The sequence below is a fragment of the Clostridium sp. CTA-19 genome (assembly GCF_054767855.1).
In genome coordinates this window covers 1-57,671 of record NZ_BAAABH010000002.1, presented here as the reverse complement: position 1 = coordinate 57,671, position 57,671 = coordinate 1, and the positions used below count along the sequence as shown (strand labels likewise).

Here is a 57,671-nt window from a genome sequence, read left to right as displayed (position 1 = left end):
TACTATACTATTACAGAAACTGGCAAAGAACTCTATAGACAAAGTAAAAGAGATTGGGAAAAAACAAAATACATATTAAATCAATTATTGGAGGAATAAAAAAATAATGAAAGAAAAAATTTATGTTGATAGATTATTTTATGAATATGAAGAAACTCAAGAGATTAATGATTTTAAAGAAGAAATTATAGTAAATTTAAAGGAACGTGTAAAGGATTTTCAAGATAAAGGATTTTCAGAAGATGAGTCTTTTGAAAAAGCCACACTAGAGCTAGGTGATATTACTGAAATAGCCGATCAATTAGGAAAGCAAAAAAGGAATGAAGCTATAAGTCAAATGTATATTGGCTCAAAAGTTCCACTTACTAAAAAACATGCTGCAGGATATTCTATTTGTTTGGGAATACTTTTACTAGGTTTTATAATAGCATTTATTAATTATACTACTACTACTGAACTATTTATTAGCCTTGGAACCCTTTCTATATTTGTTTCAATTCCTTGCGGAATGCTTACATTTCTTGGGTTAACACAAGAGACTACTCGAAATATGCCTATGTCATATAAAAGAGCTTTATTTTATGGTGTTACTACTAGTATTATAATCTTTGGCCTTATAATTTCAGCAATGTTTTTTATAATGAAATTAAAGTTAACTACAGTGCTAAGTGTTTTAATAACATTTATTATTCCAGCACTTATTGTTCTTACATTTTTAATATTAACTGAAAAAAAACGTAGTAAGCCCTGGGTTGAAAAAGAAGCTCAATATTATTCACAATATTATAGTAGTGAGAATATAAATCCTACAAGAGCTGCAAAATTTGGTATATTAAGTGCTGCACTATGGACTTTTGCTATTGCATTATTTATCGTACTTGGTATATTAATAAGTTTTAAATACTCTTGGATGATACTTTTATTTTTAATACCAATTCAATTATTATTAGTATCTTGGATGTTCGAAATAAAAAAATAATATACTTGGGGCTGTTACAAAGATAGCTGGAAGTTAGAGGAGTGATATAATAAATTACAGGGGATTTATTATATGAGTAGTTCAATTAAAGAAATTATTATTAAATTTATTTTTGTTTTTTTATTTCTTTGTATTATCGGTTATTTTATAAAATGGTTAGAAATTAATTTTACTAAAGCATTAGCAATATCTTGTGGTATTGGCTTAGTTGATTTTGTAACATACACTATAAAAAATTCTAGAAATAAAACAAATTTATGAAATAACAGGTATGATAATATTTAACTTATCATACCTGTTTACTAAATTTTTTTTAATTTTGAACTTTATTTCATTTCTTTTTTAGTAACATGCTAACATGATTCTATAGATAAAATTGATTACTAACACATTTTCACAATCCACTTGCTATAATCACATATAAAAACAGCACTATTTATTTTTAGGATGAGGTGCATTTTTAAAATTATACAAATAACCGTTTGCAATTTTTTTAATATCAATTTTATACATTTCTGAATACTTATCATGAACACCAAAAACTTTCATACCTGCCCTTTTAGAACTTATAATAGCAGGTAATACATCTTCAAAAACTATACAATCCCTTGGATTCACTTTCATACGCTTTGCACATAGAAGAAAGATATCTGGATATTCTTTGCCGCGTTCAACTTCATCCGTTGAGCAAATAGCATCAAATAAGTCATATATGCCATTATTTTTTAATGCAGGTTCAAAAAGTGCTGTTGGTAATCCTGTCGCAACTGATAGTTTAATTCCAATTTCTTTTAAGTATATAATATATTCCTTTGCATAAGGCTTTAATTTAACATTATTGCTGTATTCATGTATAGCCATATCATTCCATTCATTAATAATATCATCAGCCTTCTCATTTAAATTAAATAAGTTTATTGTATAATTTGCAGCTTCTAAAAAACTACGAGAACAAATTTCATTTATATATCCATCTGGAACATTCAGATTTCGCTTCGCTAAAAAATCTATATCTATCTTTTCCCACACGTCCATAGAGTTTAATACTGTTCCATCTAAATCAAAAATAGCTGCTTTAAAATCCATTTTTAGACTCCTTTCATAACTAAACACCATCATCTATTTTTTTAAATTAAAACTAATATAACTTAACTATAAATTTTATTAAGCTATTTAAGTTGCTTAGTTTTTATTATTTTCAGACCATTTTTGTATAAATCATAAAAATGATGTGTAGGACCATTTCCTTTTCCAATATCTAAGGAATGCTCTATTGCTGTAGTAACATATTTTTTTGCTTCACTTACTGATTCTTGAATATTCAATCCAAGTGCAAGGTTAGCAGCAATAGCCGAAGAAAAAGTGCAACCTGTACCATGTGTATTTTTTGTATTTATACGAGGATTATCAAAATGATAAAACTTATTTCCATCATATAATATGTCTAGTGCATTACCACTGCCATAACCACCTTTTATGATTACGTTTTTGCAGCCCATTTTATATATTTTTTTTGCTGATATCTCCATATCTTTAACAGTACTAATCTTCATATTAGATATTTTTTCTGCTTCTGGTATGTTTGGAGTAAGTACATCAGCAAATGGAATAATTATTTTTATTAATTCATCTACTATATTAGTATCCATTAGTTGACAACCATTTTTTGCATACATTACAGGGTCAATAACAACATTTTGTGGCTTATACTGTAAAAGTTTTTTAGCAACAGCTTTCATACAAGGTGGAGTTGATAACATGCCAACTTTTACAGAACTTACTTGAATATCTTCAAACACAGCATCTATCTGTTTTTCAATTACTTCTGGTGTAATATCTTGTATATCTATTACACGACTTGTGTTTTCAGCTACAACAGATACAATAACACTCATTCCAAATACTCCATGAGCTGAAAATGTTTTCAAATCTGCCTGTACTCCAGCACCTCCACTGCAATCAGATCCTGCAATACTAAGTACATTTTTCATAAAATTTCCTCCCTTTATTTTTGTTAGTTTTTTATTATAAAAATAAAAAACTAACAAGGCTGATAAAATAACTATTAATATAGAGAGTACCACCTTTTAAATTATTTTAAATTCAAAAAAGAGCGCTCTCACACTGAGAAGCACTCTATCAAATTCAATAGACTTAAACAAGCTGCTTCCCTACGCCAGTGTTAACTGTCAGGTTCAAAGGGTCAGGTTTTACCTTCTCAACTACAAGTAGTCCCCCCGCAAAAATAACTATTTAATTCATCAAATAAATTTTACCATATTATGAGTTTAAAGTATAGTTAAACAAAATTAAAGTATTCTATCAAATAAATTTAAACTTCACTTAACAACTTTTTTTTCTTTTCAGTAAATTCTTCGTCTGTTAAAATTCCTTCTTCTTTTAATCTAGACAATTCTCTAAGTTTTTCATATACTGTGGTGCAATTATCTATTAACTGAGAATTATTTTTATCATTAACAAATTGTATTTCTTTTTCAGGAATTAAATCTTTTAGTGTATCATAGGCTGATATATGAAAAAACAACTGCTCATATTTATTATTATTAATAAATTCCAGTGTAATATCCTCTTTTTTAGATTGAGAATCCTTTGATGTTATTATTTTATTATGAATTCCTCTATCCTGTTTTAAAAAATGTAAAATATCATCTCTATGAATTTCTAATAATTTTATTATTATAGAATGATATTTATTAGCAAAACATAATTTATCATCTTTAATCCATACATATAATTCAGTGTTATTAATCATTTTTATCAAGGAAAATCTGTTACAAATAACTATCTTTGCTGTTTCAGGTACACCGTTTTTTATTATTTGCTCATTTAATACTTTTTCTAAATTATATTTTTCTAGTTTGATGTTATACTCTTTTAGTCTATTTTCAAATTTAGTTTTATATATAGTCTTATTTAATGTAAAGTTTATTAATAAGCAAATTGTAGGAATTATAATTGGAGGAATTATGATTAAGATTATAACTATAATTTTCCATGATCCATCGCTTAGCCCTAAATCATAACAAAAGAAGTTATAAAATTTCTCTTGTATGGAATCCACGAACAAAATTAGTAAGGAGAATATACCCCCAATAATAAACCCCAGACAGCCAGGTGCAACGCCCATATAATCCGGTGGAGTTGGTTCAGTATCTAATTTACTCATTTTAAATCCCCCTATTTTTATTAAATATGTATTAAATTATATATATGAATAAAACGACGATAAAATTACAATGTTATATTTACTTTTTCAATATTACTTCATGATTAAATCCTATATAACAATAAATACACTAAAAAATACCATGAATTTTCATGGTATTTGGATAACGTAAGCTTATTATTGTATATATTTAAAAATAATTGATTCCACTGCATCTATTTTAGGCGCAAATTTCATTGTGGCTATATTAGTTAGCATAATTACTTGTATATCATCATCTGGGAAAATATCATTCTCTGAAAAAAATCCCGGTATACCTCCACCATGATATACTTTTTTCCTAACTTTCCCCCCAAGTTCTATTTCATCTATAAATAGTCCATACCCATAGTATCCTTCTTTTCCAGCATCAGCATACTTACTAGACATTTTATTTAACGAGTCTTTACTAATAACTTTGCCTTCTAATAGTCCGTTGTTCCAAAGATATAAATCTTCTACAGTAGAATATAATGAGCCTGAAGCATATGGTATAGTCATATCTATAAAATCACAATTTAAAAGAGTTTTTTCATCTTCTTTTAGAGCATAACCACTTGCTCTGTTTTTAATGACTTCAATATGATCATCATAACCAGAATCATTCATTAAAAGTTTGTCAAAAATATTTTCTTGTAAATATTCTTTATAACTTTTTTTAGAAATCTTTTCTATTATGTATCCTAATAGAATAAACCCTGAGTTTGAGTATAGATGTTTAGTTCCTGGCTCAAAATCATAAGGACAGTCTTTGAATTCTTCAATAAGACTCTCAGCATTATGAGGATTTTTCATAATGCTTTCTACAAACCCTTTAATACTAGTATGATTAAATATCCCTGATGTATGAGTTAATAAATGGTGAATAGTTACTTTATTTCCTTTAGGATAGTTGGGAACATACCTATCTAAAGTATCATTTATATCTAATAATCCTTTATCATATAATTGTAGTATTGCTGCAGCTGTAAATTGTTTTGTTACTGATCCAATACGAAATTTTGTTCTAGTCGTATTAGGTACATCTAACTCATAATTTGCCATACCAAATGCTTTACTAATTATTTTTTCTCCTTTAATTGAAACTAATATCTCTCCACTAAACTTATCATCTTCTGATAGATTGTTAAAATAATTATCAATATCTGTCTTGATTTTATTTAAATTTTCTTTATTCATCATAAATTCCCCATCCTCTATATTTTAATTTTACAATTGAAATCCTATATTATAATTATAACATTAATTTCATCTTCGCCTAAAATATTCAAGACTATTTATTTTACTATAATTTTTTTATTTTCTTTATTTTTTCCTAACAACATACAAGCTAACAATTGATTCTTTAATATACTTATATAATAGAAACTTAAAAATTTATAAATCTAATATTAGATAAAAATTATGAAAGTGGTGCTAAAATGCTATACAATGATTGAAAATATTTACATTTTAGAATGAAACTTTAATCAAAAAAACCTCTATGTGATATATTTACATTATCATTACCATTTATTTTCACATCGAGAACCCCATTGGCATTTTTCCCAACTATTCTAACAAAGTACTTTTTATTTTTTATAGCATCAAATTCTATAGTGGATTTCTTATCTAACTCATTATTTTTAGCTATTATATTGTAATCAGAATCTAAAATTACAGTATAACATTTGCCCTTATAAATTTTACTACTATCATCTATAGTTATTCTCTCATCTTCTTTAGAAGTCACTTCTATAAAGTCCCAGATACCTGTAAAGTCCTTAAAATCAAAGTTTATTCCATTTGATGTATTATTTAAATCTTCAAGCAACCTAACTTTTCGTTCACCTGCATTCTTGCATAATAAGTACCTATCTGAACCAACATAGAAATTAGTATTTTTATAAATTATGGTTCCTACTAATGGAATTATTATTAAAATTAATACATAAATAGTGGTTAATTTATTTTTCTTTATATTTTTCATAATTATCAAACTCCCCTTTTTACAATACTTATTTGTATAATATATGAAAGTTTAAAGCCCTAAAGACTTATTTTATTTTAATAAATCTTTAGAGCTATTTTTTGCAAAATATTATAGAATTTAATTTTAAAACATTTACATGTTTGTCGTTATATTATTATTTTCTTTATATTCTTTAGTAAATATAAATGGTACAAAAACAATAGCATTAATTGCTATTCCCAATAATAGTGTTTTCAATGTAAAGTTGGATTCATAACTTCCACCAGAAAGAGCAACTGCTACAGCATTATTTGTTAAATGAATTAATATTGGAGTCCATAAATTTTCAGTTTTCATATATGCATACCCTAAGAATATGCCTAGAAGTATACAATAGGCTATATGAAATATAACACAATGTATCGGTGTTTTGGGGCTATATAATGTAAAACAAAGTGGTAAATGCCATATTCCCCAAATTGGCCCTAATATTAAAACTCCTAGTTTTTTTCCAAAAATACTTTGTAATCTTGGTTGAAGATATCCTCTCCATCCAAATTCTTCTCCAAAAAACATAATGAAAGAAAAAACTACACTAAAAAATAAGCTTAAAGGTAGAAAAACTAAGGTGAAAATTAAAGTTGAAACTTTAAAAGAATCATCCGGCTGCACTATTAAACTTACACCTGCCCTTATTATAAACAGACCAACAAATATCAATAAAACTATAACAACCTTTTTAAAATTTTTACCAATTTCTAAATTTAAACCTTCAAAATCTTTATTTTTGTTAGAAAATATAACAATAGAAGAAGCAACACTAGCTATGGCAATAATACCTTGGATAGTAAAACTTAAAACTTTAGGATTATTACTAAAGAAAAAAGTACATATAAATAAAGCACAAATAGAAATTATAGTAGTTGCTATAAAAATATTAAAAAATATATTTACCGGTTTGCTAAGCTTTTCTTTATTAAAATATTTTATAGTAATAATTGTAGCAAAGGCTGGATACAGCATTTGAACTGCACCAAAATACTGAATGCTTTCTGAAGGTATTTTTTCATATAGTACAAAAAGTATGATTCCAATTAAAGCTGTAATAGCAAAATTGATTGCTAAAGCTATAGAAATCTCTTTTTTTACATTTGATGAATAGTTGTTCATTGAATCACGCTCCCTTATTTTATTGTATCAACTATATAACTATTTTACATAAAATTTCACCTTTTTACAATAAATTCAATTGATTTTTTAAATTGTTTATTTAATTTTTTCCTAAATCTTAATTTCTAATTAAATATATTTCTCAACTAATAATAAGGATTTCATGTGTATTTTTAGTGTGATAAAAGTATTTATATCTACACATGTAAATGATTAAATATTTATTTGGGTATTATTATAGGATTCCAATTTTACTTTTAAAATTATCCATTTCAAAACTTGGATACCTAAAATAGTGAGACATGCTCTGAATCACTTGGAATTCAACACTATATTTTGTATAAAAATACTTTAAAGTTATTGAATAAATTTAAATTTGAGCTTGTTTCCCTATATCTTTCTTATATTCTTTAGTAAATATGAACGGTACAAAAATAATAACATTAATTGCTATTCCTACTAATAATGTTTCTAATTCAAAAGTTGCTTCGTAATTTCCACTACTAAAAATTCCTGCAAAATTATTATTTATTAAATGAATTAATATTGGTGCCCATAAATTTTCAGTTTTCATATATGCATATCCTAAAAATATACTTAAAAGTATACAATGGGCTATATGTGCTATAACGCAATATATTGGTGTTTCTGGACTGTATAATGTAAAACAAAGCGGCAAATGCCATATTCCCCAAATTGCTCCTAATATTAAAACTCCTAATCTTTTTCCAAAAATACTTTGTAATCTTGGCTGAAGATATCCCCTCCATCCAAATTCTTCTCCAAAAAACATAATAAATTCAAAAAATAAATTAAAAACTAATAAAACTGGTAAAGTAATTAGATGTATAATTAAGGTAGAAAACTTAAAAGTAGTACTATTATCATGTACTAGAGCTATACACGTTGTTATCATAAATAAACTTATAAAAATTAATAAAATTATAACAACTTTTTTAAAATTTTTAGTAAATTTCAAATTAAATCTTTTAAAGGAATTATTTTCATTGGAAAATATAAGCATGATAAAAATGATATTGGATATAGTAACAATACCCTGTATAATACAGCTTAAAATTTTAGGATTATCATTAAAGAAAAAAGTACATACTAGTAATGAAATGATAGAAACTATAGTAGTTGCAATAAATACATTGAAAAATATATTTAATTCTTTATCAATTTTTCCTTTATTAAAATATTTAATTGTAATGATTGTAGCAAAGGCTGGATACAGCATTTGAACCACTGCAAAATCATAAGTACTCATTGTTGGTATTTTTTTATACGCTACCACTAATATAATCCCCATTAAAGCTGTAATACCAAAATTAATTATTAAAGCCATAGAAACTTCTTTTTTTGCATTTGATAAGTAATTGTTCATTTAATTATGCCCCCTTATTTTTGTAAATTATATAATTATTTTACATAATGTTTTATAAAATTACAATTTATTCAATTAACGTTTTAAACTATATTTTAAATAAATAGAATTTATGCTATCTATTTAATGAAGTTTATATTATCTAAAGTAGAAAAGTGACTATATTTAGAATAAGTTTTTTCATTCTAATATAGCCACTTGTTATTACCTTTATATTTCAAATTTTTCTATTATTTCATGTAACTTTTTAGATATATTTTTAAGTTCCTCTGAATAATTAAGTAGAGTTTTCATTTTTATATTTTGTTCATCAGTAGCTGCTGATACTTCTTCTGTTGCTGCTGCAGACTCTTCTGAAACTGCTGATATAGATTGAATATTTTCAATAAATTCATTTTTAGCCACATTTATTTGTTTTAAATTATCATTTACTTGATTTATCAATGTTTTTAGATTTGATATTTCCATATTTATATTTGTAAACACTTCAAATGTACTTTCCACATTCTCATTTCCTTTATTTATAGTTATATTGGTATTATTAATATCCTTTACGACTTTATCTATATCATTAATATTCAATTTTATTATACTTTCAATTTCAGAAGCTGATTGTGATGATTGTTCTGCAAGCTTTCTTATCTCTTCTGCTACAACTGCAAATCCTTTACCACTTTCCCCTGCTCTTGCTGCTTCTATACTTGCATTTAATGCTAATAAATTAGTTCTACTTGTTATAGATTTTATAGTATCTAATATAATATTTATTTTTTGAGAATTATCTTGTAATATTTTTGAACGTTCCACTGTCAATTCTATATTTTTTGTAATATCATTTTGCATATCTTTAAGTTGTGATATTACTTGTTTACCTTTTTTAACAGAATCCATTGTATTATTAGACTTTGTTATTACTTCTTGAGAATACTCAACAGATGCTTTAACTCTATCACCTAATTCTAAAGATAAATTAACAGTTTTTTCTAATGATGATGATTGTTCTATTGCTCCTTTTGATATTTCCCCCATAGCTTGAGCTATATTACTACTTATATTGTCTGATTCCTGTGATATGCTAGTTAATTCATTAGACTTATCATAAACTTCTTTAGATGTATTAAATGCATTATTTAAAAGTAAAACTATATCTTCTATCATCATATTGGTTCCGTTAGCAATCTCCAAAAACTCTTTATTGTCAATTTTAGATGTATCAATTTTTTCTTTAAAATTCCCATTTTTACAATTATATAAAACATCTACTATTATTTTAGATGCTTTAGTTATCTTTCTAGAGAAGATAACCGTTAATATTATAGCTATTATAAATATTAACATTGTTATTATAATAGTGAATTTAATATTTGAAAGAGTTAGTTTATATATATCATCATTTGATATAAACCCATATAATGAATAATTTGTGTTTTTGTTTTCTAATTTTTTTACAGTATAATTTTCTCCATTTAAATTCATTGTAGATTCATCTTTTATAGACTTTAAATTCTCACCATAACTCTCTTGAGATAAGTTTTTCATCAAAAATTCTTCTTTGCTGCTAGCTATTATATTATCGTCATTATATGCAACAATTAAAAATCCATTATTACCAATCTTACAATTAGAAACTATTTGTGATAACTTAGAAAGCTGTATATCTATAGCTAAAGCACCTTGTATTTCTCCTTTTTCATTAGTAATTTTTTTTGATATAGTTATTATATTTGTTGATGTGAACGCATCTAAATAAGGTGGAGTAATAGCTATGCTTTCTGAATTTTGTGCATCTATATACCATTGCCTTGTTCTTGGATCATAATTTGATAGCTCCTTTTTAGGATATAATAATGTTTCTCCTTTAATTGACCCCATATATACAGAAGACACATTTTCATTATTATCTTTTATACTTTTAAATACCTTTAACGTTTTTTCCTTAAAGCTATCTTCTTTAAAGCTATCTATTATATATGGATCCTGTGATAAAATTTCTATAAATTCTGTATTTTTTAAAACTAATGTTTCAATCTCTTTTTCAACTGATAGTATATTTTTATAAGTTTCATTTATAAAAACAGTTTTTGATGCAGAATATTGAGCTTTATTTAACCCTAATCCAAGTAGACAAATAGGAATAATACTTGTTAAAATAACCATTACAATTAATTCTGTTTTTAATGTACGTATTTTCTTTTTTCTCACAATTCTCCCCTCCCAAATATTAAAATATTTTTTATGTTATCTATATTTATCGTTGTTTTAAAATTTTATTTTATATTATCTAATATTATATTTACATTGTTTACAATTTATTATATAAAAATAGACTACCTAACATTAGGTAGTCTAAAAAAACATATACTTTTATTGATCAACAACTATAGTGTCAAATATTTTATCATGCCATGCTTGATTATCTCTATCAATAAATATCCATATATAGCCTAAACCAAAAAACAATCCTGATACCTGTTTTCCAATTAATTCTCTTAAAACCATCTTCAAAAATCCCACTGGTTGATGAGTTCTTTTATCTAAAACTTTCATCTTCAAAATTGCTTTCCCCATTGAAGTACTTTTACTCCAAAAGTAAAATTGTATTATTATTGTAGATAATATTAATACCCCTATATAAACTGCATATAATCCACTAAAAAAGCTATTTATATTTTCAGTATCTGCTATAAATATACTAGGCAATCCTATAAAAAGGCTTATTATAAGTGCTAATATAAAACTGACTAAAATATCAAGAATATAAGCCAAAAATCTTCTTCCTGGTGATGAAATCATATTTAACACCCTTTCTTTTTTACTTTTAAATAGTATTCCACTAAAAAAGGTGTTTTAATAAGGAAATATTATGAAAACAATTTAATAATCTACATCTATTACACTTACTTATTTTTACAAAAATCTCTTCATTTCTATAAATTCTGTTTCTTCTCCATTTACATTCCATATAAATTCTTCTAAAATTTCAAATCCTAAATTACTATATAGTTTTATTGCTCTTTTATTAAATTTAGCAACTAATAAATATATTTCATTGAATTTGTAGTTCTCCTTAGCAAATTTGAGTATAAATTTTAATACTTCATCACCCATTCCTTTTCCAGTTAAGTCTGGTCTCATTTGTACCCCAAAATTAAATTTTACGTTATCATCATCAAAATAGAAACAACAATTTCCTATTAATTTATTTTCTTCATTATACATAACAAATGTATCTTTTTCATTATGTATATTTAATGCCCATTGCTGTTTTTCTTTTGTTTTATCATTGTCATAAAATGAATAAATACCTTCATATCTCCATGTAGCTATGTCTTTTCCATCATACTTATTTGGTTTTCTAAATTCAATATTCATAAAAAAGCCTCCCTAAAATAAAAACTTTATACATATTTTAGCATTTAGCTTTGACTATTTAAATCTTAAAAACAGTTATTAACTAAAGTTGAGACTACCTATAGAGCTGCAAATTCAGACTTAAATTTATTCATTAAATTTTTGTTATCAGTTAAGAAAAAATAAGTACAACTACAATTAATTAAGAGCTAAAAGGTAACAGTTTAATATTTTAAGATTAAACTTTAATCCATTTTTTAACCTAATAATATAATTTGTTTTGCAAATTTATATAAAATAGATTAGTTGTATACCTAAATTGTTTTAGATTATTGCATTATTAAATTTCACAAAAAAAGAAGAAGTAAGATACTTCTTCTTACAATCTAACTTAAAAAGCTTTTACTTATTTTCTTTTAATTTATTCATAAGTTTTTCTGGATTTACAATCTTTTTTAATTCATACTGATTTTCATCGTTTTGTATTTTTATACTATCTCCAGTTTCTAATGCTGTTTTCCAAAATAAATCTGGTGTCATATCTGGGTTAACTTGACATGCCAAAGCATATAATCCTGAAATATATGGTGCACACCAGTTCCATCCACCACAAGGATAAAAAACATAGTCATCTTTACCAGTCTCACTTGCTACTGTTCTTGAATCCATTGGCACCAATAATATTTCATTATATTTTAACTTTTCAGCCTTATTATTGTAAAGTTCTCCTTTTTCTTCATAGAATGCTTTTCTGCACTGTTCATTTATATTATAGGATGAAGTTTCATTTGGATTCTGTAAAATTTCTCTTCCTAGTCCATCATATCCAAAACCATAGGTCTTGTTTAAATATGGTGTTACTACAAATATATTTGCTTCTTTTGCTCTGTCAACAGCTTCCATAAACTCCTTATATCCTTTTTGATTTTCACTTATTCCTACTGAAGCTGATATAACCCTAATTTTCTTATCTGAATCTAAACTTTTATTAATTTCTATTATATAATCAATAGATTCAGCTAGCCAAATAAAATTGTATTGAACTCCATCAGATTGTGAACTTATATCTTCCCAATCAGTTGCCACATAGTATAAATTTGCTTTTGGTGCCACCCCTATATTTTTTCCTACAGCTATAGAAGCTACTGCTGCTCCATCCATATTAAGATTCATTTCAAGATTATGAATTTCTTTGTAATCTTGAAGATTATTTTTATACTCATTATGATCTTTTAAAAGTTTCTTATCAATTATAGCTATTCCTATATTTTCTCCATTAATTCCTTTTTTGTGAATACTTTTTAATCCTAATCCTGGATTTTTTCCATATTCTAATACTTTTTTAGGATTATATTCATTTGGAAGCTTTTTAGTCCACTTTGTAGAAGTGTTAAAGACTGCATGTTCTAAATTATTTAACTCATTAGTTAAATCCAATTCAGATAAATCTTTATCTCTCACATCTACTTGATATGGTGAATTTATATTTTGTTCATACTTTGGCAGTGAAGAGAGCTTAGGTATAGAATTTGAAGATTTACTGCATCCATAAGTAAACATTAACATAAATGCTATTATAACAGTTAGAAATTTTTTCATCTTTTCTCACACCCTAACATCTTATTAAAATTAGCCATATAAATATGCCTTAAATATATTATATTAAATCATTGTTAAATAAATTGTTGAAAAACCATTTTCAACACTAAATAATATTTAAACCTTTTGTAACGTTTTAAATATTATTTTTATAAGACTTAATAAAAATATAAACTTTAAATTTTATCTAACTTTAAAACCAGCCCCAGATAGCTCCTTAATATTAAGGAGCTATCTTATGGACTGGCCTTTATATAACCTTTTATAATAATTTTAAGTTAAAATTTATTCTTTTCTTTATGAACTATTCTTCTTATGCTTTTATCCGAAAGAAAGTATATGTCCACTAATTGATTAATAGTAGCACCTTTTAAATACATATTGTAGATTTCAGAATCTCTAGTTTGTAAAAATTTTCTCGTACCATTTTTTTCACCCCAGGATTTTTCATTTTCAAACTTTCTTGGGATATAAATACAATCTCCATCTATATATTCTTGAATTAGTTTTATTATTTCACTTGGTAATACATCTCCTGCTTTAATATAAGCCATAACTTTTCTCCTTTTTATAAATAATATAAAAGTTAGGGAAAAGGTTACTATAGTGAAATAAAACTTTTAAAATATTTTTTAAAAGTTAACTTATTTTATCATAGCAACCTCTGCTATGATAAGAAAAATAACTTTAAAGCAGTATATTTCATAAATCTATCCTCCTATTAAAATACAATTTAGTTATATTTATGATACCACATAGTATTCATTTTGTTCCTTATAATTAATTAAGTTTCATAAATTGTTTCCTTTTCTGATAAAATTTGAACATCCTGTGCATCTCCAGCATATAAACTTTTTCTTAAAGCAATTATTGCTATAAACATTATACTAGCACAGACTAAGACTGCCATATAAGCTGGTATTTTATCATAGAGCATTCCAAAAACCATTGTTCCTAATGGTGATATTGCCATTAATAATGAATTCATTACTGTGGATACTCTTCCCAAATATTCTATAGGAACTTGTTTTTGAATAGAAATAGCTAATGCCATATTAACTGCAGATATCATAGTTATAAACAATATACATAACATAGTTATTATTCCAAACAAAATTAAATTACTTGAGAAGAATTTAACTACTATATTGGTTGCACACATTGATATTAAAAATACCATTAATGAAGAAATAAGTACCCCTTTAAACATTATCTTTCCTAATGTCATTTTTCTGCACATAAACGTACAAACAACTGGTGCTAAAAACATTCCTATAACTAAAAGGGATTGCATCATCCCATATTGGGAGTCAGATACTTTTAAAATTTCTTTACTAATATATAATAACCCCACTGATACAAATGAACCAAAGGCAAAATTTAAAATCATTCCTAACTTTATTACAGCTTTAATAATACTTCTTTCTTTTATAAATTTAAGACCTTCTGAAAAATCTTTTTTAAAGGCTTTAAAGTTAATTTTTTCAGGTTTTTTATTAGTCTTTGGAACATTTATAAACATTTCACTTATCGCTGATAATATAAAGCTTACAGAATTTATTATCAGTACCAATTGTAATCCTTTTATTCCGAACAATATACCTGCAATACATGGAGAAATTAATAAACCAATATTCATTATAGTAGAATTTACACCATTTGCTGCCACAAGTTCTTCTTCTTGAACAATGCTAGGTATGACTGTTGAAATTGCAGGCTGAAATAATAATTCAATAGTTGCAAGTGTTATAGTTAAAAAATATATACTTAGCATTGAAAGTTCTCCATTTATAAAAAATAGAATAGCATATATACCAATAATTATTCCATTTATAAAGTCTAAACATACTATTATTTTCTTTCTATCAAACCAATCAGCAAAAACTCCTGCAACTGGTCCTAGTATAATCTTAGGTATAACTGTTATTGCAACAACTGAAGCAAACTTAGTTGCAGAACCAGTAATAGCTAGAACATATAGGGATAGAGCAAAACTTTGCATTTCGCTTCCAATTAATGAAACAAGCTTACCTAACATAAGCAATAGGAAATCTTTCTTTTTAAATAATTTCACATTCATTTGCAGTAATCCCTCCATTTTAAAGCAATATTAATTATTAAATGTTTTTAAAATTTAATAATTAATATTACGAAATTTTTTTAACTTTTATATTTTTTTCTTTTACTCTAGTAAACATTATTTTTATTGGCTCAGGTTCTTTAACATATGTTGATAACTGTGATTTTTTTGCATTAAATACATCAAAATTATAATCTAGTATAATTTCTTCTTTATCATCAAAATACATAAATTCCACTATATTAGTTTCAAATTTAACCATTTCCCTTATAAAATTTGTATATTTGCCAAAATTACAATTATTTATATAATTTATTATTAATTTGTTCTTATCAACAAATTTTTGTATTGGCCAATTTCCATTATCATACAAATTTTCCAAACTATTTGCATTGATATCTTTAAACTCAATAAATAATTTCAAGATAGAATCATTATAATATTTCATTATAAATTCATATGTTTTAGGCAAATGTTTAAATAACATAACATGATAAATATTTATAAATTTATCTAAATATTTTAAATTTTCTCTTATATCACTGTAAAAGTCAAAATATTGTGGGAAAATCATTGGATTTTCAGTGATAATTTCTCTATAATCTTTTCCTAATTCTTTTACACCTGTTATATCTGAAAAAGCTGATGCTAGCATTAAATTATCTTTTAATTTTTCAAAAAGCTCTGTTCCAGGTAAAATAGAAAGTAGATGTAACTGAACATTTTTCACCTCCAATTTTCTTACTTCATTAATAGCGGATAATGTTTTATCAATATCATCTAAAGTTTCTTCTGGAAAACCATATATGAATGATGTTGTTATGTTAATTTTGTACTTTTTTAATATTTTAATTTTTTCTTCTAGACAGGATAAATTTAAATTTTTATTTATTATTTTTTGCATTCTTGGAGACCCTGTTTCTATACCTAAATAAATAGATTTACATCCAGACTCATACATTTTTTTTATCAGTTCTTCATTTAGGGTATCTAATCGTGCACTACAACTCCAGTTTATTTTTATTTTTTCCAATAAAATTAATTCGCAAAATTCTGATAATTTAGTTTTATTCGCGGTAAATAAGTCATGAACAAAACTAAATTCTTTTATTCCATATTTTAAGTTTATATATTTAATTTCTTCAACTATTCGCTTAGGACTTTTTAATCTAAAAAATCTTTTCCAAAAGGTTTTTGTAGAACAGTAAGTACAACCAAAAGGGCAGCCTCTTCCAACATCTAATGGCATTACTTTTATATCTTCTATTGGAATAAGGGAAAAATCTAAAAAAGGTAATGAATCTAAATCTTTTATTAAATTAGTTTGTTTATTATGGACAATTTCATTATCTTTTCTATATATTACTCCTTCAATATTTTCAAAATTTGAATTGGAAAATAGAGCTTTTACAATAGGCACAATAGTTTTTTCACTTTCACCAACAGCTATTACATCTATATAAGAAAATTTTTTCATAGATTCTACACCTGTTAGCGAAGCATGTGGACCTCCAAAAACTATTTTAATTGATTCCTTTTTTTCTTTTAATTGTTTGGCTATTTCTAAAGAAATATGATAAGAATTACACATAGTATAAAATCCCACTAAATTTGGATTAAAATTTAATATATAATCTACCATTTCTTCTATAGAGTTTTCTTTCTCAACTAATTTGTTTTTATTGTATAAATAATCAAAGTCAATTAGATTAACATTATAACCCTCATTTTTTAATATAGTTGCTAAACTTAATTGTCCTAATGAAAATTGATCTGCCCCACCAGTTCCTTGGATAGAATTTACAAATAAAATATTTTCCATATTTTCACCTACTTATTTAATTAGAAATACAATTATTTAAGTTCAAATTAAAATTTCATTTAGTCTATTTAATACTTTTTCTATATCATTTGATGATAGCCTTTCATTTTCTTTTAAAATAAAACCATGGGATGTAGAAAAATATATCCTCATAATTTCAAATATTAATTTATTATTATTAAAGTTTTTCCATCCCAATCCATTATATATTTGATTACTTACTGTGTTTATTGTATTTATTAATACTTTTTTATTTGTATAATCACCTTCTAAATAATCAAAGCTATAAATAGAATCTAATGGGTTGTTATTATAATCAATTTTTATATTATATAAATCAGAATTATTATATACAACTGTATTTTTAAATAAAGTAAATTGATTAATCCAACAAACTGAATTTTTCATATCATTTAAAATGTTCTTAATAAAATTTGCTGTATCAATTGCATCTTTTATTTCTTCTCCTGGGAACCCCACTATTATTGTAGCATGAACCCTAATTCCAGCACTATAAGTATTTCTTAAAATTTCTTTAATTGAAGTGTTATCCATTTTATTAGGATGTTTATTCATTAATTTTAAGACTTTATGACTAATACTTTCTACACCATATAGTATTTCCTTACATCCTGCATCTCTCATAAGATGCAAAAGTTCCTTTGATAATGAACTTTCTAATCGACACCTACAAACCCAACTAAACTTTATATGTTGTCTTAAGATTTCTTTACTAAAAGAATCTAAGAATTGAGGCGAAACTGCTTCATCAGTAAAATTTATAATTTTATATCCTGAATTTATATAACAAGCAATCCTTGTCATAATTTCATTTAGTTTTACATCACCAATTGAGTTATTATATTTTAAGTTCTGAGCACAAAATGAACATTTTTTCCAATAACAACTACAATTTAGTAATCTAGTTGATAATACAGTATTAGGTGTAAAGACTTCTACATATGGAATCATTCTTGTATTAGTTGTCGGTATATTTTGTTTTAAATCGCTTAATTTTACAAATCCTTTGAATTTATTTCCTATATTCAACTCACATATTAGTGAACTTACTATCTTATCTTTATCTTCTATTCCATCTACAATAGTGTCAAATATGTTAAAAAACTCATCTTCGTCATACAGAAGATCCTTAATATTACTTAGTGCAAAATTTTCATATGAACTTTCTATAATACAAATATGAGCATTACTTTTTCTTTTAATTATTTTTGCTATTAAAATTGAAATTAATAAACTAAATGGTGAATTTACTTTCATTAAAACTAAGTCTGTCTCTTTATCAAAATCATTTAAACAAGACTCTATTAATTTGTATAATGTTGTTTGCTTTTTACAATAGTTTAAAATTGATTTTAAATTATTATAATTTACATCTAGTGCTCTTATACCATTTAAAATATTTAAATAAAAATCTAAATTTAATGAATTGATTTGTTCCGTATATTTAATTAATGGTATGATGTTTTTAGTATATGTTTCTAAACTGTTATAAGTATTATTTTTTTTAAGATTTATTAATGATTTTTTAGCATTATCTAAATAAGAGTATGCATTATCAATATCTAGAGTATTATTATCTTCTAAGATATTAATAAATGTATTACTACATATCAAATTCCAAAATTTCATATTTAAATTGTCAATTTCTATTTTATCATTAATTTCTTCGTATTGTATCCACTCTCCAGGATTTCTAAATGTAATAGGAAGGTTATTGGGTTCAACCATATACAAAATCTTCATTGATTTTTCTCCTAAATTTTAAGTATAACACATGTAAATTTTTACATGTGTTATACTTGTGTTATACTATTTATTAGTCACTCATAGATATACCAAGAACAACTGCATTACTTTCTTCATTCTCTAAGTCAATTCCTGTATCAGTTACTTCTAAACTTTCTTCTATTTTTTCACAATCCTTATTTATTACTTTTTGATTTTTTTCTTTTTCCATTTTTATCTCTCCTATATCACATATAATATAATATTATTAATACTTAAAATCTAACTATAACTTTACTATTTTTTAAAGATGAACATGAACATGAATATCACTTGAAGCATTACTTTCTTCTTCTAAAAAATCATCTTCCCCTACTAAATTTAATTCTTGATTTGTTAAAACATTAGTTAATTCCTCTGACTCAATAATTACCTTACCGTTTTCAATTTTTAAATCTGATGAATTTAATTTTATATTTTTTTCTTTTTCCATTATATTTTCCCCCTCTATTAATTGTATTTTTCACTTAACTTACCATTTTGACTAATCTATATGAACATGAATATGAATATCACTTGCATTACTTTCTTCTAAAAAATCATTTTCCCCTACTAGGTTTAATTCTTGGTCTGTTAAAACATTACTTAATTCCTCTGATTCAATAATTACCTTGCCGTTTTCAATTTTTAAATCTGATGAATTTAATTTTACTTTTTTATCATTATTTTTTTCCATCATAATTCCCCACTTTCCTTAATATATATAATTAGGACTAACAACAAACTTAAACATTATAATATTCTAGTGAAATAACATTGTTTTTACATTTATTACAGTTAGTTTTTTTAGAATACATTTATTCTTTTGGAATGAACAATCTTGAAACACATAAGTTTAAATGTGATTCTAATACCAAATATAATATTAAAGCTAATTTTTAAAGCTAATTTTTAAAGGTGAACATGAACATGAATATCACTTGATGCATTACTTTCTTCTTCTAAAAAATCATCTTCCCCTACTAAATTTAATTCTTGATTTGTTAAAACATTAGTTAATTCCTCTGACTCAATAATTACCTTACCGTTTTCAATTTTTAAATCTGATGAATTCAATTTTATATTTTTTTCTTTTTCCATTATATTTTCCCCACTTTCATTAATATGTTTATTATTTAAAATCAACATCAATTTAAATTTGTGTTGATTTTAGATTACTTTTTTAAAAATTAAATAACTATTTATATAAATTTATGGTTCTATTTTAATCTCACACCCAATCCCATTGTTTTCCTCTTCTAAATTTATATTAACTTCCTCTTCAGTTATACTTAATATGCCTTCTTTATCTTTCTCATTTAATTTTTCATTTTTAAAACACCCATTAGAATCTTTTATTTTGTTTTTAATGTTTTCACTCATAACTACTCACTCTCCTTTAAACTCCTATATGGTGCAAATGTACTTATAAATGTATACGTATCTTTTGCATCTTTATTTTCTGAATTTTCAAACTTTTCAAAAAGGTTTTCCAGTTCTATTTTAAATTCCTCCATTTTCTCTTTGTCTGCTTTAATAAAATGTGCTTTTATTTTATATGGATGATCCCTATTTTCACACAATTTTTCAATTACATCTTTAGTTAAATTTGAGAATTTATTTGCAGCTAGTTTAATTTGTAGTTTGTTTTTATTTTGTCCTTTTATTTTAATATTTTTCAAGAATTCTATATCTGTATTTGTTAATTGATATTTTTTTTCTATTTTTCCATCCAAAACTTTAACACTAGATATTTCTATTAAATTACATTTTAATAATCTATTTAAATAAAGTTGAGTTGAAAATATAGGTATATTTAATTCCTTAGATATTTCTGTAGCTGTTTTAGTGGATGATAATAACGCTATTAAAATTTCTAAATTTTTGCCTTCTAATAAGTCTTCTTTTTCATTTTCATTAATTAGTGTTGTCTCATATATGCAAGAAATTTCTGACATTTAATCACCTTCTTTTAAATAAAATTCAAGGAGTTTATTACTTCATCAACATTAAAACTTCCAATTCCTGCAAATCCTAAATTGTTATCAAGAAAATATTGATCCATTGTTTCTATTAGTGCTGAATTTTTAACTTTTTGGAATTTTCTTATTTCATTTTCTAAGGAAAATAGTTTATCACTACAGTATGTTTTACCAAGAAATTTCAAATGGTATGTTAAGTTATTCATACTTAATATTGTTTTGGTTTCTAATATTTTCTTTGCCATATCTATTTCTTGTTCAGTAAACCCATGTTTTTTTACACTCATAAGTTCTTTCATTATAATTTCTACTATTTCTTTAGCTGAATTTCCATTGCATACTACTGTAAAACCTAATGTACCTTTATCTTTATAATATGATACAAAAGAATTTATCGTATAGGCTAGTCCCCTTTTAATTCTTATCTCTTGTGTTAATCTGGATTCTAAGCCAGGATTCCCTAATATAGTTGAAATCATATCCACATTAACTTTTTTTATAGGATCATATTTAGGAATCCTAATCCCTACTGATATAACAGAATTTTTTCCATTAGATGAATTATAATATATTCCAGGTTCACTATTTACTATTTCCTCGTATTCTCTAGTTTTATTATCTTTCCAAGCATTAAAATGCTTTTCTACCTCCATTAATGTTTTTTCATAATCTATATCTCCTACTACTACTAGAACTGCATTTTCTGGAGTATAAGAATTCTTAATTATCTCTTTAATGCTATCTAATTTAGCATTTTTTACATTATCCATATTACCAACAATTATTCTACCAATATCTAAATTTCCCCATAAAGCTTGACTTGTTCTTTCTATGATTTGATTAAATGAAGAATAAAAAGACACTGCTTCTTGCATTACAACTTTTTTTTCATTCTCTACGTTTTCTTCATTAAATTCTAAATTATTAATTGCTATATGAGATAAAGCTTCTATACATTGTGGTAGCATAGCTGCTAATCCTGTGAAATAAAACGAAGTAGTTTCTTTTGTGGTACTTGCATTGTATTCAACGCCATTAAGTGTTATTTTATCAATTAGCTTTTTATATTCTGAATTGCTAGAAGTCGATGTGTTTACTATAAGATGCTCAATCAAATGTGATAGTCCATTAGTTTCATCAGTTTCATATTTACTGCCTTGTTTTATCCAAATTCCACAAGACATTGTTTTTATCCTAGGTATTTTATGCATTAAAATTCTTAGTCCATTTTCCAAATAAACATTTAAAGTTTCATACATTTTTTCACCTACTTACGAACAACTGAAAATTGATAATTTCAATTTTGAAAGGTAAGTTTATAAAACTTACTTTTATAATTTTGTTTCTTCCTTAGGATCAATACTTAAAGGTTTAGCATTTTTAGCATGAACAATGTTTGCTGACGCCCCATTTATACAAAAACTAAATAAAAATGCACAAACAATAGCTCTACTTATAAATTTTATTCTTTTATTCATTCAAAATTCCCCCTTTATTTCAACAATATTACTTTTTTTCTAAATCTTTATATTTATAATATCATTTCTTTTTCTAAAAGTAAATAGTTTTTTGTTTACTTTTTTAATTTTTAATTTATACTATAGTTATAGGATTTAACAACGAATTTAAATTTATGATAAAATTTTATAAATATCTATTATGATATAGAAGATAAGGAGGTATTACTATGAACACTAAAATAATTACGCCAGGAATGAAACTTAAAGAATTACGCAAAAAATATAAAATAAAACAATATGAGCTCAGTGGTAACTATATAACAAGAAATATGATTAGTATGATAGAAACTGATAAAGCTAAACTAAATAAAAATACAGCTATTGCTCTTATAGATAACATCAAAAAAATATGTGCTGAAAAAAATATCTGTTATGAAGACATATCATTGGATTATTTATTGGATTCTGAAGAAAACCAAGCAAAAAATATAAGTAATGCTTTTTTAAATTGGCTTAACTTAGAAGGAATAAATGCAATAAATGATAGCTATAGTAATTATATAAAAGAAGTAAAAATAATAATAGATAAGTATGGATTAAAAAATATAAAAGCAGATGTTTATTTAAAGTTAGGAAATATTTATACATCATGTTCAATGTATAATTCAGCTTATAATCATTATTTAATATCATTAGATTCATATGATAATTTATTTAATAACTTAAGTTTAATTCAATTAATTATTAATCTAATTGTCTGTTGCAATAACTTAAAAAGATATGATGAATCTATAAAATTTTCAAATTTAGCTTTTACCTATATGGATAATATTCCTTTAGAAGATGAATTTAAAATTAGATATAATACTCTAATTTCATACAAGAACTTAAAAGATTATGATAAAGTTTTAGATGAAGTAGATTTGCTTATAAAGGATTTTCACTCTATTTTAGATAAAGATCCTACTCGAAATATAAACTTATTAACGTTAAAAGGAAACTGTTTTAAAGAAAAAAACTTATATACAGATTCTCTTAAAGTTTATAAGACTATTCTTTCTTTATGTAATGATAATATTGAAATGAATTTAGTTACTTTATGTAATATATTAGAATTATATCTATATCTAAACGATAGTAAAAATTTAAATAAATACTTTGATAAAGCAGTGTCTTCATTAGAATATTATAAAACCATTGAATTCAAAAGTTATGCTACAGATATATATAATATTTTAGGTGTAACTGCTATTAAGTTAGATAAAATCGAATTAAGCAAACTATATTTTAATAAAGCGTTAAAATATGCAAAAGAATTTAATTCTACAAATATATTAGTATCTTCTATGGAGAATCTGCTTAATATAGCTATTAAAGAAAATGATTCATCTCAAATTGACGACTTGAAAAATGAACTTTTAGAAATGATATCTTTAGGGATTCTGACATGTAACAATATGTTAGTTTTAAAATTTATTAATTATTATAATACTATAGAAGATAGATTAACAATTGATAACATACTGAAGTTTATATTTAAACTTGACCCTTGTAATGTATAACTTCAAAGTAATAATTAAACCCTATATACAGATAAAAATTTAATTATATCTTATTTAAATTTGTTAACTAGCAATAAAACAAGCTAATATTTAAGTTTAAAACCTATAATATATTTAATCTAAAAAATGCATTTATAATGGTTTTACATTATAAATGCATTTTAAAATTTATTTAATAACTTTAAAATATTTTCATACAAGATGCAGTGTTAAATTCTAAGTGATTCGGAGCATGTCTCACTATTTGGGGTATCCAGGTTTTGGAACAAGTAATTTTAAAAGTCAACTTGGAACCCTATATAATATAATTATATTTAAGAATTTCATATATACTCTACCTAGTTTTTTGATTTTTTGTAATCATATAGAATATAAATTACGAATTCTTATTTATATATATTTTCAATGCTTTTATCAGTAAAATTAGCGCATACACACTTAATCCTGTTAAAATTAAAATAATTATTGTATAAAGTACCCCAAAAGTACCTACTAACATCATAATTTCCCCTCTTTCTATTTTAAGAAACACATTTACATATATGTAATATAATTGTATTTATTTTTTCCTTTAATTATAACATTAAATTAATTATATAAAATAAACAAACTGCCTTAAAACAGAATTTAATTTCTATTTTAAAGCAGTTCTTATAAAGAAACTTTTAATATTTTTTTATTTTATTGAATAGTTTCACTATTTCATACCACATTACTGAAATTATTGATATTATCACAACTGTACCTAATTGTTTTATACTAAGTGCTGCTAAACTTAAAAAACTAGAAAGTGGTGAATAAAGTATTACAGCTAACCCTAAAATTGTTCCACCTATTGCTAACCACATTACTGGATCCTTTTTTAGATATATAAATGATTTATATGCAAAATCTTTATTAGAACTATTAACTTGAACAAGCAATATATTAGAAATTATTATTATAGATAACCCCATAGAGCGAGCTATATTAGCATTAAGTGGATTATTATTTAAACTTATATAATACGTTCCGAAAGAAGCTACAAATAAAACTAATCCTTGTATTATACTTTTGACTAAAATTTTTGAAGTTAATATTCCCTCATTAGGATTACGAGGGTTACGATTCATAATATCATCTTCTGCACGTTGTCTTTCTAATACTATTGAACAAGTTGGATCTATTACAAGTTCTAAAAGCACTACATGTACTGGTAGTAATAATAAAAGCGATGATTTAATACCAAGAAGTGGTCCTAATAAAGATGCAAAGGCAATTGGTATATGAATTGTAAATATATATCCAATGGCTTTTCTTATATTATCATAAATTCTTCTTCCATCTTTAATAGTATCAACTATAGTTGAAAAATTATCATCTAATAAAATTAAATCTGCTGCTTCTCTTGAAACTTCTGAGCCCTTTTTTCCCATAGCTATCCCAATATCTGCATATTTTAAGGCTGGTGCGTCATTTACTCCATCACCAGTCATTGCAACAACTTCTCCATTTTCTTTAAATGCTTTTACTATTCTCATTTTATGCTCTGGTACAACTCTTGAAAAAATACTAACTTCTTTAACTCGTTCTCTAAGAATTTCATCACTCATGTTGTTAAGTTCATCACCAGTAATAACTTCATTACTATGGGGAATACCAACCTGTTTTGCAATAGAACTTGCTGTTATTCCATTGTCACCAGTAATCATAACTACTCTTATACCTGCTTTAATACAATTTTCTATATCACCTTTTATAGATTCTCTTGGTGGATCCATAAACCCTATTAATCCTAAAAATTCTAAACTACATTCTTCTAAAGTAGTTGGTATATTTGATTTATCCTCAATATCCATTTTACCGATAGCAATTACTCTTAATCCTTTAGAAGACATTGAATGTATCTTTTCTTGTATTTTTTTATTTTCTTCTTGTTTCAAATTACACAAAGTTAAAATCTTTTCTGGTGACCCCTTAGCTGCTATAATAACTTTTTTATCTTTTTCCCATACGTGACCCATCATTTTATTTTCATTAGTAAATGAATACTCATAAATTAAATTTCCACTAAATAATTCTTTTTTACTTATATTATTATTTTCACAATACTTAAGCATAGCATGTTCCATGGGATCATAAGCATCAGTTTCACAAGCCATTCCCATAACATAACTTAACTCTTTTATACCACAATTAAAAGTCCATGTGTCACTTAGTTCCATCTTATTCATTGTAATAGTACCAGTTTTATCTACACATAATATTGACACAGCTCCTAAAGTCTCAACTGATGGAAGTCTTCGGACTAAAGATTTCTTTTTTGCTAACCTCCAAGCTCCCATAGATAAAAACACTGTTAAAATAACTGGAAACTCCTCTGGTATCATTGCCATGGCTAGAGTTATTCCAGATAATATACTCTCAATAATCCTATCTTTTAAGTTATGGTCTGAAAGATTTATATACGTGATTATACAAACTAATAAGAATAAGACTGCTGCTATTATTGCACAAACCTTTACCAATTTTCCAGTTTGTTTTTGAAGTGGTGTCGGCATATCTGGTGCTTTCGCTATATCAGTACCTATCTTTCCATATTCAGTGTCAGCTCCTATTTTATCTACTAAAACTATTCCACTACCTTGGGTAACTAAAGTACCTGCATAACAATAATCTTTTTTCCAATAGTCCTTATTCTCGCTATCATCTGTACATTTCCATACACCTTCAGCTTCACCAGTTAAAGAAGATTCATTTACACAAAGATCACTAACTTTAATTAGTTTACCATCTGCTGGAATCTTTACTCCTTCACTTATTATCATTAAATCCTTTGGAACCAAGTCTTCACTATTTATAATGCACTCTACTCCATCTCTAATCACAGTTATATTCGGCGCTGATAAATTTTTAAGTGCGCTTAAAGTTTTATCTGTTTTCCATTCTTGAATTACATCAATACTAATTATTCCAATTACAAATATTAACATTACTAGTCCATCTCGTGGTTCACCTAGTATAAAGTATATAATTGCAGCTAAAATTAAGAGTAAAAACATAGGCTCTTTTAATACTTCTAAAATTTTGAGAAAAAAACTTTCTTTTTTCTCAGGTATTAGCTGATTTTTGCCATACCTCTCTTGAGCTTTAATTACCTCTTCTTTAGTTAAACCATTAAACTCATTTACCTTTTTTTGTTCTGTCATAAAAAGTTACCTCCGTTAATTCTTGATTTATCAAGAATATTTTGTTTGATAGCTCTATGGCATTGCATTAAAGATCTTATTTGTTTTATTGCTCTAAAGGTATACAAAAAACACCTGTAGAACAATAAACTGTCCCACAGGTGTTTTTATAATCCTGTTGCCAATTAAGGCCCGGCTCCATAAACAAAATAATTCATCGGCCTGATCAGTTTGTACTGTAGATTTATATGCAGTGCAAAGAGATTACATATTATTATATGTGATAAACAAAATAGTTTCTACAACTTAACAAAAATTTTATTTTTTTTAATAAAATAATCTCTAATTTACAATGTATAGATTCAAATATAATTTTATATTCTATATAAATAAATTAACCATTTCTCTAGTGATTTATTCTTTAGTTATATTAGTTTTCAATTTTGATTTTAGTTTACATTTATTTTTATATACTTAATTTTAATTATGTAAACTAATTGTATTTTTTAAGTGATTTTCAGTTTTCTACTTATATATATCTAAAATTTTTTATTAAATTCAAGGTACTATAAAGAAACAAGCTCCAATTTAAATTTATTCAATAACCTTAAAATATTTTCGTACAAGATTCAGCATTGAATTCTAAATGATTTGGAGCATGTCTCACTATTTTAGGTATCTAAGTTTTGGAATGGATAATTTTAAAAGTCAACTTGGAACCCTATATAATCTATATTAATGTAAGGATTTACAATAGTTTAATAATAGTATATTATTAAGTTAATAGAATTTGTCGAATAAGGAGAATCGCGGTGGAGAATTGTTTAAATTGTAATGCATCATCCTATAAAGATATTGAGGAATATAAAATCGATATAAATAATGCAATAAAAGAAATTTTAAATAATAACCAAAGATTAAGTTTTGCTTTGGTTGTGAAGAAGGTAAAGATTACTCCTTTTGTTATAAATAAATACCCTCAACTTAGGACATATGTATTAGAAAGAATGAAATACTATAAAGAAATAAGAGTTATAGATGGTAAAATTGATAGAGCCGTTGAAAAAATAATAAAGTCAAATGAAAATTTAACTTTTATGGCAATAGCAAAAAAATGTGGATTTTCTCTTGATACTGTTTATAAAAATGAATATATTAAAGAAAAAATTATTAATACTATTATAGAAAATAAAAAACCAATTAGGTTATAAAATTATCTAATTGGTTTTTTATTATATACTACAAAATTTAATTATAATCAAAATAATAACTATGCAATAAATATTTTGATTCATATTTTATTGCATATTCCTTTAAAAGTTTTTTTATTTCTGTTAAGTCTTTTCTATTTTCTTCAAATTCCTTTATCATTTCAAAAAGGCATGTTTTTTCTTCTTCAGTAGCAACTTTTTTAAAATATCCCCATATATGATGAACTGTATTTATTACTTGACTTTTCATAGGTGCTTCTTTTATTACTTTGTTTAGCTTTTCATTAAATTCTTTATATGTATAATTGTTCAAACCTATATTTTTACTTATTTCTTTATACTCTTTATAAGACCGTTCCATTACAACATATTTATATTTGGACCAAATAATATCTATGTTTTTTCTATCTTCCTTTATTGTCAACTAAAACACCCCATTTCATATATATTTAAATATTTTTAAAGTTTAGACTCTCATACTTGAACTTTGTAAATTTAGATAAAAAAATAACCAGTAAACAAATTTGGCGACCTAGAAGGGACTCGAACCCTCGACCCCCGGCGTGACAGGCCGGTACTCTAACCAACTGAGCCACTAGGCCATATCGCAATGTTTACTGATTACATACATTATATTACATGATTTTTTTATAATTGTCAATACTTTTTGGAAAGATTGTAAAATATTATTATTACATTGAGTTAATATACACATTAACTTTTACTATTTATAGATTTTGCTTCATGGTAATAACATACCATAGAAGTAATAAAAGCTGCTATAATTTTTACAATTAAATCTGTTACAGTGTCTTCAATTCCACCCTTTACCATATTAGTTTTAAATAAATAGTCTCCTACAAATTCAAACACTTCCCACATAGTACCTAACGCAATTGAAAAATTAAATGCACTCATTAATTTAAAAACAAGAAACCGTTTTTTAGTTGTTTCTTTTGTATTTGTAATAATTCCTTGATTTAATTTTAATGCTATAAGAACTGCATAACTACCAAATATAGAGTGAATAAATAAGTCCCACCACCAAAATCTCACATAAAATTTTTTAAATTCTCCAAAATATATTGTAAGTACAATAAACACTAAAGATATTAATTGAAAATTATAAGGTAATATTATATTTTTTTTATTAGCAATGCTAGTAATTATAAATGGAAATGTAATGCATACAATAGCCAAAATTAAAAAATTCAACCCATTCCATTGTTTAAATATAATATTTAACATAATAGTAGCTAATAAAAATATCTCAAGTACTACTGCTATTCTAATAGCCCATTTATTATTTCTATTACTCATTTTAAATTTATTCCTTTCAAATATTATCATTTTTAAATAATTAAATATAAATATACAAATTTAAAGGTTAACTTAATACATAAAAATTTGAAATTCTATAGGATTCTAATCATGTGCGTAAAGCTAATCCATTTTACTCCAATAAAATATCTTTCTTTTAATTTATTACTACATTATATAATAATAAAAAATATAATATATATAATGGCTGTATAAACTAAAAATATCCCTAAAAAATAATATTAATACTATTTTTAGAGATATTTCCTATAAAATATTACCTATTGATTTTTATAAATATATTTATGATACTGTTTTAGCCTTTGATACAAAAGATTTCCCAAGCCATTTTCTTTTCTTCCATCTATTATAAACTAATATTCCTCTAAACCATTCATCTATTGCAAATGATATCCACATTCCAACAAGTCCAAGGCCTAATTTTATTCCTAGTATGTATGCAAGTCCAACTCCAAATATCCACATTGAAAAAATACCTATACATACAGGAAATTTAACATCACCTGTAGCTCTTAAAGATGTAATACCAACTAAATTTATAGTTCTTCCTGGTTCTAATATTAAATCTACAAATAGAACTATAAATCCAAGAGCTATTATTTCTTCATTTGATGTAAATATTCCAAGTATATGCTTTCCAAGTAAAAGAAATATAAAGCTAACCGTTGTTGTAACAATCATTGCTTTTTTCAAGCATTTTAAACATAATTTATATGCTAACTCAGTTTCTTCTTCTCCTACTAATTGTCCAACAAGTATACTACACCCTTGTGCCAATGATGCTGAAAATAAATAAGCAAAGCTTGCAATATTAGCTATGTAGCTTTTAGTTGCCATAGAGTTTATGCTAATCAAATTAATAAACCCTGTAACAACTAACTGTGAAAGACTATAGGATATTTCCTCACCAGCTGCTGGAATTCCTATTATTAAGATATTTTTAAAATCTTCCATTGGGAATTTTTCAAATAGGCTTAATTTAAAATCTTTCAATACTTTTCTATAAACAACTATTCCTAAGATTATAGTCCCAATAATTTTACTTAAAGTTGTTGAAATGGCTGCGCCTTTAACACCTAATGCTGGTAAATTGAAGTTTCCGAATATTAATATGTAATTTAAAGTAATATTAATTATATTCATTATAAATGTTACTATCATACAAATCTTAGTAAGTCCGTGTGGTCTTAAGATTGCAGTAAAAGTCATTGAAAGTGCCTGTATGAACACAAACCCACCAACAAAACTCACATAACTATTTCCATAAATTAAAAGCTCATCTGCTGTATTTAAAGCTTTTAATAAAACAGTTCCTCCCATAACCATTAAAATACTTATTATTATTCCAATAATAAGATTAAACACTATTGATACTATACTTACTTTAATTATATTTTCATTACCTTTTTTATACTCTTTATTATGACCAATATATTGAGACACTAAAATTGACGTACCAGCAGTTATTATTGCAAAGGTTAAATTCACCATAAACATAAGCTGATTTGCCACACCAACTGCAGCAACTGCATTATCTGAGTACCTTCCTAGCATAAAAATATCAGTTCCTCCAAGTAATGAAAATAATATACTCTCTATAAAAATAGGCCATGTGATCTTTATAAGTTTTTCTTTTAATTTTCTTTCTTCCATAAATTTATTCTCCAAACTAGTATTATTAGTTTTTAAGTTTAATTAACAAACCTTGTTTAGTATATACAATATTAAAACCTAATTCCATATACAAGAAAAAATTTAAATAAGAGCCTAATTAATAGACTCTTATTTTAAGGATTTTTTATAAAAAACTCTATAATAGCTCCACTATCTTCACTATTATAAGCTTTAATGTTTCCATTGTGCTTTTCAACTAAACTTTTAGAAATATATAGTCCCAAGCCTGAATTCCCTGTAGATTTCCTTCTTGATTTGTCCCCTCTATAAAATTTAGTAAAAATATTTTTTAAATCTTCTTCATTAAACCCTTCTCCACTATCACAAACTTTAAAAAATAAGTTTTCTTTTTCATATTCCACATCAATTTGAATTTTTCCACCTTCCGGAGAAAATCTTAAACCATTTGTAATTATATTATCTAAAACTTGAGAAATTCTCAATCTATCTAAAAAAAATGTAGTATTTGCATCTATATTTATTTCATTTAAACTTAATTTTATATTTTTCTTATTTGAAAATGGTATATATTCCTCAATTTTATCTTCAAGAAAACTTTTTACATTAATTTGTTCTACTTGTAATGTAAAATCAGGATTTTCTAGTTTGGATAATAAATTTAAATCTTCTACCAATAAAACTGCTCTATTGACTGAATTTTCCATAGAGTTTAGATATCTTAATAGCCTCTCTTCATTCTTATATGAACCATCTTGCAAAAGCTCCACATGACCTTTAATAACTGTAAGTGGTGTTCTTAAATCATGAGATAATGCATTAATCATATCTGTTTTTTCCTTTTCTGTTTCCCATTGTTTAGTTAAAGTTTTATCCAACTCAACCCTCATTGATTCAAAACTTTTCATAAGTTTACCTATTTCATTGTCATAAGGATAATTTAATTTAAAATCTAAATCTTGAACTTGTATTTTATTTGAGGCTTCAATTAACTGTTTAAAAGGTTCATTTAAGTTTTTACTTAATTTTCTACCAAATATAATACTATATATTATTATAAATATAAATGGACTAAGTAAAGTAACAACACCTAAAACTGTTCCTATTAACTTTTTATGAGGATTAATTGAAGCTTTTAAATTATAATTTAAATAAACTACACCTTCTAATGTTCCATTATTACTTATTATTGGAACTACTTTTGTTACATTATTAAAAGCATTTATATCTACTGTGTTTAATTTTTTTAAAATAGAATTATTATCTTCATCTTTAATTTGTAAATTACCATAACTACTTTTATTTTTTAGGTTATAAACTTTATATTTTATACCTTCAGTAGGTATTATATTTTCAAGATTTCCTTTTTCAGTTTCATTTAATATATTATCCCCACATTTCATTATATAATCTTCAATTTTCGGGATTTGTCTTTCATAATAGTTTGCTGGATATAACATATCACTATTTAATATATACATAAATATTAAAAACAATATAACAAAACTTATTAAGCTAAATATTAAAGCCAAGAAAAATGTTGATATAAATTGTTTTTTTATAGAATATTTTTTAAGCATTTGCTCACCTTACTTCCTTAGTTCTCCCACTTATATCCTACACCCCATACAGTAGAAATATATTTATTAGAAATATTATGCTTATTAAATTTAAAACGTATTTTCTTTATATGCTCAGCTACTGTTGAAGAATCGCCTTCTGCATTATATCCCCAAATTTTTTCATATATTTGTTCTTTTGAAAAAACTTGTCCGTTATTTAATGCTAAAAGTTCAATTATATCAAATTCTCTTTTAGTTAAAATAACTTCCTCATCTTTTAAAAGAACTTTTCTTCCTTTTAAATCAATTTTTAAATCATTAAAAATAATATATTTTTTATTTTCCATAGAAAAATTTCTTTTATCACGCCTTATATGTGCTCCTATTCTAGCTTTAAGTCCTTTTATGCTAAAAGGTTTTGTAATATAATCATCTCCACCTATAGCTAAACCCTTTAATAAATCAGCTTCATTTATTTTGGCAGTTATAAATATAATGGGACAGGAAATCGCATCTCTTATTTCAGTGCAAAACTCAAAGCCGTTTTTTCCAGGCATCATAACATCTAATAATATTATATCTGGATTAATTTTAAGTTTTTCTAAAGCCTCATCACAATCTTTTGCAGTAAATACTACGTAGCCATCATCAGATAAAGCATCAGAAATTAAAGAAAGTATTTCTTCTTCATCATCAACGACTAAAACCTTTTCATTCATCTTAATTCCCCCTGAAAATAACTAATATCTTTAGTAAATATTATCATAAAAAACTATATTTCTACAACTTTTTATAGTGTTTCTAAATTAAACTACTAAAACAAATATTTAGTTAGAATGCTTATTTTATAAAAAATACTGTTTCAAATTTATTTTTTTTACATATTATAGTAACAGAGAGTGAGATATAAGATTCCAAATTAAATTTTAAACTTATTTATTTATAAAATGAGAAAACTCAAAATAGTGAGACGTGCTCTGAATAACTTAGAATTTAACATTACATTTTATATAATTTTATTTAACTATATTTACTCTAAGAAAATATAGTTAACCTTATACAAGTTTACTATATAGAGTAAACTTCATACTCTTTATGTTGAAATTTAGGAGGATTAATAATGTTTGTTACAATTATATGTGATATAAAAAATTCGAGACTATTAGAAAATAGACATGACTTTCAATTATATCTTATTGATGTATTAAAAGAATGTAACACCTTATTTAAAGATTATATAGTTGCTCCTTTTATAATAACATTAGGTGATGAATGGCAAGGACTTTTAAAAGAAAATTCTCCTTACTTAGAAATATTAGATTTTTTTAAAAGTAAACTACCTTCAAATGTAAAATTTTATACAGGCATTGGAATAGGTGAAATAACAATTCATAATTTTGAACTTACTGTAAATCAACTTGACGGTCCTTCATTTTATTTAGCAAGAAAGGCTATTAAATACGCTAAAAGGAATCAATGCTCATTAGTAGTTATACAAGACTAAGAAATACCAATAACATTTTAATTGTTATTGGTGTTTCTTATAATAAAGTATATATAAATTTTCCACCTATCATTGCTATTATAAAACTTATAAAAGTCCCAATAATAAAATATTCTGCAAAACTTTCATCTTCAAGTTTTTTAAACCTTGCTATAGATTTAGTAGCTAATACAAATCCTATTAGAGGGGCCTGGTTTATGGCCATTATCAGTAATATAAAGGATCTTTCTAATATTCCAATTATAAGTCCACCATTTTCAGCACCTGTATTATCATTTTTCATAGGTATATATATATTATTTTTTCTTGCCTTTATATATTTTTTACTTGTTAAGCTTCTTATTAACACTTTAATAAATATTCCTGTTACATTTGTACAAATTAATATTATTAAAACAATAGCTAAAAATCTATCCATAGATGTAAAACTTGTCCTATAATTTAATAATTTTATTAATCCTTCTTTAAATTTCATGTCTTCACATAAAATAAAAACATTAACAATAACCAATAAATGCAAAAACTGATCTAATAAAAAAATTATTACATCCTCTTTCAACCATGGTTTTTTTAATATTAAACCTGACTTTAAGCAATCTATAGCAAAATGAAATATAGTAATAATAAGTATACATTTATTTAAGATTTCTAATGGTTGTCCATTTGCTAAATAAAACCCCAAAAGAAATAAATTCATACCTAAAAAATGAATAGAGCTATGAATAAAGTTACCTTTTAATATAGATTTAATTGAATTATCTTTTGGGAACCTTAATTGTAGTATATTGTTATTTTGAAAAATAAAATCAAAAGTAATATGTGAAATTAAATAAACTAAAAATAAACTAAAATACATTACTACTCCTTTCAATTATTTTTATATATGTTGTTAATAATAATCTTATGATTCTTGTATTATGTACAGTTAAAAAATAACTACAAGAATTTAATCTTTGAGATATGTTAGATTTAGACAAATTACCATCTTTAGAAATCATATTATTATATGATCCATGTTTTTCATACAAATCTATTAATTCTCTTTGCTTTTCTGTAAACTTACTTTCTATAGTTTCATTATTTTCAATAATTGAATTTATAACTTGATTTAAAGTTATATTATCATCATATTCAGAAGTAACAGCTATTTCATCTAAAATAAATTTATTATATAAATCGATTGGTAAATCTGCACCTTTGAAAAATACTCTATTATGCTTTGACTTAATATTCTGACCATAGAACCCTTTAGTTTTCTTAGCTATATTTATAGCTTCTCTACCATTTATAAAAACTTCTCCATCCATCTCTCTAGTGTCTCTTGAAAGATTAGTTGATATATCACCTATACCTATGCCACAGTATACTTGTATATTTTTTTTAAATAAATATCTTTGAATTTCTTTAAAAATATCATAACTTTTCTCTGGTGAGCTAGAAACAATTTGCCATTCATCACCTAATGTAAATGTTATTGGCGCAACTAATATCTTAGAGTATTTCTTACTCAAAGTTTTTAAATATATTTTTAGTTCCTCTTGAAAATTAGCCCTATCTTTTATTTTTCTAGAGCTTACAATGTCCATATTGATTACACTATACATACTTAAAGCATTCTGCTACTTAAAATCTAGATAAATACACCTATATAGAGATTATTTCCATTTCTTTGTGCATAAGTTTATTATAAAACACTCCATAGCTTTTAAATTCTATATTAATCTTGGTTGCAAATATCCAATTATTTCTATGCTAATTTGTAGGTTTTAATTGTAGCAGCTCCTCCTTTCTTTATTTTTAAATTTTTTCATAATATATCATCACTCTTTTAGAAATCAAAATTTCTAATTATAATTTAAAATGTTATTTTTAATTCTTATATAAACTTATAGTATTTTTAAAATTAACATCTCTTATTTTAAATATTTATATTTATATAAATTCTATCTATATTTAAATACTCCTTTATATCTTAAAGCACTATATCTATTATTACCCATATTTCATATTTATATAAATCTTTCCATATAAAATTTTTTTAAATTTTAATTCCTAATAATAAATATAAAGTGGAAAGGACTCTTAACATATAGTACCCTCCACTTTAAAACAAAATTTATTATGTAATAATTTATTTACAATATGTATCATACCAATTTCCGAATTTTTTTATACAAGTATCATCTTTCGAGTTATTATCATATCTTAAGAAATCTTCTTCATTAAATTCAGCTAAAGTCTTTAAAAATCCTTTTGGCTTGAATATATACCAAAGATTTGACCACTTTTCATTATTCTCATTTTCTCTTATACTATGAGCCAAAGTTCCATGATCATTACTTTCAAAAAACTCCATATTCGTACCATCGTAATATGCAAGACAAGATTTAAAAGTACACTTTCTATTTTCTACCTTGTCCATTAATTTTAAAAGTCCTTCTATACCTATAGTTTCTAGCATATGATTTACATAAGCTTTTGGAAATCCATTTAAAGCTTCTACAAAAAAGCCAGAATCTAGTGCTATACAAGGTTTTTTCACAATTTTATACGCTTGTAAAACTTTTTGCTTTGCAATTTCCTTTATATCGTCACCTCTTGGTTCTATAAGCTCTGCGTTATATGGTAACACTTTCATATTTTTTAACTCTCTTTGCGCTGAAGCAATTTTGCCTTTATTGGTTGTTACAAAAATAATTTCTTTCATCATCCCCTACATCCTCCTTATATAAAAAATATTATCATATTAAAATATTATAACATATACACTATCATAACTATATTTTATCTTGTCATACTATGTAATTAAATGTTAAAATATATATATTTTTTAGTAATTATACACTAAAAATACACCTATTAATAGATTAAATAAATAAAAAAATAAATTTTAGTCTAATATAAGGTTCCAAATTAAATTTTAAACTTATTCATTTATCAAATGAGAAAATTCAAATTAATATTTTATCAATAACTAACAGATTATTTTAGTTAAAAGTTAAGAGTGAGACATGCTCTGAATCGCTTAGAATTCAACACTGTATCTCGTATATAAATAATTTAAAGTTATTGACTAAATTTAAATTGGAGCTTGTTTCCCTATATAGGGTTCCAAGTTGACTTTTAAAATTATCCATTCCAAAACTTGGATACCTAAAATAGTGAGACATGCTCCGAATCACTTAGAATTCAACAATGTATCTTGTATGAAAATATTTTAAAGTTATTGAATAAATTTAAATTGGAGCTTGTTTCCCTATATTTATTACAAAAGAAGATATAAAAATATAAAATCACTATTTAAGTTATCCTTTAAAGATTTTTATTCCAACTTACAACACTATCTTTTTATTATATTTCAATAATTTTATAACTTTACCTACAAATAATACTGCAATTAGTTTATCAAAATAATCTGTAATAAATTGAACTAAAAAAACACTTGAAATTGGACCTAAACCTAGTTTTCTAAGTAAGATTATTATATAACTAGACCCTGAAGAAGTAAAACCTCCAAATATGAATGCTGTTAAAGTTGCACCTACGCTACTTATAAATATAGTAGCAAAAAATACTGCGAAAAGAATTTTCCATCCTTCTAAAAGTTTCTTTTTAAACATAACTCCTAATATTAAACCTGTGCATATTTGAACTGGAGAAAACCACAAAGAATATATATCAAAAGTCAAACCACTAACTATACTACTAAAAAAACCAGTTATTATACCAAAATAAGGTCCTAACAAAAAACTTATAAATACAGTTCCTATAGAGTCTAGATATATGGGAATCCTCAAATTAAACGCTACAAATGCTCCTACTATATTAAGAGCTATTGCTACACCAATTATAGCTATTTTAAATGTATCTGATTTGCTCATATTTTTTAACTCCTAACCACTATATTTTTTATTATTTAAAATTATATTTATTTCATTTTTTTTATGTGGTAAAATTCTAGTTAAAAATTCTTTCATAAACATATTAGAATCTACACTTGTTAAAACATTACAGTTAGCTTTAAATTTATAAAAGTTCTCACTATCAATTACAGTTTGACCTATAGCTATCCCTTCAGTCACAACATCCATATATGCTGAAAATCCCTTACATAAAGACCTGTTAATAAAATATAAAACTGCTAAAGGATCATTTATTACGCAGCCTAATATTTTTTCTTGTTTCCAATGAAAATCAACGTAAAACCTTGTTATCTTAACAATAAAATCTGCTTTTTCATCGTTAAGCTGATTCAAAAGTTCTATATAATTTGGCGTTAAAACACATTCTCTTGTGACATCAAGCCCTACCATATGAAAAGGTACTTGTGAGTTTTTCATAATATATTTAACACTATGTGGATCTACCCAATAATTAAATTCTGCTACTGGTGAACAGTTCCCATGACTTTTAAAAGTCCCCCCCATAGACACAATCTCAACTATTTTATTAAATGTATTAGGACTTTTCTTTAATACTTCAGCAAGATTTGTAAGTGGTCCTAATGCTATTATTGACACATCTTTTTCTTTATTTAAGATATCTATTATATAATTCACAGCACCTTTTTTTACTATGCCATCTTTTATATCTTTTAAAAAACTTTCACCAATTCCATCTACTCCATGGGTATCCTCTGCTACAACAAGTTCTCTTTCAAGTGGTTTTCCATCGCCTATATATATAGGAATATCTAAGCGTCCCATTATCTTTAGTGCTTGAAGTGCATTCTTGAAACCTTTATTTACATGAACATTACCAGATACTATAGTAAGAGCTTTAACATCTAGTTCCTTACTTGAAAGTGCAACCATTATTGCTAAAGTATCGTCTATTCCTGGGTCACAATCTATTATCACTTTTCTTTTATTCATTCTATTTTTCCTTTCTTAAGGTATTAAATATAATTTATTTATAAAATATCTTATGGCAATAAAAAAAGAGCAGGATTTTCCTACTCTAAAAAAACTGAACTATAAAATATATAATATAGCAAAAAAACATAAAGCCACACCTAAATTAGGGTGACCTTCATAATCTAAGTACATATATTATATAACTAAAATTTAATTTATCAAAAAATATAAATCTTAATTACTTTTATAAGTTTGCCTAGTTTTTTATAGAGGGATGGTCAAAACGAACCTCTTTTATAGTTATTACTATAAACATATTCAATTTATTCTATTTGAAGTATATAATAAATATTTATAAAATTCAAGTGTGTATATTGTTCTATTTAAATATATTTATATTGTTTATATATTCCCAATTGCCTACATATCCACTATTTTTAGCACCTAACTGAAAGTGTAGCATAGATATTCCAAGATCTATTTTTTCATAGCCATGTTTTTGCTCATCTATAAATGCTTTTATATTCCCTTTTGAATATTCATATTTCCAAGGCTGTTTATTTATAGCAGAAGGTGCTTTTCTTACTGCTTCTATACCATTTTCAACCCAATTAGGAACTTCTTTTTCATTACACCTTAAAATTTCATTTGAAGATTTCCTATTTTTACTAAAAGATGATAATAATTTTTCTTTTATCCCCTTCGCTTCTTTTACATATCCTATTGAAATGACACAATAAAGTTTCTCATTATTTTTTATGTCTATTGTATTTTCAACTTCCTTTTTATCATAGGTTCCACCAATCCAACAAGTACCTATTCCTAAAGAAGTAGATTCTAAAACTAAAGCTTCTCCAAAATATCCTATTTTACTTTCAACATTAATAATATCTTCTTTTCCAACAAGTGCAATAAAAGATTTTACCCCACTTATCATTCCATAAGATTTCTTTATTCCTTTAAAAGGCTTTTCTCCATCTTTTATAAGCTGAATATTCAAAGATGATTCTTTGTTAATTTTCTCTATAAGACTTGAAATTTTGTTTAAATGATCTAAATTTAAGTCTTTATCCATATAAGTTCTTCTTGATGTTCTTTTATCAATGCTTTTATACCACTGAGTTTTTAATTCCATGTAAACACCTTCCAAATTTAATTAGTCTTTCTTAATATATTGCAGTTTAGTTTTTTTATTCATTCTTAACTCTTAACTAAAATAATCTGTTAGTTATTGATAAAATATTAATTTGAGTTTTCTCATTTGATAAATGAGTAACTTTAAAGCTATTTGACATAAACAACTTTAAAAAATATCCTTTTTTATCTTATTACAAATTCTACATTCAAATATACTATAATATAAATAATAATCACCTTTTGAGTTTTTTATGTGTATTTTTTATCTAAAAATATTTCCTTAAGATTATAATCATGTTTATGATTAGCATTCTTATTTTTCATAAAATCCTCACTATAATTACATTTAAGTGTTTATTTAACAACTTTTACTTCTAAAATTTCTCCATAAGCATACTTTTTTAAAAGTTCTATACTATTACTTATATACTCTTGTAAATTTTTTTCACCATTAAATGAAATTATGTTCATTAATATGCATTTTGTATCTTTTGTTATCATAGCTCTTGTTGAATCTGAAGTAGCACTTCCAAATTTACCTTTTTCATCTTGGAAAACTGGCATATTTTCTAAATTTATAGGCCCTCTTCCTATACCCTCATAAGTTTCGCCAGGTTTTCCTACTGTAAAACATATATCTTCACCTATTTTTTCTAAATCATATGTTCCAACTGAATTAAGACTTTTTAAGGATATTAAATTATTTATGTCTACTATAGTATTAACCTTATAAAGACCTAATCCCTTTACTAATCTTCTAACTAAAGATTCTGATGAAACCCTATATTTACTTGGGTCTTTTTTTAATTTTTTGTACCCATCCCTAGATGCTTTTATATTCTCAAGTTGCAAAACATCCTTTAATTCCATTGTTCCTTGAAATTTTAAACACTCTTCATCTATTTCTTTCCATAATTTTTCGTCATACTCTGTAACTTTTACATTTGCTATGATGCATCCTAAAACTAAATTTGGGCATTTTTCCTTTAATTCTTCATCTATTCTAATCTTCATCCTTTGCAACTCCTTTTCTATAATTCTATATAGTTTTATATTATCATAATTTACCATTATAAGTTATACTTATTTCATTATTAAATATACTTTTATATAATATAAAAAAAGAATAATAATTAGCCTTTTTTAACTATGTACATTCCACCTTGTTTTTTAAATACTTTTCTAAATTCGCTGTAGCTATATTACTAAATAATATATTCATCGAAATAACTAAAATCCAAATAATATATGTACCAATTGTTATTCTTTCAAAAACTCCAAAATATATATATTCATTAGCAGCACCAACAGCACTAATACAACCACTAATAAATATAATCAAACTTGATATCATTGAATAAGCAGTTAAATGTCTAAACTGAACTACATTTTTAAACCCTATCCCTATAAATAATGGAGGTAATATACTAAATATCGCACAAAATCCCGCTAACACAATATGTCCAATGCCAATAAATGTTATTTGTGAATCTCTAGCATCCATAGGAAAAAAGGTCATCATCATACCTGATAGAGCATTAAATAATACTAATAAAAAAGCTATTCTACATATAGTAGACTTATATTTTTTAAAATCCATAAAAGCAATGATACTAAAAAAAGCAAGAGATAACCCATAAATTATTGTTAATTTTTCCAACCATACAAAACTATCTTGTGGTACAAAATATGGTAGCTCACTTATTGCATTAGTAAGATGACTATACTCACCGTCACTTAAAACTCCCCCTACAATCACATATATAATATAACTAATTGATGCAATTACCCCTAATAAAGGATAAATTTTTTTCATTTGTAAAACCTCTTTTCCTATTTCACTTTTAAATAATCGCAGATAAAACTTATATGCTTAAACATTTTTTTAATTATTGGAGACGTATCTTTTCCATCATTTATTGCATGCGCATATTCAAAAGTTATTGCAACTAAAGCATAATTATATTCATCTGCCACAAGTGAAGTATCTATATTTTTGATTAAATTCTTTTTTATCATCATATCTAGTATTTCTTTTATAAATCGTGAAGGCTCTTTTATTATAGTCTCAACCATTAATTCCTTTGCCTTTTCATTTTTAAACTGCTCTGAATATATTATTATTGCTATACTATCAAGCTTTCCATTTAAAAACTTACCATAGGTTATTACAAGATGCTTAAACAACTCCTCTGGTGACATAAAATCCATCATTATATTTAATTCTAGAGTAGAAGGTCTATAATCTTTAATAGACTTAGCAAAATATTCAAATATAGATTCTATTATTTCATCTTTACTTTTATAATGATTATAAATTGAACTTTCTCTAATACCTACACTCTTTGCTATTTGTCGTATAGATACACCATTAAATCCTTTTTTAGAAAATAATTCTATGGACTTTGCAAAAATTTTTTCTTTAGTACTTAATTTCTCATTTTCCATTTTTTATCACCTTTTCTTAACATTTAACTAACACTTGTTCGTTTTCTTAAACATTATACTAACATTCACTAGTAAATACAATGTATTTTTTAATGGTACTTAATATAAAAGCACAAAAGGATCATATTAAAATTTTAATTCTATTTTAATATGATCCTTTTGTATACAAATTTTAAGCTATATAATAAAAAATTTCATCTAATAATTATATTAAGTTAGTTTGCAATTTAAAATTCTATTTTAAATCTAATGATTTTGCCCATTTTTTTGCTTTACTAATAGATTCACATGTATCCTTTTTTAAAGGTTCTAAAAATTCTACATATCCTTTAAATTTGTTGTTTGGTAATTGTTTTTCTAAATCCTTATAACATTTTGATATACCACCACCACCATGACATACAAACACTGCTATATTTTTATTTTCTATTTTATTTGTTTCTATAAAAGTCTTTATTGGTGGTGCGAAAGTTCCTACCCAAATAGGCGTTCCAATAATTATATTATCATATTTATTAAGATCTACATCCAATGGTAAAAGCTCTGGTTTTTCTTTAAACAAAACACTTTTGCCACCCCACAAGAATTTTTTAAATCCTGAAGTTGGATATTGTTTTTTAGATTTTAACTCTAGTAATTCACAATCAAGTTCATCACTAATAGCCTTAGCTATTGTTTTTGTATTATTTTCTAATGAAAAAAACACTACTAAATTTTTCATTAATACACACCTTCTCTTCCTAGTATATAATACTAAATTATAGGCTAATACTTGGAGTTTAAACACTATACTTTTCTATTTTATTTAAAATGTTTTAAAAACCAGTTTGTAATAATTTCTACTAATTTGTCATAATGATTAATAAAACTATGATTTTCTCCATGGATAACTACAATATCACTATTTTTTAAGTAATTCATTGCATTTTTAGACCTTTTACACAATTGAACTTCTTCATCATCATTATCCCCATGAATTATAATAACTGGACAAGTTATATTTTTAAGTAATTTTTCTTGATTTATTCTTTCAAAGTCTAATAACATACTATTATCTACAACTACAGATTTTCTTTGAATTTCATTAACATTTTCAATAAAATAGCCTTTATTATTTAAATCATTAAGTTGATTTTCATCTAAGTATTCTTCCCAATTATAGTTCATACTATCTGTTAATGCTCCACTTAAAGCAATAGCACTAATATCCTTATTATAACTTAATAAACTTATATAACTTCCAAAACTATGTCCATAAAGTGCAATTTTCTTATATCCTTTAGACTTTATAAATTTTATTGCACTTTTTAAATCATCTATTCTTTTTTCTGTTGTACATATATCATTATCACTTTCCCCACATCCACTAAAATCAAAAGTTAAAATATCATAGCCACAATTATTAAGTGCTTTTGCTAAAAGCGGAAACCTTCCTTTAGAATCTTTATTAGATATCCATCCATGGGAAAAAATTATAATTAAATCACTATCTACTGAATAAAGATTTCCTACTAAATTTAATCCTCTGGAATTTTCAAACTCTACTTTTATCATAAATTTTCCTCTTTTATCTCTATATTTCTTTCCCTGAAACTATATTTTGAAATTCTACATTATTAAAAATATCTTTATTTAAATCATATTCAATATAATTAATTAATATTTTACCATTTTCAAAAATAACTAATTCATTAATTTTATCTTTGTCAATTTTAAAACTTATATGATATTTTTTTATATCTCCATCAACGCCTTTCCAAAAGCTTCTATTTACCTTTTGTTTGCACAAATAATCATAAAACTTAGTAACCTCTAATGTATTAGTTATTTTATAATCTTTCTTTTTAAATCCTTGTGAATATACTATTTTCACCTCGTTAAATTTAGAAATATATTTTTCAAGTTTAACATCATGATTATATTTATATATTATTGATAGAAAATATATAGTAAATAAAATTATACCATTAAATATTTTTTTGTTTCTATTCATTATTACAATCTCCTTTAAAACAGTTCCATTACTTATATTCTATAGCATTATTTGAAAACCTTTTATCTAAATGTATAAACAAAAATCTTTATAATAATGCATATTCTGGCATATATTTCTATATAGGTATATACTATAGATATACCTATTACTAATTTTTAAAATAAAGTTTAGTATGGTAAATGATAAAAGGTAGGTCTTTATTGTGGTTAATAATACAAATAATATTACTCTTGCAAAAATTAATAATACTTTTGCAAATGAACTTGTTAAAATATTAAATACAGATAATAAATTACAGGATTCTTTAGGTGCAAAAAAAAGCAATATATCTCATAATGAATTTATTATCTATAACAATCACTGGTCCAAAGTTAATAATGCGGAGATATTCGCTATTTTATATAAAGAAATTGCCATTGGAACAATTTCTTTAAGTCATCAAAATATAAAACTTAAAAAAGCTGAAATTGGTTATTGGATTAGCAGTAAATATTGGAAGAAAGGATATACAAGTGAAGCTTTCTCTCAAATTTTGAATTATGCAAAATCAAAAGGAATAAAACACTTATCTTCTAAAATAAAAAAAGATAACATACCATCTAGAAAAATTTGGATAAATAAAGGTTCGAAAATAGAATTAATAGATGATTACTTTTTTGTTTCCATGATGCTCTAATTTATACGTACTTTCATTTAATACTTATTTTTATCCTTTTTATTTAACATTAAATTATTACATATAAAATATATTTAACATATGTTATAGGGAAACAAGCTCCAATTTAAATTTATTCAATAACTTTAAATTATTTATATACGAGATACAGTGTTGAATTCCAAGTGATTCAGAGCATGTCTCACTATTTTAGTTATCCAAGTTTTGGAATGGACAATTTTTAAAGTCAACTTGGAATCCTATATAAAGTTCATTCATCAAATCTTTGTTATCAGTTGATAAAAATAAGTAGCACTATAGTTAACTAAAATAAGCTGTTAACTATCTATAAAATATTATACAAATTTAAAAGCTATATAAAAACAGTATCCTTGTTTTTATATAGCTTTTATTTTTATTTATTCTTTTAAAATATACTTTTAGCTCTATCTAATATTCCGTTTAAATAGGCTATTAAAACCCCATAATTAGTTATCGGTACATTTTTTTCCTTACATAATCTAACTCTATTTAACACTGTTTTTCTATTAATCATACATGCACCACAATGTATAATTAAATCATATTTTTCTATATCCTCTGGAAAATCATGACCTACTCTATACTCATAAGTTAAGTTAAACCCAACATGTTTATTAAGAAGTTTAGGAATTTTTACTCTTCCTATATCCTCATGAGAAACATTGTGTGAACAACTTTCACAAATAAGTATTTTAGAATTTTCATTTAAATCTTCAACTTTATTTGCCCCATCTAAAAACTCTTTTAAATCACCCTTTTGTCTTGCAAAAAGCATTGAAAAGCTCGTTAAATTAATATTCTTTGGAACAATTTTATCAACTTTTTTAAAAGCTTGAGAATCAGTAATCACTAAGTCAACGTCCTTAACATCTTCAAGCGCAGATTCAAGCTCTGTATCTCTTACCACATAACTTTTTATTCCATTATCTAAACAATCTCTTATACACTGAACTTGAGGTAATATAAGTCTTCCTTTTGGTGCTTCACTATCAATTGGTACTACAAGAATAATCTTACTATTATAAGGAAGTAAATCCCCAATTATAGGCAAATCTTCTTCAGTTTCTCCTACTTTTTTTATTAAAACATCAATTAAATTATTGTAGCCTTCTTTAGTTTCACTTGATATAAATACAGCTTCTTTAAACTTATCTTTTAATAAAAATAAATTTTCTTCACTTATAATATCTATTTTATTAAACACTAATATGTGTGGTATATTAAATCTTTTAAACTCACTTTTCATTTTGTCATAATAGGTTAGGTCTATATCATTTATATCCATAACATATATAGCAATATCTGTTCTTTTTAATATTTCTAAAGTTTTATTTACTCTTAATTTTCCAAGTTCACTTATATCATCAATACCTGCAGTATCAATAAAAACTACAGGTCCTACAGGAATTAACTCCATAGGTTTTAATACAGGGTCTGTGGTTGTTCCTTTTGTTTCTGATACTAAAGCAACCTTTGAGTTGAAAAATCTATTCATTAATGAAGATTTACCTGCATTAGCTTTTCCATATATAGCTATATGTTTTCTATTACTATTTGGTGTAGTATTCATATAAACCTCTCTTTAGATATAAAGATCTCTTTTTCCTTCTTTTAATTTTTTAATATTTTCTTTGACAAGTTCTCTTATATCTTCTCTTTTTATATATTTTAAGTTATCTATTATAGTTTTTTCTGCTTTTTCAATAAACTTATCATCACCATAATCTAATGCATATTCCATTAATGTAGTCATGGCATTAGGCTCACATACATTTTGAATTTGTCCTGATTTGGCAAGAGTCATAAACCTTTCCCCAGTTCTTCCCTTTCTATAACAAGCAGTGCAATAGCTTGGAATATAACCGTCATCTAACAATTCATTTAAAACTTCTATAGGACTTCTATTATCTGAAACAGTAAACTGATCTACATTGTTACCTTCCTCTTGCTCTTTGTATCCACCAACACCAGTTATAGAGCCTGCACTAACTTGTGATACCCCATATTTTAAAAGTTCTTTTCTCATATTAGCACTTTCTCTAGTAGAAAGAATTATTCCTGTAAAAGGTACAGCTATTCTTATTATAGTAACTATTTTTTTGAAGGTTTCATCATCTACTAAATTAGGAAAGTTTTCTAAAGTCATACCTTCAGCTTTTTTAAGTCTTGGAACAGAAATTGTATGGAACCCTACATTGAATTTTTCTTCCAAATGTTCATTATGAATCATAAGTGATAATACTTCAAATTTATAATCAGCAAGTCCAAATAATACCCCAGCACCAACATCTTCTATTCCTGATTCCATAGCTCTATCAAAAGCTGTTAAGTGATACATATAATCAGATTTTAATGAGTTTGGATGCATTGCCTCATAACTTGGCTTATGATAAGTTTCTTGGAATAATATATATGTTCCTATATTGGCATCTTTTAATTTTTTATAATTTTCTACAGTAGTTGCTGCTATATTTACATTAACTCTTCTTATCTCTCCATTGCTATTTTGAGTTTTATATATTGTATCTAAACATTCAAGCACATACTCAATTGGTGCATTCACTGGATCTTCTCCAAGTTCTAATGCCAATCTTTTATGACCCATTTTTTCTAAAATTCTAACTTCCTCAACAACTTCTGCTTGAGTTAACTTTCTTCTATTAAATTTATTACATCTTTTATATCCACAATAAACACAGTTGTTTACGCAATAATCACTAACATAAAGAGGCGCAAAAAGAACTACTCTTTTTCCATAAATAGATTGTTTTATATCTCCTGCAATTTTATACATTTCCATTAATTGATTTTCATCTTCAATTTGAAGTAATATTGCTATATCTTCATGACTTAATCCTTTACGTTCTTTAGCTTTATCTAAAACTCTTTGTATGTCTTCCTTTGATGCACTTTTGGCCTTTTCTAAAATACTTTCTATATAATCATGTTTTATAAACATAAAAATCCTCCATTATCAATAAACTTATTATTTTTAACTTTATTTCTTTTTATCAAAATTGTAATTAGCAATTTAGTACAGTTATATTACAATACCTTACTATCTCCTCTTGATATTTCAACTTTAAATCCAATAGAATTTATTCTATCCTCTATCTCTTTTTTACATTCTGCAGCTTCATCACCACTTGATACCTTACCATTATAAAGTGCATATTTTTCTCGCACCTTATTAGGTGATAAATTTGGCATAACTACATTAGCTCCTGCTTTTATACCTTTTTCTCTACCATTTGAATCTATTGTTCCTAACGCTGTAGTTGCTGGTAATAAAACTTTTGGAACTAGTAGCCTTGTCAAAGCTAACATTATTATTGTCTTTTTAGTGGTTCCACTTTTTTCATCTTTAAATATGGTGTCTTTATGAGGAATAAATGGCCCTATTCCACACATATGTGGTGTAAGTTTTTTTATAAATAATAAATCTTTAACTAAATCTTCATTAGTTTGACCTGGTATTCCTACCATAAATCCAGCACCAATTTGATATCCAAGTTCTTTTAAATTCAACAAACATTGTACTCTATTTTCAAAACTACTATTAGGATGAAGACTTTCATAAAGATTTTTATTAGCAGTTTCATGTCTTAACAAATATCTATCTACACCTGCTTTTTTTATATCTTTATATGACTTATAACTTCTTTCTCCAATAGATAAAGTTACAGCACAATCTGGACACTTCTTTTTTATACTCTGAACAATATCTATTATTTTCTCATCAGTAAAATATGGATCTTCTCCACCTTGTAATACAAAGGTTTTATATCCTAATTTATCTCCTTTTTCTACACACTCTAAAATCTCATCTTTAGTTAACCTATATCTCTGAGCATTTTTATTACATGCCCTTATTCCACAATATATACAGTTTCTACTGCAGTAATTAGTAAATTCTATAAGTCCTCTTATGTACACACTGTTATTATAATTGTGTATAGCTGTTTTATGAGCTAGTTCTGTAAGATAGTTAATCCCTTCTTCATCTAAATTGTTTAGTAAATATAAAAGTTCTTCTTCATTTAAATTATTAGTACTATATAGTTTGTCTAAAAGTTTTTTTATAGCCATGTTTCCTCCATAAAATTTAATTAGGCATGTGAAAAGAAATAATAGACCAAAGATTTGAAGCATATTTGATTATGCCTTATATCTCAACTTTAGAAATTGACGTCTTCACGGCAACTCCTTCTATATTTCCAAGCTTACCAGTAAGACTATTTATCTCATTCAACTCACCTGTAACAACTATAGATATAACTGAAATTCCCTCTTCAAAAGGTATACCCATCCTACCTTTTATACTTCCTCTAAATTTTGTGATAACTTCATTAAACTCATTTTGACAACTAATTGGCTCTTCAAGTATTGCACTTATAACAGCTATTTTTTTCATATATAATTCCTCCATAAATTTAAGACATAATCAAATAAATAATAAGTCAGCATTCTTACTTATTTGTTACGAATACTTCATGTATAAAATCTAGATATAGCCATACTATAATCTAGTTCCATCTTCTTATCTTGTAACAAATATGTTTCGAATTTTTTATTTCTATTTTTAATATGCCTAATATATTAAAACGAAACTCAAAAAGACTAGTCTTCTAAAAGAAAACTAGTCATATAAATATACACCTTATATACACCCCATATAATATGATTTTAAATCTATTATATTATAATGGAGCTACAAATAAATTGCTCAATTTTTATATAGTTTTAAATTAAAAACTATATATTTTAAGCAATATGTATTCTTATAAAACCATTAATAAATGATTTTATACATTCTATATTTATATCATTACTTCTCTTTCAGATTAGATTTTCTCTTTTCTGTCAGACATCATTTTATAAAGTATAAAAAATTGAAACTCTACTTATTACATTAGAATTTTATAATACAGTTAAATATATTTTAAACAAAAAAATAAAGAATTCTCTTTATTTAAATGAATAATAAATACAACTATATAATACTGCTATTTAGAAAGATTTGTCAATACAAATTAGGTCATAATCAACTCTTTTGCTTATTCTTTTTTTTCATATGCCTTATTCCACTTGTTTTAAAAGTCTACGAACTACATCATTTACTTTCACCTCTGGAAGTTCATAGTCTGCTATAACTAATACTAATTTAATATCATTACTTGATGGGTCCCATTTATAAGCTTTTATATCTAAAACTGAATCCTCACCTACTAATTCTTCTAAATCTAAAGCCAAATCTTCAGCTACTGTAAGATACTCATCAAATAATTCATCTTCACTTAATTCTTTTGGATTAAAACCTGCTTCTATTATCATCTCATTTAATATATCTATGCTAACACTTAAATTATATGCTAATATATCTTCTCTTTTTGACCCCTTACACATGTCTTTTACAACCTTAAAATCTGTTTCACTTTCAATTTTATTTTTAAATTCTTTGCTATCTACAGCTTCATTTCCTAAAACTACGTACATATATTTCCTCCTAAAATTATATTTTAAATTTGTTTTTATCTTTTATATAAGACCTCAATTTTTAATTCATTATCTAACCTAAAATATTTATTATTTTTATTGATAATAAAGGACTTACATAATTTTAAATACAAACTTTAAATCCTGGATTCTTATTTTAAGCTAAAATAAAAATCTCTATGTATAAATTAATATTTGCACTTATATTCCTATACATCTTTATACTTTACAAATTATTGTATTAAAAGTCAATTATAAATAAAAACTTTAAATTTTACTATTATATTTATTTCACAAAATAAATTATATTTTTATAAATATATAGGAAAACACGCTCCAATTTAAATTTATTCAATAGCTTTAAAATATTTTCATACAAGATATAGTGTTGAATTCTAAATGATTTTAAGTATGTCTCACTATTTTGAGTATCTAAGTTTCGGAATATATAATTTTAAAAATAATCTTGGCATCCTATATATTATGCTGTAAATTTTTGAATTTAAGTGATAAAATTTTTATAACTTATTATGAAAGGGAGTGTCATTATGTGTACTAAAAATTATGAAAAAGCTATATTTGCTGGTGGATGTTTTTGGTGTATGGTATCACCTTTTGATATTTTAGATGGAATCATAAAAGTTACTTCTGGATATATTGGAGGCACCTTAGATAATCCAACTTATAAAGATGTAAAAAGTCAAAGTTCTGGTCATTATGAAGCTATAGAAGTTATCTTCGACCCTAAAGTAATATCTTATAAAGATCTTGTAGATGTATTTTGGCGTCAAATTGACCCAACAGATGATGAAGGACAATTTCAAGATAGGGGAAATTCATATAGAGCTGCAATATTTTATTTAAATGAAGGTCAAAAGCTTATAGCTGAAGAGTCAAAAGAAAATCTTAACAATTCCAAGCGATTTGAAAAACCAGTAATAACAAGAATCTTGCCTGCTACTACGTTTTATAATGCTGAGGAATATCATCAAAATTTTTATAAAAAGAACTCTAAAGAATATAAAAAAGATCGTGAAAGGTCCGGTCGTGATGAATTTATAAATAAGTATTGGGGTGACGAATATTACAATATATATGAAACCTTACCACTTAAAGAGGAATAATATATAAGCTTTAACCCCCATTATAGCTTATCATTTAGTTATAATGAGGGTTTAATTATTCTATACTTTTTATACTTTCAACTATGGTTCCATTGTAAATATTTTTTAATGACATTAACGCTGCTAACAAACATATAACAATACAACTAAAGAAAACCAATATTATTGTAAATAACGGAAATTTCCATATTAAAGTAGTGTTTATAATATCTTTGCTTATAAAATGAATTATTATATTTGTAAAAGTTCCAATTATGCATCCAGATATTGAAGATATCACTCCGTAAAATAAGCCTTCATAAATTATCATTTTCTTAACTTTTTTATTATCCAATCCTATAGAACGTAACATACTTATATCTTTTTTTCTTAAAACAACGCTCATCTTCATTACATTAACAATGTTTATTACTGTAATTATCGATATAACAACCAAAAAACCATACAATATAGCTGTTTTATTTCTATTTTTAACCTTTTCTTTTTCTAATTCTTCTTTATAATCTTTTAAAACTATTTCCTTTGAATTTCTTAATTGATTTGTTAACTTTTCTTTCACAGTTTCATAAGAGCCTTTATTGCTTAAATTAACTCTAACTTCACTATATTTTTGCTCATTTAAATATGTGCTCATAGCTTCATTACTTATAAATGGAGCAACCCTATCTAAACTTACATCAACCTTACTCCCATCAATTATTCCTACAACTTTAAACTGTACTGTATCACTTCCTAAAAAATCTCCATCTTCATTAAATTTATCTATTTTAAATTTAACAAAATTATCAGCCTGAATATTAGTATACCCATTTTGCAAAACTATGGCATAAGGTTTATCTTTAATTTCTTTAATATCTTCAGTTTTGAAAATTGTATATTCTTCTAATACCTTTAATTCTTTTTCATCACATCCATATACATTAATAGGAAAATTATATATACCCTTTTGTAAATTTTCTCTAGAATTACTATCACCCTTTACTACAGACTCTAAAAATTTATATCCTTTTGATGTTATTGTATCCGGTGGAATCTCCATGCCACTACTTTTAACTTTACTTTTTCTATCTATATATAAATTTCCCGTGTTTTCTATATCTTTTATAGTTTTTTCTGTTATACCATCTTTTCCATTCGTACTATAGGAATTTAAAATAAAATCACTACTAAAAGATTTTTTAAAATCATTTATAGGATTTATTGTTCCTATTAAATAATTTACTGTAAATAACAAAACTATTATTATATTAAAAGAAATAACAGTTGTTATAAACCTTCTTTTATTTCTAACTAAATTTAAATATGCCATATTACCTTCAAAATTTAGTTTTCTTCTTATGCTTTTTTTAGGATTTAAACCTTCTTTTAACATATGACCTTTTAACTCTAAATTGTTATTAGATACTATTGCTTCTATTGGAGATATTTTTGATGCTTTTTTTGCTGGAAAATAACATCCAATTATTATAGCTAAAATTCCTATTAAAAAGGATTGAATAATACCATTTAAAGGTGCATTAAATAAGTTTAATAAATTATCGCTACTATTCCTTAATCCTATTACTACTATATTTATAAAGAAAGTTCCTATTAATATTCCTATAGGTATAAATACTATCCCTACCATAATACCTTCTAAAATAACTATAATTTTTATTTTATTTGATGATGCACCTAATGCTCTATATATTCCAAATTCCTTTATTCGCTCTGTAACCATTATATTAAATATGTTATAAATTACTATTCCTGCAACTATTGCTATAACTATAAATAAAATTTGAAAAGTAACTGTAACAAGCCTAATTGTACCACCTAAAAAATATTTACCCATATTATTTCTTACATTAATATTTCTATATTCATCTATCATTCCTATAGCAATAAATAAATCATCTAATAAATATCTATTAGAATTTGTAGCATATGCTAATGTTTGTACATTAATTTCGCCTAAAATTTTTCTAGCAAATTCATTAGTAATACATGCCACTCCTTTATTTTTAGCTATTAACTCATCTCTTGTAAAACTTACTTTTCCAACTAATATAAATTCCCTTTCATCTTTAAATATATTCATTCCATTTTTAGACATATACGTTGAAGAATACTCTAATTTAATTTTATCTCCTATTTTATAACTTACAGGAAATTGTTCTAATACCCAATCTTGTATTGCTATCTCACTATCATTCTTAGGATATCTTCCTTCTATTAAATTAAAATTTAATAATTCCTCTAAATTATCATCATATCCACTTATTTGTAACTCAGTTTTAGAGTTAGGCATTTTATAAACTCCAACATCATTCACTAATGTAACCTTGCCAAAAAGAGGATCATTTTTAAATTTGCTTATATCTTTATAATCATTAGATGCCCCTTGAATATCATATACTCCACCGGAGAAATTTATCACTTCATTATTTAATTCTTTTATAGTTAAATCTTTTATAATACTTAAAGCCATAACCAATGAAACAGCTAATATTATAGAAATTCCTATAATAAAATTTCGTTTTTTATTTTTCAATATGTTTTTAGGAATTATGGAAAAAAAACTGTTCATTTACTAGCTCATCTCCTTTTCAAGCTCCAACTTAAATTTATTCAATAACCTTAAAATATTTTCATACAAGATGCAGTGTTAAATTCTAAGTGATTCTGAGCATGTCTCACTATTTTAGGTATCCAAGTTTTGGAATGGATAATTTTAAAAGTCAACTTGGAACCCTATAGTTAAAAGTTAAAATAAAGAGATAAGACTTTTAAATTATTTTCAAAAGCCTTATCTGTAAAAAACAAATTAATTACTCTATACTTCTTAATGAATCTATAATACTATCTTTAAACACTTTTCTTAATGGTAATAATGCTGATATTGCACATACTGTTATAGATATAATTAAGGAAAGTACTATTGAGACTATTGGAATATGAAATGCTATAATTTTATTTGAACTTCTCTTTACTATATAACATAATACATACACTAATATTGTACCTAAAATTGACCCTGAGAGTCCTGAAGCTATGCCATAAAATAAGCCTTCTTTTAATATCATTTCTTTTACTCCTTTGTTGCCTATTCCTATAGCTCTTAGCATACTTATGTCTTTTTTTCTTAAAATTACACTCATATTCATAACATTTATAATGTTTATTATTACAACTATAAAAACAATAGCTATAAAGCTATATAATATCGTCAACTGATCTTTGCTATCTTTTTTCAGTTTTTCTAGCTCACTTTTATAATCTAGAAGAGTTATTTCCTTTGAATTTTTTATTTCTTTATTGATTAATGTTTTTACATTATCATACTGGTTTTCATCACTTAAACTTACCTTTAAATTACTATAGTTTTTTACATTTAAATATCTTTCCATAGCCTCATTAGACATTATAGTTGTTATACATCTTTCACTTAAGTTTACTTTACTTTCATCTAAAACTGCTATAACTTTAAATTCTACTGTATTATCACCTTTAAACTCCCCATGTTCATCATATAAAGGAATTTTTAACTTTACAAAATCATCTTCATTTACTTTACTATATTTGTTTTGTATTAAAATCACATATGGATTTTCTTTCATTTCTTCATAATCAATCTCTCCAAATTTAACAAACTCTTTAAGCTTTTCTATTTCATCTTTTTCATATCCATATGAATAAGAATTAAAATTACAAATTCCTTTATTTAAATTATCTAATGATGCTTTATTACTTCCACAATAAGCCTTTAAGTATTCATATCCTGCACTAGTTACACTATCCTTAGGTATCTGCAATAACATGTTTATATATTTCTCTTTATCTTTTATATTAACAGAAGGTATTTTAGATATATTTTCAATGTTCTTTTTGGTTAGTCCTTGATCACCTTGTACTGAAGAAGATTTAATTATGAAATCTCCACCAAATTTATTTTTAAAGTCTTTGATAGGGTTCATTGTTCCTATTAAAAAATTTACTCCGAAAAACATTATTATTGTTATATTAAAAGATATGACTGTTGTTATAAAACGTTTTTTATTTCTGATTAAATTTAAATAGGCCATATTAGATATAAATGAGAAATTTTTTCTAAATTTTTCTTCTGGTTCCAATCCCGGTTTCAACATATGACCTTTTAGCTCTAAATTATTATTTGAGAAAATAGCTTCCATAGGTGTTATTTTTGAAGCTTTTTTAGCAGGGAAATATGCCCCACCTATTATAGAAAAAAATCCTACTATGCAAGACCATTTTAATCCATCTTTAGGTATATAAAAATTAGATATATTTGCATTATTTATAAGTAATGTTATAAAAGCTCCTCCAATCAATATTCCTATAGGTATAAATATCACTCCTAAAGCAATACCTTCTAAAATGACTAAAGTTTTAATTTTTCCTGGTGATGTACCTAAAGCCCTAAATATACCAAAATCTTTAGTTCGTTCTGTAACCATTATATTAAAGATATTATAAATAACAATTGCTGCTACTACTCCTACGATCCAAAATATCATCTTAAATATTCCATTAAAAACTTTTATTGTATCTAATGTAAATTCTTTAAAAGCATTTGTTCTTATAAACATTTGCTCATAATCCTTAGTGAGTTTTAATATAATATCAACATCTTTTAAAGAATACTTATCCTTTTTTATTCCATATGCACTATACTCTACTGGAATATCTTTAACTATTTTTTTAGCACAATCATTAGTTATATATGCCTTACCTCTATTTTTTAATGAATCTTCTTCTTTTGTGTACTTTATAACACCTACTAAAGTAAATTCATTTTCGCCGATTAACTTCTTATTTCGTGAATAATTATTTTCATAACTTAAATTTATCTTGTCGCCTAATTTATAGTTTGGAAGGATTTCATCTAAAATCCAAGATTCAATTGCTATTTCATTTTCTTTTTCTGGGCATTTACCTTTTAAAAGTTTAAAGTTTAAAATATACTTTGCATTTTCATCATAACCATCTATTGATATTTCTGTTTTAGAATTTTTAACTTTATGAATACCAACATTAGTAACTATTGTTGCCTTTTTAAAAATTTCATCTTCTTTGAATTTACTCATGTTTTTATATCCATTTTGATATGCCATAACATCATAAATTCCGCCAGAAGCATCTATAT

The 57,671-nt window shown here is 25.0% G+C and carries 57 protein-coding genes, 1 tRNA gene and 3 riboswitches (1 of these 61 running past the window's edge); of the genes, 8 read left to right on the top strand and 50 right to left on the bottom strand.

All coding sequences use genetic code 11. The features are described 5' to 3' along the window. The 3 genes from ACYUE0_RS01500 to ACYUE0_RS01490 all read left to right on the top strand — a co-directional run. Positions 1 to 99 carry the final stretch of a PadR family transcriptional regulator gene (locus tag ACYUE0_RS01500; RefSeq protein WP_460269236.1) on the top strand. The gene continues 234 nt to the left of window position 1, outside the view, so 99 of the gene's 333 nt are visible here — the last part of the coding sequence; its start codon lies beyond the left edge, outside the window; it ends in the stop codon at positions 97 to 99. A gap of 7 nt (positions 100 to 106) precedes the next feature. Next, positions 107 to 979: a permease prefix domain 1-containing protein gene (locus ACYUE0_RS01495; protein ID WP_460269235.1), complete on the top strand. Its 873-nt coding sequence runs from the start codon at positions 107 to 109 to the stop codon at positions 977 to 979. Positions 980 to 1,051: 72 nt separating this feature from the next. Next, complete coding sequence (locus ACYUE0_RS01490; RefSeq protein ID WP_460269234.1) at positions 1,052 to 1,240, top strand: hypothetical protein; 189 nt, start codon at positions 1,052 to 1,054, stop codon at positions 1,238 to 1,240. Positions 1,241 to 1,411: 171 nt separating this feature from the next. Here the strand turns inward: ACYUE0_RS01490 and ACYUE0_RS01485 are convergent, their stop codons facing one another. The 23 genes from ACYUE0_RS01485 to ACYUE0_RS01375 all read right to left on the bottom strand — a co-directional run bounded on the left by ACYUE0_RS01485 (position 1,412) and on the right by ACYUE0_RS01375 (position 22,810). Beyond that, positions 1,412 to 2,065 (bottom strand): HAD family hydrolase, encoded by a 654-nt coding sequence (locus tag ACYUE0_RS01485; RefSeq protein ID WP_460269233.1) that lies wholly within the window; start codon positions 2,063 to 2,065, stop codon positions 1,412 to 1,414. 83 nt (positions 2,066 to 2,148) lie between these two features. Then, positions 2,149 to 2,970, bottom strand: a complete 822-nt coding sequence (gene thiD, locus ACYUE0_RS01480) for a bifunctional hydroxymethylpyrimidine kinase/phosphomethylpyrimidine kinase (protein ID WP_460269232.1) — start codon at positions 2,968 to 2,970, stop codon at positions 2,149 to 2,151. A gap of 159 nt (positions 2,971 to 3,129) precedes the next feature. Next, positions 3,130 to 3,228, bottom strand: a riboswitch (TPP riboswitch). 83 nt (positions 3,229 to 3,311) lie between these two features. Beyond that, a complete protein-coding gene (locus tag ACYUE0_RS01475) occupies positions 3,312 to 4,166 on the bottom strand; it encodes an SHOCT domain-containing protein (protein ID WP_460269231.1) in 855 nt (284 codons plus the stop codon). 177 nt (positions 4,167 to 4,343) lie between these two features. Continuing rightward, positions 4,344 to 5,384, bottom strand: a complete 1,041-nt coding sequence (locus ACYUE0_RS01470) for a serine hydrolase domain-containing protein (RefSeq protein ID WP_460269230.1) — start codon at positions 5,382 to 5,384, stop codon at positions 4,344 to 4,346. Between the two features lie 286 nt (positions 5,385 to 5,670). Further along, positions 5,671 to 6,174, bottom strand: coding sequence for a hypothetical protein (locus ACYUE0_RS01465; RefSeq protein ID WP_460269229.1), 504 nt, complete (start codon positions 6,172 to 6,174; stop codon positions 5,671 to 5,673). Between the two features lie 135 nt (positions 6,175 to 6,309). Beyond that, complete coding sequence (locus ACYUE0_RS01460; RefSeq protein WP_460269228.1) at positions 6,310 to 7,326, bottom strand: CPBP family intramembrane glutamic endopeptidase; 1,017 nt, start codon at positions 7,324 to 7,326, stop codon at positions 6,310 to 6,312. Positions 7,327 to 7,696: 370 nt separating this feature from the next. Beyond that, entirely contained in the window at positions 7,697 to 8,713 is a 1,017-nt protein-coding gene (locus tag ACYUE0_RS01455) for a CPBP family intramembrane glutamic endopeptidase (RefSeq protein WP_061996253.1), read from the bottom strand. A 210-nt stretch (positions 8,714 to 8,923) separates the two neighbouring features. Continuing rightward, positions 8,924 to 10,915 carry a methyl-accepting chemotaxis protein gene (locus ACYUE0_RS01450; protein WP_460269227.1) on the bottom strand — a complete coding sequence of 664 codons (1,992 nt, stop codon included), beginning with the start codon at positions 10,913 to 10,915 and terminating at the stop codon, positions 8,924 to 8,926. Between the two features lie 162 nt (positions 10,916 to 11,077). Then, complete coding sequence (locus ACYUE0_RS01445) at positions 11,078 to 11,506, bottom strand: RDD family protein (RefSeq protein ID WP_010297362.1); 429 nt, start codon at positions 11,504 to 11,506, stop codon at positions 11,078 to 11,080. Positions 11,507 to 11,620: 114 nt separating this feature from the next. Next, on the bottom strand, positions 11,621 to 12,085 hold the full coding sequence (locus tag ACYUE0_RS01440) for a GNAT family N-acetyltransferase (RefSeq protein ID WP_061996255.1): 465 nt from the start codon (positions 12,083 to 12,085) through the stop codon (positions 11,621 to 11,623). 381 nt (positions 12,086 to 12,466) lie between these two features. Continuing rightward, complete coding sequence (locus tag ACYUE0_RS01435) at positions 12,467 to 13,663, bottom strand: S8 family serine peptidase (RefSeq protein ID WP_199870084.1); 1,197 nt, start codon at positions 13,661 to 13,663, stop codon at positions 12,467 to 12,469. 278 nt (positions 13,664 to 13,941) lie between these two features. Further along, positions 13,942 to 14,217: a CD3324 family protein gene (locus tag ACYUE0_RS01430; protein ID WP_199870085.1), complete on the bottom strand. Its 276-nt coding sequence runs from the start codon at positions 14,215 to 14,217 to the stop codon at positions 13,942 to 13,944. A 230-nt stretch (positions 14,218 to 14,447) separates the two neighbouring features. Continuing rightward, on the bottom strand, positions 14,448 to 15,743 hold the full coding sequence (locus tag ACYUE0_RS01425; protein ID WP_460269226.1) for an MFS transporter: 1,296 nt from the start codon (positions 15,741 to 15,743) through the stop codon (positions 14,448 to 14,450). A gap of 67 nt (positions 15,744 to 15,810) precedes the next feature. Next, complete coding sequence (locus ACYUE0_RS01420; protein ID WP_460269225.1) at positions 15,811 to 17,565, bottom strand: B12-binding domain-containing radical SAM protein; 1,755 nt, start codon at positions 17,563 to 17,565, stop codon at positions 15,811 to 15,813. Positions 17,566 to 17,607: 42 nt separating this feature from the next. Further along, positions 17,608 to 19,329, bottom strand: a complete 1,722-nt coding sequence (locus ACYUE0_RS01415) for a B12-binding domain-containing radical SAM protein (RefSeq protein WP_460269224.1) — start codon at positions 19,327 to 19,329, stop codon at positions 17,608 to 17,610. A gap of 73 nt (positions 19,330 to 19,402) precedes the next feature. Continuing rightward, the gene (locus tag ACYUE0_RS01410; RefSeq protein ID WP_460269223.1) at positions 19,403 to 19,543 is read right to left on the bottom strand and encodes a hypothetical protein; all 141 of its coding nucleotides are present in this window, start codon (positions 19,541 to 19,543) and stop codon (positions 19,403 to 19,405) included. A gap of 72 nt (positions 19,544 to 19,615) precedes the next feature. Beyond that, positions 19,616 to 19,804: a hypothetical protein gene (locus tag ACYUE0_RS01405; RefSeq protein WP_460269221.1), complete on the bottom strand. Its 189-nt coding sequence runs from the start codon at positions 19,802 to 19,804 to the stop codon at positions 19,616 to 19,618. Positions 19,805 to 19,855: 51 nt separating this feature from the next. Next, the gene (locus ACYUE0_RS01400; RefSeq protein ID WP_460269222.1) at positions 19,856 to 20,047 is read right to left on the bottom strand and encodes a hypothetical protein; all 192 of its coding nucleotides are present in this window, start codon (positions 20,045 to 20,047) and stop codon (positions 19,856 to 19,858) included. Positions 20,048 to 20,262: 215 nt separating this feature from the next. Beyond that, positions 20,263 to 20,451, bottom strand: coding sequence for a hypothetical protein (locus ACYUE0_RS01395; protein ID WP_460269221.1), 189 nt, complete (start codon positions 20,449 to 20,451; stop codon positions 20,263 to 20,265). 111 nt (positions 20,452 to 20,562) lie between these two features. Continuing rightward, complete coding sequence (locus tag ACYUE0_RS01390) at positions 20,563 to 20,733, bottom strand: hypothetical protein (RefSeq protein ID WP_460269220.1); 171 nt, start codon at positions 20,731 to 20,733, stop codon at positions 20,563 to 20,565. 2 nt (positions 20,734 to 20,735) lie between these two features. Continuing rightward, the gene (locus tag ACYUE0_RS01385) at positions 20,736 to 21,308 is read right to left on the bottom strand and encodes a hypothetical protein (RefSeq protein ID WP_460269219.1); all 573 of its coding nucleotides are present in this window, start codon (positions 21,306 to 21,308) and stop codon (positions 20,736 to 20,738) included. A gap of 14 nt (positions 21,309 to 21,322) precedes the next feature. After that, positions 21,323 to 22,591 carry a M16 family metallopeptidase gene (locus ACYUE0_RS01380; protein WP_460269218.1) on the bottom strand — a complete coding sequence of 423 codons (1,269 nt, stop codon included), beginning with the start codon at positions 22,589 to 22,591 and terminating at the stop codon, positions 21,323 to 21,325. A gap of 72 nt (positions 22,592 to 22,663) precedes the next feature. Beyond that, the gene (locus tag ACYUE0_RS01375) at positions 22,664 to 22,810 is read right to left on the bottom strand and encodes a hypothetical protein (protein ID WP_157450937.1); all 147 of its coding nucleotides are present in this window, start codon (positions 22,808 to 22,810) and stop codon (positions 22,664 to 22,666) included. Positions 22,811 to 23,019: 209 nt separating this feature from the next. Here ACYUE0_RS01375 and ACYUE0_RS01370 point away from each other — a divergent pair, with 209 nt between their 5' ends. Then, entirely contained in the window at positions 23,020 to 24,354 is a 1,335-nt protein-coding gene (locus tag ACYUE0_RS01370; RefSeq protein ID WP_460269217.1) for a hypothetical protein, read from the top strand. Between the two features lie 376 nt (positions 24,355 to 24,730). Here the strand turns inward: ACYUE0_RS01370 and ACYUE0_RS01365 are convergent, their stop codons facing one another. Both ACYUE0_RS01365 and ACYUE0_RS01360 read right to left on the bottom strand, forming a co-directional pair. Continuing rightward, entirely contained in the window at positions 24,731 to 24,856 is a 126-nt protein-coding gene (locus ACYUE0_RS01365; RefSeq protein WP_460269364.1) for a hypothetical protein, read from the bottom strand. 163 nt (positions 24,857 to 25,019) lie between these two features. Then, on the bottom strand, positions 25,020 to 27,542 hold the full coding sequence (locus tag ACYUE0_RS01360) for an HAD-IC family P-type ATPase (protein ID WP_460269216.1): 2,523 nt from the start codon (positions 27,540 to 27,542) through the stop codon (positions 25,020 to 25,022). 127 nt (positions 27,543 to 27,669) lie between these two features. Further along, positions 27,670 to 27,761, bottom strand: a riboswitch (NiCo riboswitch). Between the two features lie 572 nt (positions 27,762 to 28,333). On the opposite strand from ACYUE0_RS01360, the gene ACYUE0_RS01355 reads away from it, so the two are divergent. Then, positions 28,334 to 28,732 carry a hypothetical protein gene (locus ACYUE0_RS01355; protein ID WP_061996580.1) on the top strand — a complete coding sequence of 133 codons (399 nt, stop codon included), beginning with the start codon at positions 28,334 to 28,336 and terminating at the stop codon, positions 28,730 to 28,732. Between the two features lie 37 nt (positions 28,733 to 28,769). Here ACYUE0_RS01355 and ACYUE0_RS01350 read toward each other — a convergent pair whose 3' ends face one another. The 6 genes from ACYUE0_RS01350 to ACYUE0_RS01325 all read right to left on the bottom strand — a co-directional run bounded on the left by ACYUE0_RS01350 (position 28,770) and on the right by ACYUE0_RS01325 (position 33,986). Continuing rightward, on the bottom strand, positions 28,770 to 29,156 hold the full coding sequence (locus ACYUE0_RS01350) for a YbgA family protein (RefSeq protein ID WP_061996579.1): 387 nt from the start codon (positions 29,154 to 29,156) through the stop codon (positions 28,770 to 28,772). A gap of 101 nt (positions 29,157 to 29,257) precedes the next feature. Beyond that, positions 29,258 to 29,334: transfer RNA gene (locus tag ACYUE0_RS01345), tRNA-Asp, on the bottom strand. Positions 29,335 to 29,446: 112 nt separating this feature from the next. Beyond that, entirely contained in the window at positions 29,447 to 30,052 is a 606-nt protein-coding gene (locus tag ACYUE0_RS01340; RefSeq protein ID WP_460269215.1) for a hypothetical protein, read from the bottom strand. 303 nt (positions 30,053 to 30,355) lie between these two features. Further along, a complete protein-coding gene (locus ACYUE0_RS01335) occupies positions 30,356 to 31,726 on the bottom strand; it encodes an MATE family efflux transporter (protein WP_460269214.1) in 1,371 nt (456 codons plus the stop codon). A gap of 134 nt (positions 31,727 to 31,860) precedes the next feature. Further along, on the bottom strand, positions 31,861 to 33,285 hold the full coding sequence (locus tag ACYUE0_RS01330) for a HAMP domain-containing sensor histidine kinase (protein WP_460269213.1): 1,425 nt from the start codon (positions 33,283 to 33,285) through the stop codon (positions 31,861 to 31,863). Between the two features lie 17 nt (positions 33,286 to 33,302). Next, positions 33,303 to 33,986 (bottom strand): response regulator transcription factor, encoded by a 684-nt coding sequence (locus ACYUE0_RS01325; protein ID WP_460269212.1) that lies wholly within the window; start codon positions 33,984 to 33,986, stop codon positions 33,303 to 33,305. Positions 33,987 to 34,387: 401 nt separating this feature from the next. Between ACYUE0_RS01325 and ACYUE0_RS01320 the strand changes: the two genes are divergently transcribed. Further along, complete coding sequence (locus tag ACYUE0_RS01320) at positions 34,388 to 34,771, top strand: SatD family protein (protein ID WP_010297402.1); 384 nt, start codon at positions 34,388 to 34,390, stop codon at positions 34,769 to 34,771. A 37-nt stretch (positions 34,772 to 34,808) separates the two neighbouring features. On the opposite strand, the gene ACYUE0_RS01315 is transcribed toward ACYUE0_RS01320, so the two are convergent. The 12 genes from ACYUE0_RS01315 to ACYUE0_RS01260 all read right to left on the bottom strand — a co-directional run bounded on the left by ACYUE0_RS01315 (position 34,809) and on the right by ACYUE0_RS01260 (position 45,205). Further along, a complete protein-coding gene (locus ACYUE0_RS01315; protein WP_460269211.1) occupies positions 34,809 to 35,627 on the bottom strand; it encodes a DUF3307 domain-containing protein in 819 nt (272 codons plus the stop codon). Next, a complete protein-coding gene (locus ACYUE0_RS01310) occupies positions 35,617 to 36,357 on the bottom strand; it encodes a SatD family protein (protein ID WP_460269210.1) in 741 nt (246 codons plus the stop codon). The genes ACYUE0_RS01315 and ACYUE0_RS01310 overlap by 11 nt, the downstream gene beginning before the upstream one ends. Positions 36,358 to 36,902: 545 nt before the next feature. Next, the gene (locus tag ACYUE0_RS01305) at positions 36,903 to 37,481 is read right to left on the bottom strand and encodes a non-canonical purine NTP pyrophosphatase (protein WP_460269209.1); all 579 of its coding nucleotides are present in this window, start codon (positions 37,479 to 37,481) and stop codon (positions 36,903 to 36,905) included. A gap of 622 nt (positions 37,482 to 38,103) precedes the next feature. After that, complete coding sequence (locus ACYUE0_RS01300) at positions 38,104 to 38,652, bottom strand: ECF transporter S component (protein ID WP_460269208.1); 549 nt, start codon at positions 38,650 to 38,652, stop codon at positions 38,104 to 38,106. Between the two features lie 12 nt (positions 38,653 to 38,664). After that, positions 38,665 to 39,645 carry a nucleoside hydrolase gene (locus ACYUE0_RS01295; protein ID WP_460269207.1) on the bottom strand — a complete coding sequence of 327 codons (981 nt, stop codon included), beginning with the start codon at positions 39,643 to 39,645 and terminating at the stop codon, positions 38,665 to 38,667. A 232-nt stretch (positions 39,646 to 39,877) separates the two neighbouring features. Continuing rightward, a riboswitch (PreQ1 riboswitch) is annotated at positions 39,878 to 39,925 on the bottom strand. A gap of 81 nt (positions 39,926 to 40,006) precedes the next feature. Further along, the gene (locus ACYUE0_RS01290) at positions 40,007 to 40,762 is read right to left on the bottom strand and encodes a nitroreductase family protein (RefSeq protein ID WP_460269206.1); all 756 of its coding nucleotides are present in this window, start codon (positions 40,760 to 40,762) and stop codon (positions 40,007 to 40,009) included. A 356-nt stretch (positions 40,763 to 41,118) separates the two neighbouring features. After that, a complete protein-coding gene (locus tag ACYUE0_RS01285; protein WP_460269205.1) occupies positions 41,119 to 41,778 on the bottom strand; it encodes a B3/B4 domain-containing protein in 660 nt (219 codons plus the stop codon). Between the two features lie 133 nt (positions 41,779 to 41,911). After that, a complete protein-coding gene (locus tag ACYUE0_RS01280; protein ID WP_460269204.1) occupies positions 41,912 to 42,580 on the bottom strand; it encodes a DUF998 domain-containing protein in 669 nt (222 codons plus the stop codon). Between the two features lie 17 nt (positions 42,581 to 42,597). Further along, positions 42,598 to 43,212, bottom strand: coding sequence for a TetR/AcrR family transcriptional regulator (locus ACYUE0_RS01275; RefSeq protein WP_460269203.1), 615 nt, complete (start codon positions 43,210 to 43,212; stop codon positions 42,598 to 42,600). A 235-nt stretch (positions 43,213 to 43,447) separates the two neighbouring features. Further along, entirely contained in the window at positions 43,448 to 43,933 is a 486-nt protein-coding gene (locus tag ACYUE0_RS01270) for a flavodoxin family protein (RefSeq protein ID WP_460269202.1), read from the bottom strand. An 80-nt stretch (positions 43,934 to 44,013) separates the two neighbouring features. After that, the gene (locus tag ACYUE0_RS01265) at positions 44,014 to 44,766 is read right to left on the bottom strand and encodes an alpha/beta hydrolase family protein (protein WP_460269201.1); all 753 of its coding nucleotides are present in this window, start codon (positions 44,764 to 44,766) and stop codon (positions 44,014 to 44,016) included. Positions 44,767 to 44,785: 19 nt separating this feature from the next. Continuing rightward, positions 44,786 to 45,205 carry a hypothetical protein gene (locus ACYUE0_RS01260; protein WP_460269200.1) on the bottom strand — a complete coding sequence of 140 codons (420 nt, stop codon included), beginning with the start codon at positions 45,203 to 45,205 and terminating at the stop codon, positions 44,786 to 44,788. 205 nt (positions 45,206 to 45,410) lie between these two features. On the opposite strand from ACYUE0_RS01260, the gene ACYUE0_RS01255 reads away from it, so the two are divergent. Further along, complete coding sequence (locus ACYUE0_RS01255) at positions 45,411 to 45,884, top strand: GNAT family N-acetyltransferase (RefSeq protein WP_061995696.1); 474 nt, start codon at positions 45,411 to 45,413, stop codon at positions 45,882 to 45,884. Between the two features lie 406 nt (positions 45,885 to 46,290). Here ACYUE0_RS01255 and hydF read toward each other — a convergent pair whose 3' ends face one another. The 5 genes from hydF to ACYUE0_RS01230 all read right to left on the bottom strand — a co-directional run bounded on the left by hydF (position 46,291) and on the right by ACYUE0_RS01230 (position 51,401). Next, positions 46,291 to 47,475 (bottom strand): [FeFe] hydrogenase H-cluster maturation GTPase HydF, encoded by a 1,185-nt coding sequence (gene hydF / locus ACYUE0_RS01250; protein WP_460269199.1) that lies wholly within the window; start codon positions 47,473 to 47,475, stop codon positions 46,291 to 46,293. A gap of 12 nt (positions 47,476 to 47,487) precedes the next feature. Continuing rightward, a complete protein-coding gene (gene hydG, locus ACYUE0_RS01245) occupies positions 47,488 to 48,864 on the bottom strand; it encodes a [FeFe] hydrogenase H-cluster radical SAM maturase HydG (RefSeq protein WP_460269198.1) in 1,377 nt (458 codons plus the stop codon). A gap of 86 nt (positions 48,865 to 48,950) precedes the next feature. After that, the gene (gene hydE / locus ACYUE0_RS01240; protein WP_460269360.1) at positions 48,951 to 49,988 is read right to left on the bottom strand and encodes a [FeFe] hydrogenase H-cluster radical SAM maturase HydE; all 1,038 of its coding nucleotides are present in this window, start codon (positions 49,986 to 49,988) and stop codon (positions 48,951 to 48,953) included. An 82-nt stretch (positions 49,989 to 50,070) separates the two neighbouring features. After that, on the bottom strand, positions 50,071 to 50,319 hold the full coding sequence (locus ACYUE0_RS01235; protein WP_460269197.1) for a TM1266 family iron-only hydrogenase system putative regulator: 249 nt from the start codon (positions 50,317 to 50,319) through the stop codon (positions 50,071 to 50,073). 665 nt (positions 50,320 to 50,984) lie between these two features. Further along, positions 50,985 to 51,401, bottom strand: coding sequence for a hypothetical protein (locus tag ACYUE0_RS01230; RefSeq protein WP_010297452.1), 417 nt, complete (start codon positions 51,399 to 51,401; stop codon positions 50,985 to 50,987). 548 nt (positions 51,402 to 51,949) lie between these two features. Between ACYUE0_RS01230 and msrA the strand changes: the two genes are divergently transcribed. Continuing rightward, entirely contained in the window at positions 51,950 to 52,525 is a 576-nt protein-coding gene (msrA, locus tag ACYUE0_RS01225) for a peptide-methionine (S)-S-oxide reductase MsrA (RefSeq protein WP_460269196.1), read from the top strand. A gap of 55 nt (positions 52,526 to 52,580) precedes the next feature. Here msrA and ACYUE0_RS01220 read toward each other — a convergent pair whose 3' ends face one another. Both ACYUE0_RS01220 and ACYUE0_RS01215 read right to left on the bottom strand, forming a co-directional pair. Continuing rightward, entirely contained in the window at positions 52,581 to 55,094 is a 2,514-nt protein-coding gene (locus ACYUE0_RS01220; protein WP_460269195.1) for an ABC transporter permease, read from the bottom strand. Positions 55,095 to 55,335: 241 nt separating this feature from the next. Further along, positions 55,336 to 57,671: ABC transporter permease (locus ACYUE0_RS01215; protein ID WP_460269194.1), on the bottom strand; the 2,336-nt coding region annotated here is incomplete at its 5' end.

Bases quoted from the DNA above. Each gene is read 5' to 3' on its own strand.
- ACYUE0_RS01220 (WP_460269195.1), bottom strand. From the start codon at position 55,094: ATGAACAGTTTTTTTTCCATAATTCCTAAAAACATATTGAAAAATAAA.
- ACYUE0_RS01495 (WP_460269235.1), top strand. From the start codon at position 107: ATGAAAGAAAAAATTTATGTTGATAGATTATTTTATGAATATGAAGAA.
- msrA (WP_460269196.1), top strand. From the start codon at position 51,950: ATGTGTACTAAAAATTATGAAAAAGCTATATTTGCTGGTGGATGTTTT.
- ACYUE0_RS01365 (WP_460269364.1), bottom strand. From the start codon at position 24,856: ATGATGTTAGTAGGTACTTTTGGGGTACTTTATACAATAATTATTTTA.
- ACYUE0_RS01320 (WP_010297402.1), top strand. From the start codon at position 34,388: ATGTTTGTTACAATTATATGTGATATAAAAAATTCGAGACTATTAGAA.
- ACYUE0_RS01485 (WP_460269233.1), bottom strand. From the start codon at position 2,065: ATGGATTTTAAAGCAGCTATTTTTGATTTAGATGGAACAGTATTAAAC.
- ACYUE0_RS01390 (WP_460269220.1), bottom strand. From the start codon at position 20,733: ATGAGTGAAAACATTAAAAACAAAATAAAAGATTCTAATGGGTGTTTT.
- ACYUE0_RS01280 (WP_460269204.1), bottom strand. From the start codon at position 42,580: ATGAAAAAAATTTATCCTTTATTAGGGGTAATTGCATCAATTAGTTAT.
- hydG (WP_460269198.1), bottom strand. From the start codon at position 48,864: ATGTTTATAAAACATGATTATATAGAAAGTATTTTAGAAAAGGCCAAA.
- ACYUE0_RS01300 (WP_460269208.1), bottom strand. From the start codon at position 38,652: ATGAGCAAATCAGATACATTTAAAATAGCTATAATTGGTGTAGCAATA.
- ACYUE0_RS01440 (WP_061996255.1), bottom strand. From the start codon at position 12,085: ATGAATATTGAATTTAGAAAACCAAATAAGTATGATGGAAAAGACATA.
- ACYUE0_RS01260 (WP_460269200.1), bottom strand. From the start codon at position 45,205: ATGAATAGAAACAAAAAAATATTTAATGGTATAATTTTATTTACTATA.
- ACYUE0_RS01475 (WP_460269231.1), bottom strand. From the start codon at position 4,166: ATGAGTAAATTAGATACTGAACCAACTCCACCGGATTATATGGGCGTT.
- hydF (WP_460269199.1), bottom strand. From the start codon at position 47,475: ATGAATACTACACCAAATAGTAATAGAAAACATATAGCTATATATGGA.
- ACYUE0_RS01375 (WP_157450937.1), bottom strand. From the start codon at position 22,810: ATGAATAAAAGAATAAAATTTATAAGTAGAGCTATTGTTTGTGCATTT.
- ACYUE0_RS01385 (WP_460269219.1), bottom strand. From the start codon at position 21,308: ATGTCAGAAATTTCTTGCATATATGAGACAACACTAATTAATGAAAAT.
- ACYUE0_RS01330 (WP_460269213.1), bottom strand. From the start codon at position 33,285: ATGCTTAAAAAATATTCTATAAAAAAACAATTTATATCAACATTTTTC.
- ACYUE0_RS01465 (WP_460269229.1), bottom strand. From the start codon at position 6,174: ATGAAAAATATAAAGAAAAATAAATTAACCACTATTTATGTATTAATT.
- ACYUE0_RS01395 (WP_460269221.1), bottom strand. From the start codon at position 20,451: ATGGAAAAAGAAAAAAATATAAAATTGAATTCATCAGATTTAAAAATT.
- ACYUE0_RS01305 (WP_460269209.1), bottom strand. From the start codon at position 37,481: ATGATGAAAGAAATTATTTTTGTAACAACCAATAAAGGCAAAATTGCT.
- ACYUE0_RS01360 (WP_460269216.1), bottom strand. From the start codon at position 27,542: ATGACAGAACAAAAAAAGGTAAATGAGTTTAATGGTTTAACTAAAGAA.
- ACYUE0_RS01235 (WP_460269197.1), bottom strand. From the start codon at position 50,319: ATGAAAAAAATAGCTGTTATAAGTGCAATACTTGAAGAGCCAATTAGT.
- ACYUE0_RS01420 (WP_460269225.1), bottom strand. From the start codon at position 17,565: ATGGAAAATATTTTATTTGTAAATTCTATCCAAGGAACTGGTGGGGCA.
- ACYUE0_RS01270 (WP_460269202.1), bottom strand. From the start codon at position 43,933: ATGAAAAATTTAGTAGTGTTTTTTTCATTAGAAAATAATACAAAAACA.
- ACYUE0_RS01470 (WP_460269230.1), bottom strand. From the start codon at position 5,384: ATGAATAAAGAAAATTTAAATAAAATCAAGACAGATATTGATAATTAT.
- ACYUE0_RS01265 (WP_460269201.1), bottom strand. From the start codon at position 44,766: ATGATAAAAGTAGAGTTTGAAAATTCCAGAGGATTAAATTTAGTAGGA.
- ACYUE0_RS01310 (WP_460269210.1), bottom strand. From the start codon at position 36,357: ATGGACATTGTAAGCTCTAGAAAAATAAAAGATAGGGCTAATTTTCAA.
- ACYUE0_RS01380 (WP_460269218.1), bottom strand. From the start codon at position 22,591: ATGTATGAAACTTTAAATGTTTATTTGGAAAATGGACTAAGAATTTTA.
- ACYUE0_RS01455 (WP_061996253.1), bottom strand. From the start codon at position 8,713: ATGAACAATTACTTATCAAATGCAAAAAAAGAAGTTTCTATGGCTTTA.
- ACYUE0_RS01405 (WP_460269221.1), bottom strand. From the start codon at position 19,804: ATGGAAAAAGAAAAAAATATAAAATTAAATTCATCAGATTTAAAAATT.
- ACYUE0_RS01415 (WP_460269224.1), bottom strand. From the start codon at position 19,329: ATGAAGATTTTGTATATGGTTGAACCCAATAACCTTCCTATTACATTT.
- ACYUE0_RS01335 (WP_460269214.1), bottom strand. From the start codon at position 31,726: ATGGAAGAAAGAAAATTAAAAGAAAAACTTATAAAGATCACATGGCCT.
- ACYUE0_RS01425 (WP_460269226.1), bottom strand. From the start codon at position 15,743: ATGAATGTGAAATTATTTAAAAAGAAAGATTTCCTATTGCTTATGTTA.
- ACYUE0_RS01370 (WP_460269217.1), top strand. From the start codon at position 23,020: ATGAACACTAAAATAATTACGCCAGGAATGAAACTTAAAGAATTACGC.
- ACYUE0_RS01230 (WP_010297452.1), bottom strand. From the start codon at position 51,401: ATGTACGTAGTTTTAGGAAATGAAGCTGTAGATAGCAAAGAATTTAAA.
- thiD (WP_460269232.1), bottom strand. From the start codon at position 2,970: ATGAAAAATGTACTTAGTATTGCAGGATCTGATTGCAGTGGAGGTGCT.
- ACYUE0_RS01430 (WP_199870085.1), bottom strand. From the start codon at position 14,217: ATGGCTTATATTAAAGCAGGAGATGTATTACCAAGTGAAATAATAAAA.
- ACYUE0_RS01490 (WP_460269234.1), top strand. From the start codon at position 1,052: ATGAGTAGTTCAATTAAAGAAATTATTATTAAATTTATTTTTGTTTTT.
- ACYUE0_RS01285 (WP_460269205.1), bottom strand. From the start codon at position 41,778: ATGAAGATTAGAATAGATGAAGAATTAAAGGAAAAATGCCCAAATTTA.
- ACYUE0_RS01410 (WP_460269223.1), bottom strand. From the start codon at position 19,543: ATGGAAAAAGAAAAAAATCAAAAAGTAATAAATAAGGATTGTGAAAAA.
- ACYUE0_RS01445 (WP_010297362.1), bottom strand. From the start codon at position 11,506: ATGATTTCATCACCAGGAAGAAGATTTTTGGCTTATATTCTTGATATT.
- ACYUE0_RS01315 (WP_460269211.1), bottom strand. From the start codon at position 35,627: ATGTATTTTAGTTTATTTTTAGTTTATTTAATTTCACATATTACTTTT.
- ACYUE0_RS01340 (WP_460269215.1), bottom strand. From the start codon at position 30,052: ATGAGTAATAGAAATAATAAATGGGCTATTAGAATAGCAGTAGTACTT.
- ACYUE0_RS01290 (WP_460269206.1), bottom strand. From the start codon at position 40,762: ATGGAATTAAAAACTCAGTGGTATAAAAGCATTGATAAAAGAACATCA.
- ACYUE0_RS01295 (WP_460269207.1), bottom strand. From the start codon at position 39,645: ATGAATAAAAGAAAAGTGATAATAGATTGTGACCCAGGAATAGACGAT.
- ACYUE0_RS01400 (WP_460269222.1), bottom strand. From the start codon at position 20,047: ATGGAAAAAAATAATGATAAAAAAGTAAAATTAAATTCATCAGATTTA.
- ACYUE0_RS01325 (WP_460269212.1), bottom strand. From the start codon at position 33,986: ATGAATGAAAAGGTTTTAGTCGTTGATGATGAAGAAGAAATACTTTCT.
- ACYUE0_RS01275 (WP_460269203.1), bottom strand. From the start codon at position 43,212: ATGGAAAATGAGAAATTAAGTACTAAAGAAAAAATTTTTGCAAAGTCC.
- ACYUE0_RS01460 (WP_460269228.1), bottom strand. From the start codon at position 7,326: ATGAACAACTATTCATCAAATGTAAAAAAAGAGATTTCTATAGCTTTA.
- ACYUE0_RS01435 (WP_199870084.1), bottom strand. From the start codon at position 13,663: ATGAAAAAATTTCTAACTGTTATAATAGCATTTATGTTAATGTTTACT.